Raw genomic sequence first — 43,599 nt, 5'->3', positions numbered from 1 at the left:
CACTGCCATGTTCTTTTTAACTCCATCATCTTTCCCTTTATTGATCGTAATTTGTTCTAGCCACCTTTCAGGCGATCTAGAAATTACTGTTGCTTGTATAGGGTTATATTTTCGTATTGCATCCGATTCTGTCAGTTCAAGGTTGTTTCTTAAATCCTCATTTTCTTCTTTCAATTCTTGAACTTCATAAATAAGCCCTTTATATTCAGCAAGTTTTTGTTTTAGTAATTTATTTTCTTCATACGTATCCTTGAAATCTCCAATATTACGAGTAACGTTTGTTACCCAATTTACTGGAGCATGAACCACGCTTTGTGCCCAACCGACCGTATCATTGACTATTTCTTCTATTATTGTTAGGTCTTCTCGATCCCTTAAAGAGAAACCTATCAAAGCTACAAGCAGTATAAAACCAATTAATAGAATGAACAATCGCTTTTTGCGTAAAAAAGACATCTAAACACCCACTTAATCTACAGTATGACGTGATGACACATGTGGTTGGGATCGAAAGTGGTGTATATATTCCAGTGATTTACCCGTACCAATCGCTACACTTTCCAGTGGATTTTCCGTAATAAACACAGGCATTTTGGTTTCATCACTTATAACCTGATCAATATTTTTTAGTAAAGCTCCTCCACCAGATAAAACGACTCCCCTATCCATAATATCTGCTGCAAGCTCTGGTGGGGTTTTTTCTAGTGTATTTTTCACAGCTTCCACAATGGAGTCTACGGTATCCTTTAACGCTACAGAAATTTCCTCTGCAGTAACGGTAATTGTTTTTGGTAAACCTGTTAAAAGGTCTCTTCCTCGTATATCAATTTCTTCATTCACATCCACTTTCCCTGCTGTACCAATTTCCAACTTAATGGATTCTGCTGTTCGTTCGCCGATCATTAAACTATAATGCTTACGAATATATTGAGTAATGGCTTCATCCATGTTATCACCAGCTGTTCGAACAGAACGGCTGGTTACGACACCACCTAATGAAATAACTGCAACTTCCGTTGTGCCACCACCAATGTCTATAATCATACTCCCCGTTGGTTCCCAAACAGGGAGGTCTGCTCCAATAGCTGCTGCAAAAGGCTCGGAAATAGGATAAGCTTCCTTTGCGCCCGCTTGTTTCGTTGCATCAATAACTGCTCTTTCTTCAACCATCGTAATGCCCGAAGGAACACATACCATTACATTTGGTTTTTTTGCAAAATAAGATCTATTCTTCATTGCTTTATTAATATAATATTTCATCATGGTAGCTGTTGTATCATAATCAGCAATTACTCCGTCTTTCATTGGTCGAATGACAACAATATTTCCTGGAGTTCGTCCAATCATATTACGCGCTGCGCTTCCTACAGCTTCAATATCTCCAGTGTTTTTATTTTTGGCTACCACTGTAGGCTCACTAACAACAACATCTTTGCCCTTAACAAATACAAGCGTGTTGGCTGTACCTAAATCTATTCCTAAATCCTGAGAAAAATTAAATAATCCCAAAAAAATCTCCCTTTCCAGTTTGCATACATATATTTTTATGTAGCTCGTATTATGTTATTTTCAATTATCTCGTTTTCCCGTTAAAAAGTAAAACAATTATCTAGTATAACATGCGCTTATTATACATAAATATAAGCGTAACAAGCGCCACTTTCCTCAGGTTTACTGAAAAATGGCGCTTCCTTCATTTCTTTTCTATATAATTATACGAAAAAAAATAAAAAATAGATAGTGTTAATACAAGTTTTTTGTCAAGCATGATCCACATCTATGTTTAACTGGGTTTCATTTTCACAAAACAACTTTTTGTTTCAGCTTAGCAGGCGAATGTTTAACAGGACGTAGTAGGTAATGCTAAGCGTAGCGTATTTTAAAAATATGAGCATAAGTAGAGCGTCCATACGTAAAAAAAACACTAGCATACAACAAATAAATTTCACATGAAGCAAATAAGGATTGGGAACTTATAGTTATTGCTGGTGAGGATTTTGATAAAAGCATGTTTGATCACTTCATGTAGATCATTCAAATTATCATAAGAAACGATAACTTCTGAAGTGAAAACGTAGACTGTAGTAAGATTTTGGCAACAAGGATAAAAAGGCGATGTCATTCTTACAGTACGCTTTGAATTCAATTTCTTAACGCATATTTTTAGCCAGACTATTAGATTACACTATCTTACAAGTAACCTTTTTCTTTTAAAGAAACAAATTTACGATTGCCTATAATTAAATGATCCATCAGTTCAATCCCGATCATTTTTCCGGACTCAACTAATCTCCTGGTTACATGAATATCTTCCCGGGAAGGTGTTGGGTCGCCTGAAGGATGGTTATGAGCAACAATTATGGAAGCGGCAGAACGTTTAACAGCTTCACGAAATACTTCTCTAGGGTGAACAATAGAAGCGTTTAAACTGCCAATAAAAATCGTTTGCCGGTGAATAACTTGATTTTTGGTGTTTAAAAATAGTGCTACAAAATGTTCCTGGTTTAATACTCGCATATCTTCCATAATGTAATCTGCGCCATCTTCAGGAGACCGAATGACATAACGATCACCTGATTGAAAACCGTTCATTCGCTTTCCCAACTCAATGGCTGCTAAAACGAGGACACCTTTAGCTCTGCCGATTCCTTTTATAGCTATTAACTCTTCTATGGTTGCATCATTTAAAAGTTTTAAACCTTCAAAATGCATCAATAGGCGATTAGATAAAGAAAGTACAGATTCTGATTTTGTCCCACTCCCAAGAATAATAGCCAATAATTCTGCATTTGACACCTGTCCAGGGCCAACCTTTAGTAACCTTTCTCTGGGGCGGTCATCTTTAGGTACATCTTTGATCATAATAGGCATTGAAGTCATTTTCATCCCCCTTTAACTAAGATACTTGTATCTTACAGAGGATTCTTTGTTTAAACAAACCAGCAATTTTAAAAAAACAACTAAATATCTGAGACAAAAAAAGCTTTATATATGAGAAAAACCGCCATATGAGTAACTGTTTTTTCTTAAAAATTCTATTCTCAGTAGATAAGCAAGTAAAAAACTTGAAGTATAATAAATTGTAAAACAGCATGGGAAGTTTTATTCCAACCATTTTGTAGAAGGGTTCAACCCTATTTAAAGCTATTAACTTTATACGATATTGTTTTCTTACATCATCCTACTTTTACAAGATAGTAGTGTAGTATTCTTTTATTCGTTCACTATTTTTTTTCACGGTTAAGCTCATGTATTAATTCATACCATAAAGTTAGTAAATTTGCTCCTAAGTCTACAGCCCTATCATTTTTTTCTTCAATTACATGTTGATTCATTGCATTACCTAAGCTTTGGAGACGTTTAGGGATAGTTTTTTTGGTAGATTCCCATTGTTCTTTAGATACTTTTTGTTGTTGCATATCTTTCCGCCATACATCCGCAAATGTCTGCATCCAGCTTCTTTCTTCTTTCTTCAGTCCCTCTTCTCCCACATGAATCTGCCATTTTTTTACATAAATATCCAATTCTGAATTGATATCATTTTTTAACCGTTCCGCTTTTTCCTTTGAGGCAGCCGCAGATATTAATAAAAAATATTGCTTATCTTTTTCCCAAATCATTGCAGGTAGCCCTTCCTCTTGAAACTTCTTTTGCCACGTCTGTGCATTTCCTGCTTCAGAAAAAACGCCTCCCTGCAATACAAAAATATCAAAACCTTTTATATTTGCGTGACCATCTAGTTCTTTCCTTTCTTTTTCACGGCTAGTTTCGGTCACGCTAGCGTTATTCTCCTCACTATTGGCTTGGCGATCTTCATCAATGGTAACAAACATTCGAATCAATGTAATCCCCAGCAATGTCCCTATAATAAAAGCTGAAGCAATGGCAATAATTAAAGGTTTCATATGCTTTATTTTTTTAAAAAATATGGGATAAACTGAAAACTTCTTATCAGATAGTCGGGCGTATGATGGAACTTCTTCCTCTGTATCCGTTAGTGTTGCAGCTTCCTCATTCTCTGTCTCCCCAGTTGTATCATTATTTTTTGATGAATACATAGACAGCTTCACCTGCTGACCGTTTTTCCAGACTGTTATTTTACGCTTGTCCTTTTTCACAGTTTTGCCTCCTGTTAGAAGAGTTCTATTTTACTCTAGCAAAAAACATGTGAAAAGTAAGACGAAGTTTGTCAGCTTTTTAAGAAATTGTTCAACATAATGTGATACCTTTTTCCATTACATGGTGCCACTAAAACTATTATTTATTCTTACTGAGTAAATACGACCTTACAATAGAAATGAAATGAAGCGAACCTGTAATACAATATACAGTGTTTGGGTCACTCATTTTACTGATCGCATTTTCCCACGAATTAATGGTTTTCATTGAAGGTAACGAGATTTTTTTCATTTCAGATATACTTGCAGCTCTCGGGTGATCAAAAGTGGTTAAGTAAATTTCACTAAATTTACCCGTTAGAGGAATCATCATCTCATCAATTGCTTTATCTTTAAAAGCTGCAAATAATAGCTGCCTTTCTTGATATGGAAAGACTTTCTCCAGTGTGTCTATAAATGCACGAATTCCTGCTGGATTATGAGCTCCATCAAGAATTATAATAGGATGTTGGGACACTAGTTCAAATCTACCTTCTAATTGTACGTCAAAAAAAGCAGTTGGTAATTTCGACAACTGGATGATACATCCTTTCTGCTGTATTAAATGTAAAGCCATTAACGCTAATGATGCGTTCGCTAATTGATGTTCTCCATACAATTTAAGTTTAAAAGCAGCTCCCTTCGTATAAGGTAGGTTCCATTCCATATGATTCCATTCTTTAGAAGGTAGACTTTGATAATGAAAATGCAACCCTAATTGATAGACTGGAGCTTCCTTAGCCTCCGCTTCTTGTATAATCACCTCTTTAGCAGCTAATTGTAATTGTCCAATAACAACTGGAACTCCTTGTTTAATAATCCCTGCTTTATGTAAAGCAATCTCAGGTATTGTCTGACCAAGAAAAGCCATATGATCTTTACTAACACTAGTAATAATAGATACTAAAGGGATTATACAGTTTGTCGTATCTTCTCTCCCTCCCATTCCAGCTTCTATAACAGCAATGTCAACATTGGTAACAAAATAAAAGAACGCAATAGCTGTCAATATTTCAAACTCTGTTGGGGATTGATTTTTTTGATCTAATTCCTGAACCGCTGGGTAAACTTTTTCCCACACTTTTAAAAATGCTTGTTCAGAAATTGGTTCTTCCTCTACATAAATATACCCGCGAATTCCATGTAAGCTTGGTGAAGTAAACACTCCTACTTGATAGCCACTTGCTTGCAAACCTTGTTTCACAAAAGCGGCAGTAGATCCTTTTCCATTAGTGCCGGCAATATGAACAGCATTTAATCGTTTTTCAGGGTGACCAAGTAAAGCAAGTAATTGTTGCATACGTTCCAAACCAGGTTTAACACCTAACTGATGCCGATGATTAAAAAATGCTTCTATTTGCTTCATTGTATGCAATTATGTACAATCCTTTCATGAGTAGTATTTAATTTATAACATAAAGTGAATCTTCAATCTGTAGATTCTTTCATCCCCGACTGATTGTTAGCAGCCCAGTATGCCCTAAAGGCCTATGACGAATCCGGGATTTAAGTGCTGTTACCTCTTACTTTATTTCGCTCACATCTTCATTTTGAAGTGGGAGTCATACAGCACCTATATCTAGGATAAATCTTTTCGTAAAAATTTTAATTAAAAGTGCTTACTTGTAAAGTTGAAAAATTTTATGAACGATTATAAGTATAGCAGAAAGGAAAGAACTGATGCACGTAACTGGATGGATTATATATAACGATAGTTTACCCGGCAAGAAATTTATTGATTTTGCACAATGGCTAGAAAAAGCAGCGATACAAAGAGCTAGCAACGTAAAAATCATGTCAAATAGCGAACTCTTATCTTTTTTATCTCAAAGCGAATTATCTGTATTAACGGAAGAGCAACCTAGCGCTTTGCCTGACTTTGTAGTGTTTACAGATAAAGATATTTACCTAGCTAAGCAGCTCGAATTATTAGGTATAAGCGTGTTTAATTCTTCGGAAGCAATTCGTATTAGTGATGACAAAATATTAACGTATCAACAGCTTGCAACAGCTAAGCTTCCAATACCTAAAACGATTATTTATCCGAAAACATTTACTTCCCAACAGCTAAAGCCTGGCGCACTGCAAGCTGCAATTCACCGTTTGGGTTTTCCTATGATTGTAAAAGAAGCATTCGGCTCTTTTGGCGAACAAGTGTATCTTATCCATAATAAAGCGGACTTAATTCAGCAAATTAAAAATTTGGCAACAAAGCCCTTCGTTTTACAAAGATTCATTTCTACTAGCTATGGAAAAGATTTACGGCTGCATGTTGTAGGCAATAAAGTTGTTGCGGCCATGAAACGACAGTCAGCACATGATTTCAGAGCAAATATTACTGCTGGTGGTACAATGGAGGCGTATGAACCGTCGGAGGAAGAACAAAAACTGGCGATCCTAGCTACACAATCCATTGGAGCTGATTTCGCAGGTGTTGATCTATTAGTTGGAGAAAATGATTCTCCTATAATTTGCGAGATCAACTCCAATGCTCACATCCGCAATTTGTTTGATGCCACGGGAATAAATGTTGCTACCTTTATAATTGACTATATTTTTAAGAAGATAGAAGGGAACACAAATGCATAACGGCTGGCTTATCTATAGTGATGAAGATATTGAAGTAAATAAAGCCTATATTCATTGGTTTATGGAAGAAGCAGCACTTCAATCCATCCATCTGCAGCTTGTACGTAGGGAAGACCTGACGATTGGAATTCATAAACAGCGCCAAGTCCTATTAAATAACCATCAGATAGAACCTTTACCTGAATTTGCAGTTGTTCGTACCATTGATCCTATGCTTAGTATTCATCTGGAAAGTTGTGGAATTAATGTTTTTAACAACTCTCACATAGCAACTATTTGCAATAACAAAGCGTTAACGCATCATTATGTACATCAACTCAATGTTCCAATGGTAGACACATATTTCCATAAAGCTTCTTTTTTAAAAGATTCCCCTCCGCTTTCTTTTCCATTTGTAGTAAAAACCGTTGCAGGCAGAGGTGGAAAAGAGGTTTATATGATCACTAATGAGTTGGAGTATTTAGCATGTATGAAGAAAATAAAAGGCAGTGACATCATCATGCAAAGTTGCCATGTGCAACAAGGCAAAGACTTGCGCGTTTTTGTCGTAGGGAAAAAAATTATCGCAGCTGTACTTAGAGAAAGTAATACCGATTTTAGAGCCAACTACAAGCTTGGTGGTAGTGCAACACTATATACATTGTCCAAAAAAGAAGCAACAAGAATCCAAACGATTATTGATTATTTCGATTTTGGAATGGTAGGAATTGATTTCTTACTAAGTATGGATGGAGAACTATTATTTAATGAAATTGAAGATGTTGTCGGTTCTCGCATACTAAGTGCCGTTAGCAATACAAATATACTACGGTTATATGTGGAGCATATCAAAAAACACATCCAGTCGTAATCCTTTTTATCATGCAATCATGCAATAAGGGTTACCTACTTCTTACATTCAGTTCGAAGTAGGTAACCCTTAAATTTGTTAGTTTTTTAATTCATGTAATCTTGCTTGAACCTTCGCTTGTTTATCCAAGTACTCTTTTTCTTTTTGTTTTTCTGCTTCAATTACTGCCTGAGGTGCTTTATTAATAAACCCTTCGTTTGCGAGTTTTTTCTGCACACGCTCTACTTCTTTTGTCCATTTAGCTAGATCTTTTTCTAAGCGAGCAATTTCTTTGTCAAAATCAATTAGCCCTTCTAATGGTAAAAATAGTTCTGCTCCTGTCACTACTGCTGACAATGCTTTTTCAGGGACATCGATCTTTTCCATAATGGCTAATTCACTTGTGTTACAAAAACGTTCTAAATAGTGACGCTCTTCTTCTAATTCCTTCACAATAGATTCATTCTCCGCTTGGATGAGTAGTTTAACTTGTTTTGACATTGGTGTATCTACTTCTGCACGAATATTACGGACAGCTTTGATAATCGCCACTAGTCGCTTCATTTCATTTGCTGCCTGTTCATCATGGAATTCATCTCTTGGCTCTGGCCAAGTGGCAACTGTGATAGATTCTCCTTGATGTGGTAACTGTTGCCAAATTTCTTCTGTAATAAACGGCATGAATGGATGCAACATACGCATCGTTTGATCTAAAACATAAACGAGCACAGAACGTGTTGTTTGTTTTTGAGTTTTGTCATCTCCATATAATGGTATTTTTGCCATTTCAATATACCAATCACATAGTTCATCCCAAATAAAGTTATATAATTGACGGCCAGCTTCGCCAAATTCATATTTATTGTTATTTCTAGTTACATGCTCAATTGTTTCATTTAAACGGGTTAATATCCACTTATCTGCCAAAGACTTTTCGCCTGTTAAATCAATATCTTCATACGAAAAATCCGCTAAATTCATTAAAGAAAAACGAGAAGCATTCCACACCTTATTCGCAAAGTTCCATGTTGCTTCTACCTTTTCCCAATGAAAGCGTAAATCTTGACCAGGGGTAGAACCAGTCAATAGAAAATAACGTAATGAATCAGCACCATATTTATCAATGACATCCATTGGATCGACACCGTTGCCTAACGATTTACTCATTTTTCTTCCTTCTGCATCTCGAATCAATCCGTGGATCAAAACATCATCAAACGGCTTTTGATTCGTAAAATGCTTCGATTGAAAAATCATTCTTGAAACCCAGAAGAAAATAATATCATAACCTGTTACGAGAACTCCAGTTGGAAAATACCGCTTGTAATCTTCTGCTCCTACATCCGGCCATCCCATGGTAGAAAATGGCCATAAAGCAGATGAAAACCAAGTGTCTAATACATCTTCATCTTGCTCCCAATTTTCTATATCGTCGGGAGCTTCCTTGCCGACATAAATTTCTTTTGTTTCTTTATGATGCCAAGCTGGTATGCGGTGCCCCCACCATAGTTGGCGAGAAATACACCAATCACGAATATTTTCCATCCAATTTAAATAGGTTCTTTCAAAACGCTGTGGAACAAAATTAACTTTGTCACTTCCTGCTTGTAGCTCGATTGCAGCATCTGCTAGTGGTTTCATTTTTACAAACCATTGCGTAGATAAGTATGGCTCCACGACAGCGCCACTTCGTTCAGAGTGACCAACTTGGTGCAGATGGTCTTCAATCTTAAATAGTACACCTTGTTCTTTCAAATCGTGAACAATTTGTTTTCTGCACACAAATCGGTCCATTCCTTCATAAATACCAGCATTTTCATTCATCGTTCCATCTTCATGCATAACTAATACTCGTTCTAAATCATGTCTATTCCCAACTTCGAAATCGTTTGGATCATGAGCGGGCGTAATTTTCACTGCACCAGAACCAAATTCCATATCTACATACTCATCTGCAACAATTGGTATTTCACGACCGACGATTGGCAAAATAGCTTTTTTGCCAATTAAATGGCTATATCGTTCATCATCAGGGTGAACAGCAATCGCAGTATCACCTAACATCGTCTCTGGGCGTGTGGTAGCAATTTCGATTTTCTCATCGCTATCTTTTAACGGGTAGAGCATATGATAAAATTTGCCCTGCACTTCTTCATAAATCACTTCGATATCGGATAAAGCCGTTTTTGTATCTGGATCCCAATTTATAATATATTCTCCGCGATAAATTAAACCTTGCTCGTATAATTTTACAAATACTTCTCTAACTGCATCTGACAAACCTTCATCAAGCGTGAACCGTTCACGTGAATAGTCTAAACTAAGCCCTAACTTTTCCCATTGTGAACGAATAAACGCAGCGTACTCTTCCTTCCATTCCCAGGCTTTTTCGAGAAATTTTTCTCTACCTAGCTCATAACGATTCGTACCTTGTTCTTTTAGCTTTCCTTCCACTTTTGCTTGTGTAGCAATCCCAGCATGATCCATACCAGGGAGCCATAATACATCATATCCTTGCATACGTTTCATTCTAGAAATGGTATCTTGCATTGTCGTATCCCAAGCGTGCCCTAAATGCAACCGTCCTGTAACATTTGGTGGGGGAATAACAATAGAATAGGGTTCTTTCTCCGTATCGTTCTTTGCTTTAAAATAGTTTCCTTCTAGCCAAAATTGATAGCGACCTTTTTCTACTTCCTGCGGGTTGTATTTAGCAGAAAGTGAAGGTTTTGATTCTTGTTCGTGCATGACATGCTCCTCCTGACAATATCTTTTTTAGAAAGCTGTAGTTTCTCTTATACGTTTTTGACACTTACCAAAGTGTAAAAAAAACCCTTTTGTCCTATAAAAGGACGAAAAGGGCTTGCTTTCCGTGGTACCACCTTTATTTGTATACTTCTAGTGTAATAAAGAAACAAAGTATACACACTTCATTTGTTGATAACGGTACATAGACCGGCTTCCTTCTACTTAAAAGAAGACATCATCGTAGCCTTATTTTTCAAAGGAGCTGTTCCTGGGCGACATTCCAGCATAATCTTTCAAGGAAACTTTCAGCCAATGATTTCCATCTCTACATGATAATTATCCTGTACTCTTCCCATTCTTTACATTTTCATTGTTTACATGCATATTATTAGAATAGCTTTATTTTATATATAATTCCTCTTTACGTCAACTGTTTATTCACTAAAATGAAATAGGGCGTTCTTTTCCCAGCTCTGGAATGTTTACGACAAAAAGCAGCTTAAAGAATGTAACTCTTCACTGTTATTGTAAGTGTTTGTGGACGTTTATCTAATTGCTAGTGCTATCATCTATTCTTAAATAAATAACCCGTTACATAGTAAGGTTTGCACCAAAAAGATCAATTTATACATATAGTATAGTAACAATACAAATTTCTGATGTAAAGGAGAGAGTCTCATTGGCAAGATATTACCGTTACCGGCTACCACCATGGGCTAGAAATTGTATTATCGTAATCGAAAGATGTACACTGCCTATATTAATTTTTCAATTGATTCGTACTTTATTTTTCCCAACCACCTTTGATGTATTTCTTCTGGGTATTATCGTTGGCATTTTTATAGCTTTTTATTTGGAATGGATTTAATCTGTTTCATCCAAATCATCTAGGTCGTCCAGATCATCCAGATCGATCGTATCATACGTTTTTTCCACATGTGCAGAAAGTTGCAACCCAAACAGTATACGGCGAAATGTATGCTGTAAATGAATTATTTGTTTCAGCATGGATGTGTTTGCTTGTTTATGATTTTTGACACAACTTAGATAAGCTTGTGAATCTAATAATTGAATGACTAACAAATATAGTTCTTTCTTGGTCAGTTCGTTCTCATTCATATACTTGTCAAATCCGCGCAGCAGCATATTAGTCGGAGTATCATAATGCTTTGTTTCTTCTTGAAAAAAAGCAACTAAATCAAAAACGGGATAGTCAAACCCTGCATTCTCCCAATTTATAAAATAGAGCTGACCTTGATCAACTAAAGTATGTGAAGTTTTGATGTTCTTATGACACAAACTATAATACCAAGTCTCTTCCTGTTCATCCAACAGTTGATCAATTCTTCGTATCGTTTCATTCAGACTATAATTAACATCTTTAAATTGCGTGCACACAAGTAATTCAAATGGGGACATAAAGCGATGTTGTTCGTACTCCTCTACAAATGTAAGTAATTGTTGCTGTAAGGTCAAACAATGCTGTTTATACTGTTGAAAAGCTTGCTTAAACTGCTGGATTTCAACCAAATGTCGCCGTTTTGTTTTCATATGAATCAATCCAAAGCTTTGAAAGATTTTATCAATCGTGGATTGATCTAATTCTGTTTCTCGGCTTTCTTTCCAAGGTGTCACATAATAAATAAGCTCTCCTTTTTTTTCATATAACTTTCCTTGCTTCGTTAAATAAACTGGTAAAATAGGAAAAAGATATTCTTCATAAGCCAATTTATAAACTTGTTCCCACATAACGATCGTTTCTTCCGTTAGCCGGCTATGTTTTAACGCATATTGCTGGTTGTAGTCTTGCACCATGTAGAGCCGTTCCGTTTGTTTTTCTATGTAAAAAGGTCGAATAGAATAAGCATGCAAAACTTCTTGTAAGGTATCCATTTTCTTCACCACCCTAGTTTCAAAGCGAACAAAAATTAGGCTCATGCCTTTACACTCTTATCAATTAGTGGGGTTTTCTTTCGTACCCCGCTGGTTGTTCAGCAGCACAAGGAATACGATTTAAAGGGCTTTTACGAAAAAGGAGAGTAAGGCGGTGTATCTCCCACTTAGACTTGTTCCGCTCACATCTTCCAATCTTGAAGTAGGAGTCTTACAGCACCTTTATCCGCGATAAGTCATAGAGTTCGATTATATTTAGCCTTAGAAAAACTTGGCTTATCGCCAAATCTTATGGCAAAAGCCTTTGTTTTTCTTATATTATAAACCAAAAAATCTCATACTTTTCTATAGCGTAAAAAAACTTCTATACCTTTGGTTAATGAAAAATGAGGTGCCAATACTAGCTTTTAAGGAAGCTACAGGCACCCTTACCTCTATAACGAAAAGAGCATCATTTGTTTTTCTTTTGTGGAATGTACAGTAATTGACCTTGCGTAACTTCATAATCATCATCCAATTGATTTTGTTTAATTAATTGTAGTGCAGAAACTTGATACCTTTCCGCAATGGAATCGATCGAATCTTCTTCCTGTACGAAACATAACCTCATGCTAGTATAACTATTTTCAGCTTTATTACTAAAAATATCTGCTAAGTAGGTGACATCCTGGATCTCATCATTGATGTGTCGATCACCACTCGTCTGATTAATTTCCGGCGAGACGGATAACGCTTCTTGATCATTCTCATCATTATTTTGCTTCATCTTCATCTCATTAAAATTGTTAGGTTCTTCCGTAACTTCAGCTTCTGCAGCTTTTCTCCCTTGGTCATCGCCGTTTAAATTATTTTGCTCTTCATTCGTTTCGACTTCTCTTTCTTGTTCATAATCTGTTACATTGCTTTTTTCTTCAGTGACTCGTTCTTCACTTTCTTGAATTGTTTCATGAGTAGAGTCATAAACTACTTGTTCATATTGTTCTGTCCCCTCATCTTCACCCGATTCTTCTTCATGAACATCACTAGTATCCTCTTGTTTAGAATCAAAAAATTCCTTTAGCGTTTTCGTCTCTTTATACTTCCATCTCCCTACTTCATCAGTTTGCTCACCTTCCTTATCTAGATGTTCTGTTATTTTCTCTGGATTTTCATCAGATAGTATTGTTTCTTCTTGCTCTATTTCCTTAAATTTGCTTTTTTCATCTGACCTATCTTGCTCTGGTACCGTTAGAAATGGTAAAGATGGGTTCATCTCCTCATTTTCTGTTTTATAATCTTGCTCTGATTGTTTCATTTCAAACTGAAAATGATCAGCTTCTTGATCTCCTCGATTAGACTTATCTTCTTCGGGAGGTAGATAGTTAAACTGTTCTTGCGACTCTTTTTCTCGTGCATCAGTTATTTCTTCTTGTTGAATGCCATGAATTTCAATTGTTGAATAAAGTCGGAATAGGGTTGGATTGGGGATTTCATAATCAAATGTCTGAATATACACGCTTATATCGTTTAAGTTTGCAATGCGGTTTGCAGGTACAGAAATTTCTACTGGGAAGTGATGAGAAAATATAGATACCCCTTCTTCATCTTGCTCCACGACTTCAACATAGCGTTTAGAGCCCATCACATCTTCTTCTAAATTATCTTGAAAAACGGTGTGTCTGCTTTTTTCATACTCTCCTTTTAATTCAATAACTCCTCTGATTGAAATATAGTCGTGAAATGAATGAATAGAGATGTCTGGCTCCAATGAAACCCCTCTCATTTCATTTACTTCCTGTCCTTTTTCAAAATAGAGTGTTTCATTCAATTCAAACTGAAATACGGACGCTTCATTTGTCACGGCTCTCCTCCTCTCCACCATATAGTTCATATATGATGATATGCCTTATATTCAACTATATGAATATTTTCATTAGGATATTACAAACGGTAAAGTTGATTTCCATGAAGTTAAAAACAGCTTCTTTATTACGACTTTACTAAAAATGAACCTTTTTGCTTAAGCTAGCGAAGGAAATCCGGAGACTAAGATGGGAAAGCGTAGCGGAAGACCCTGCAAGAATAAGAGAACCGCTTTTTTTCGAGGAGGCTGGCTTTTGGGCCAATGGAAAGTTTTGCAGCGGTCACTATCTACATGACGCTTGTGCGTTTCCAAAATAAACGTTGTATGAAAAATCGTTTAAAGTGTACATAAATAAAGTGCTGGAAATTTGAGGTTATAACTATGTAGAAAAACTTGACTTCCGTAGTAGTTGCATGAGACTTTAAGAATAGCTAGGATCGTTTCAATTTGTGAGTTTTTTCATTTATTGCAAAAAAAGACCTCACTAGTGGCATGTATATCAAAAATTACATGCTATTAGTACTAATACTACTAGTAGAGGTCTTTAAATTATGTTCTATTCTCTGGCATAGGTTAATCGAAATAAATACACACCATAAAAAAGGCGTAACTTAGTAATAAGCTTCGTTACTCTATAGAAGCAAAAGCTGTGTCAATTGCTTTTATCGTATGTTCAATATCTTCGTCTGTATGCGCAGTTGATAAAAACAGGCCTTCAAATTGTGAAGGTGGAAGGAACACACCATTTTCAATCATAGAGCGATAATATTGAGAAAAATAGTCAAGATTAGCAGATTGAGCAGTTTCAAAATTAATTACTTTTTCATTAGTAAAAAAGACGCCAACCATTGAACCTGCTCGATTAATATGCAATGGTATATGATGCTTATTGGAAGCCTCTGTAAACCCTTCTACCAATCGGTCCACTTTTTTATTTATCGCTTCATAAGATGATTCATCTAACGCTTTTAATGTCTCAAGCCCCGCGGTCATCGCTAGCGGGTTACCAGATAATGTACCAGCTTGATAGATGGATCCAGTTGGAGCAACTTTCTCAATAATCTCCCGTTTACCTCCATATGCACCAACTGGTAATCCGCCACCGATTACTTTCCCGAGACATGTCATATCGGGTGTCACTCCAAAATGACCTTGCGCACATTGGTAACCTACCCGAAAGCCAGTCATTACTTCATCAAAAATAAGCACGGTGCCGTTTTGTTCCGTAATTTCTCTTAATCCTTGTAAAAAACCTTCTATTGGTGGAACCACTCCCATATTGCCGCTAACAGGTTCAACAATAACTGCAGCAATATCATCACCATATGTCTCAAAAGCATAACGTACACTTTCTAAGTCATTATATGGAACCGTGATGGTATTTTGAGCAATCGTTTTAGGAACACCTGGACTATCAGGAAGTCCAAGTGTAGCCACACCTGACCCTGCTTTAATTAACAGTGAATCACCATGACCATGGTAGTTCCCTTCAAATTTTAGTATTTTATCTCTTCCTGTGTAGCCTCTTGCTACACGCAAAGCGCTCATTGTTGCTTCCGTACCTGAATTAACCATCCTAACCATTTCTATGGATGGAACGCGGTCAATAACTAGCTGTGCAAGCTCATTTTCTAATAATGTCGGCGCTCCAAAGCTGGTACCTTTTTCCGCTGTTTCCTTTAATTTTGTTACGACCCGTTCATCAGCATGTCCTAAAATGAGTGGACCCCAGCTTAAAACGTAATCAATGTATTCATGACCATCAATATCTCTTATTTTGGCTCCCTTACCAGATTCCATAAAAATTGGTGACATACCTACTGATTTAAATGCACGAACAGGTGAATTAACACCACCAGGCATTAAATCAACTGCTTCTTCATAAGCAGCTTTGGATTTATCAAAATTCATAACCAGACATCCTCCTATCTATTTTTTTCTACTAACCATTTTGCAACATCTTTTGCAAAATAAGTTATAATTAGATCTGCTCCAGCTCGTTTCATAGATAATAGTTTTTCCATAACCAGCGCCTGTTCATCAATCCAGCCATTTTGCGCTGCAGCTTTCACCATCGCATATTCGCCGCTTACATTATAGGCAACAATCGGCAAATCAAAGTTATTCTTCATTTCTCTCACAATATCTAAGTAGCTTAAAGCTGGTTTTACAATTAAAAAATCAGCACCTTCATGAACATCTGATTTCGCCTCACGAAGTGCTTCTAATCGATTCGCGGGGTCCATTTGGTATGTTTTTCGATCTCCAAATTGTGGTGTACTATCTGCTGCATCTCGGAATGGACCATAAAAAGAAGAAGCATATTTAACCGCGTAAGACATAATAGGAATTTGTGTAAAACCAGCTTGATCTAAAGCTTGACGAATAACTGCTACAAACCCATCCATCATGTTTGACGGTGCAATAATGTCAGCCCCTGCCTTTGCTTGGGAGACTGCTGTTTTAGCAAGTAACTCTAATGACGCATCATTATCTACATCATGGTCATGAATGACTCCACAATGTCCATGAGACGTATATTCACACAAACAAGTATCTGCAATTACGAGCATTGATGGTACTTTTGTTTTAATTTTTCGTGTAGCTTGTTGGACAATCCCTTCATCAATAAAAGCGCCCGTCCCTTGTTCATCTTTTTCATTTGGCACCCCAAACAAAATAACAGCTTGAATACCAAGTTCTTCTAGTTCATCTATTTCTTCCGTAAGTAAATCCAACGATAACTGGTATACTCCTGGCATAGAAGGAACCTGTTTTCTCACCTTTTCTCCTTCAACAATAAACATGGGATAGACAAGATCGGTTTTATGCAAATGTGTTTCTCTTACTAAGTCTCTCATACCAGCCGTACGTCTTAATCTACGGTGTCTGTCAAAAGTCGGTATGTTCGTCATTTTTTTTCATCCTTTCTTTTCATCACGTCTTGCTTTATACAATCAATCATACCATTAATTGTAAAATCTTTTGCTGTTAGAACTTTAGAAAATCCTAATTCCTTCGCCCGTTGTTCTGTTGTCGTACCAATGCATACACATGGTGCGACGTTTCTGACCCCTATTAGATCGACAAATGACTCCACTGTAGACGGGCTTGTAAATGTAATATAATGAACCTTAGTATCCGTTATGGCGTATTGCAACAACGGTTTTGCTTTGACATTCTTATGGGTTTCATACACTTCAAGCATTGTAAAAGTTTTATTGCTTTGTTTAAAGCGCTCTGGCAACACATGTCTAGAGAGATTTCCTCTTACTAACAAAAAATGATCGTCGGTAGGATATTGACTTAAAAACTCCTCTGCCATCGTCTCAGCATCAAAAGAACTTGGGACAAAATCAGCAGAGCGACCTGTTATTTCTTTTAGCTTAAGATCCGTTTTATTTCCCACAACAGCAATTTTAGTTTGCACCACATTCTCTAAAGCGACAGCGTCGTGCTTTACGAACTGAAAAAAGCAGCTTACCCCATTCCCACTTGTGAAAAATATCCAATTACAATTTGACAATTGTTGTGCAAAATCCCCATTTATTGGACGTTTACAAGTAATATTAATAAGTGGGACTTGTATTGGTTCTCCGCCTAAATTAGTAATTTTATTCGCAAAATCTGTTGCTTTTTCTTGCTCGCGAGTGACTAAGATTCGCTTCCCATCTAACGGTAAGCTCATTACTCATTTAACTCCTCTTTTACCTTTTCAATAATTTCCTTAGCTCCTCGATTTTGTAATAACGTAGCTGCTTTCCTGCCAACTGCTTCTGGATCACTACCTTGTACCACTTCCTTTAAGACTGTTTTCCCATCAGGTGTGCCTACAAAAGCTGTCAGTACAATCGTTTCTCCTTGTAAATATGCATAGCCTCCGATTGGTACTTGACAGCCGCCTTCCAACAAATGCAAAAAGGTTCGTTCTGCTGTAACCGTTCGAGCGGTATCTTCATCATGAAGGGTTGCTAAGAGTTTTTTCAGTTCATCATCATCCGCCCGGCATTCAATAGCTAAAGCGCCTTGCCCAACTGCAGGAACACAAACGTCTGGCTCTAAGTACTCCGTAATTAATGTTTCACTTAAACCTACTCGCTTTAAACCAGAAACAGCCAACACAATCGCATCATAATCTTCTTCCTTTAATTTTCTTATCCTTGTTTCAATATTACCACGTATCCACTTTATAGTGACATCTGGTCTTACAGCTTGTATTTGCGCAGCTCTTCGTAAACTGCTCGTTCCTACAATTGCCCCGTTTGGCAAATCTTTTAAACGAATATTTCCTTTAGAAATAAACGCATCTCGATGGTCTTCACGCTCTGGAATAGTTGTTATAATCAACCCTTCTGGCATCGTAGACGGCATATCCTTCATACTATGTACAGCTAAATCAATTTCTTTGTTATACATAGCTTCCTCAATTTCCTTGATAAACAGACCTTTCCCACCTACTTTAGATAAAGTAACATCTAAAATACGATCCCCCTTTGTAACGATTTTCTTCACTTCAAAATCATTTTCAACCCCAGCTTGTTTTAATTGATTAATTACCCAATTGGTTTGTGTTAATGCAAGATTACTTTTTCGTGAACCAACAACTAATTTACGCAAGTTTATTCTCTCCCTATCTTTAAAAATGAAATTTCGATAACGTACTGAATAACAAGAAATTGACTAGCAACAATAGAAAAGCAACTGTATTATACATTGCAATCGTTCTCCCTTTATACTTTTTCCATAAACGGATGACTAAGTAAACGACGTAAATAGCCAATACAAAGAAAGAACCAATTGTCTTTAAATCTACCCAGTAAAATAGAGCATCAGATACATAAGCCCACACAATTCCTAGTATAATAGCGATTAATAGTAAAGGAACACCAATGGTTACTGTTTTAAATGCATAGCTATCCAATTGGTTCAAGTCAGCAAACCGCCACATCCACTTAAAACCTTTTTTTCGCTTCAATAATTTGTACTGAATTAAATACATAATGGATAATAAAAATGATAGTGTAAAAAATCCATAGGAAGTAATGGCAATCGTTATATGTGCAATAACTATTTCATGAACAAATTGGACGGCATGCTCCTGCCAATTTTTTTGCGCGTCCGTCAACAAAAAAAGCAATAGAATGAAGAAACTAAATACATTTGTGAAAAAAACAATAAAATGAACAGGAAATAGTTTATTCGCTAGTAATGATATCGTCACAAGAATCCACGAATAAAAAAATAGACTATCATTTAAGGTTACAACCGGAAAACTTTTTTCAATGATTATTACGTAGAATAAAAAAAAGGTTTGAATGATCCAAACCAAACTAAGCAACCAGAAGGCTATTCGATTTACCCTCCGGTTGTCTTGAACAAAATCAATAAAGTATCCGAACAGGCTTAACCCATAAATGATTAATATAAATTCATAAAGCCATTTTAATTCTACCATATGAGTATTCCTTTCATTATATGGTCGGCATCTTATTTAAAAGTGGGAAGGATACTTGTTTATTTTTCATTGCTTTATTTGTTTCATTTTTTTTTGCCTGCTTATCAAGCTCTGCTTGTACTTCTGCTTCGATACCGAATATGTCAATAAACAATTGAAGTGATTCCTTGGATCGGTCACCTACCGCCATTTCTTTTGCTTGTGTAATTGGCTCTTTTAGCAACTGATTGACGATACTTTTCGTATGTTTGTTAATGATCTTTTTCTCTCTTTCTGTGAGATCAGGCATTTTTCTTTCAATACTTTTCACTGTTTCCATTTGTATGGAAAGTGCTTTCTGCCGTAAAGCCGAAATAATCGGTACAACACCTAATGTCTTTAACCATTCTTTAAATGCAACAATTTCACTTTCAAACATCAGCTCAATTTGCTCTGCTGCTTCTTTTCTTGCTTCTAAATTTTCATCAACAATATGTTGCAGATCATCGATATCATACAAGAAAGTATTTTCTAATTCACTTACAGAAGGGTCAATGTCGCGCGGAACTGCAATGTCTACTAAAAATAAAGGGTTCCCCTTGCGCTCTTTTTGCACTGCTTCCATCAATTCTTTTGATAGGATGACAGATGTGGAACCGGTAGAAGTAATCAGAATATCAGCTTCTTGTAATACGATAGGTAACCTGTCGATTGTTTCAGCGCGTGCTGCAAACTTTTTAGCCAACGCATCTGCTTTTTCTTTTGTACGATTTACCACTGTAATGTCGTTCGCTCCGGAACCTTGTAAATTTTTAACAGCAAGTTCCCCCATTTTTCCCGCTCCTAGTATAACAACACGTTTTTTCTTTAAGTCGCCAAAAATTTTCTTTGCTAGCTCAACAGCTGCATAACTAACAGATACTGCTTGTTTACCAATTGCCGTATCTTTCTGTACACGCTTACCAAACGTAATAGCCTGTTTAAATAATTCATTCAACACAGTACCAGTTGTCCCCATTTTTTGCGCAGTTAAAAACGCCTGCTTCACTTGACCCAAGATTTGCGTTTCCCCTAATACCATAGAATCCAATCCTGTAATTACACGAAATAAATGCTCCATCGCTCCGTCATTTTCAGCAATTTGCAAAAATGAAGAAAAACTAGCTTTCTCCTCGTCGAACCAATCAGCTAAAAACTGCTTGATATAGTATCGCCCTGTATGCAACTGATCTACTACTGCAAAAATTTCTGTACGATTACAAGTGGAAACAATAACATTTTCTAAAATACTTTTTTGCCCATTCAAAGCGACCATGGCCTCGTGAACATGATCTTCCGAAAAGGCAAGCTTTTCCCTAATTTCTACAGGGGCTGTTTTATAATTAAAACCCACCTTTAAAATATGCACAACCATCTACCCCCAAATAAAATGAAACTTCCATAGCTGTTACAAAAATAGGTATTATCCGTATAGTTTGGACTAATTTTTTAATCAAGCATAACAGGATAAATGACCAATTAATAATAAATATAAAATAACATCATTTCTAAATACTATTATAACATGTATATTCCGTTACAATTTAATAAAATGTGAACATAATCTGAAACATTATGGTAGCATATAACGTATAAGCCATAGTGCATAACACGTCTGTACTTTATCACAACAAAAGTAAAGAAGCAAGCATTCGAACTACATATCAGAGGTGATTACTTGAAAAAACAAAACACGCTTACCGCGTATCTTCTTATCGGTATAGGTTTGTTTTTTTTACTTAAACAATTAAATATCCCTATCTTGAACAACTTTTATTCATGGCAAACAATAATCATTATAATTGGACTTGTTTTGTTAATCCATAGTTATATTACAAAAAATTACCAGAATTTGTTTAGCGGTACTATTTTGTTAGGATTAGGCATTCATTTTTACGGTCTAGCTTACTATTCTTTTTGGATTGATCATTGGGCTATGTATGTACTTATTGTAGGCGTCGCATTTATAGTTCGTTTTTTACAAACGAAAGAAGGTTTGATACCAGGAATATTGTTGACAGCTTTTTCTTTGGTCATGATGTTTTCAGTACAACTTCCTAGCTGGTTTAATTGGATCTATACAATTGTAGATGTAATGGAACGTTTTTGGCCTGTTTTGTTAATTATTTTTGGCTTGTTTTTATTAACGAAACGGAAATAAACATAGATAAATGATGAAATGGAAGGGCGCTCGTATAAAAAGAGCCCCCTTTACATCATTTATGAAAAATCACACCTCCATATATTGGCGGATCATGGACCATGCTTCTTCTTTTCCTTCACCCGTTTCAGCAGAAAAAGGTAATACCAGATCTCCTGCCTCCACTTGAAAAGCTTTTTCCGTTCGTTTTACATGCTGTGATCGTTTGTTTTTAGACACTTTATCCAATTTAGTCGCTATGATTAAAACCGGAAGTTCATAATACTTTAAAAAATCATACATCTGTAAATCATCAACAGTGGGCTCATGTCGGATATCTGTAATTAAAAGCACCGCTTTTAGCGAATGGCGCTTTTCAAAGTACTCTTCCATCATTTTGCCCCATTTTTGCCTTTCTTTTTTTGACACTTTTGCATAACCATAACCAGGGACATCAACAAAATAAAAGGCGTTGTTGATAAGATAAAAATTTAGCGTTTGTGTTTTTCCTGGTTTTGATGACGTTCGTGCTAAATTCTTGCGGTTAATTAACGTATTAATAAACGAAGACTTTCCCACATTCGATCGTCCTGCTAAAGCTATTTCTGGTAACTGATCATTTGGATATTGTTTTTCACTGACAGCACTTATTACAATTTCAGCTTTTGTTACTTTCATTTTGCTCCCCCACTAACGCATGTTGTAATACTTGATCCAGATGACGAACCGTGACGAATGTGATATCTTTTCTTACACTTCCAGGAATAGATTCAATATCTTTTTTATTGTCTTCTGGAATAATAACGGTAGAAATACCAGCACGATGTGCGCTTAGCGTTTTTTCCTTTAGACCACCAATCGGAAGTACACGACCTCTTAAGGTTATTTCTCCAGTCATTGCTACCTCTTTCTTTACGGGACGACCTGTCAATGAAGAAACTAAAGCAGTAGCCATCGTTATTCCTGCGGAGGGCCCGTCCTTTGGAGTGGCTCCCTCAGGCACATGAATATGAATATCACAATTCTCATGAAAAGATGGATCTATATTCAGTTCAGTTGCTCGAGAACGAATATAGCTGAAAGCAGCTTGCGCTGACTCTTGCATGACATCACCGAGTTTCCCTGTAAGGGTCAATTTCCCCTTTCCAGGGTAGTGGGAAACCTCGATAGATAATGTATCGCCTCCAACCGCTGTGTATGCTAGCCCAGTGGCAGTACCTACCTGGTTCTCTTTTTCTACTAAACCATAACGGTATAATGGTTTTCCAAGCATTTCCTCTAAACTTTTTTCAGTTACTATGACACGTTTCTTCTTTTTAGAAACAACAAGCTTAGCTGCTTTTCGGCATAAGGAAGCTAATTGCCTGTCAAGATTACGAACGCCTGCTTCTCTTGTATACATTCGAATTAATTTTCGAAGAGCCTCATCTCGTAATTGCAATTGTCCTTTTGTTAAACCATTTTCTTTCAATTGTTTAGGCAGTAAATGGCGCCTTGCAATATGCTGCTTTTCAATTTCTGTATATCCAGCAATAGAAATAATTTCCATTCGATCGAGCAAAGGTGCTGGGATGTTGTTTATGTAATTTGCAGTAGCGATGAACAGCACATTGGATAAATCGTACGTTTCTTCAATAAAATGATCACTAAATTGCGCGTTTTGTTCTGGATCAAGAACTTCTAATAAAGCGGAAGATGGGTCTCCGCGAAAGTCATGAGCCATTTTATCAATTTCATCTAATAAAAATACCGGGTTGTTCGTCTTTGCTTTTTTCATTCCTTGAATAATTCTTCCTGGCATAGCCCCAATATAAGTACGCCTGTGGCCTCGAATTTCGGCTTCATCACGGATCCCCCCTAAGGAAATACGGATGAAATTTCGATTTACAGCATGAGCGATCGACTTCGCTAAAGATGTTTTCCCCACTCCAGGTGGACCCGCCAAGCATAAAATAGGTCCTTTAATAGATGAAGTGAGTTTTTGTACAGCTAAATATTCTAAAATTCGCTCTTTTACCTTCTCCAGACCGTAATGTTCCCTATTTAAAATATTTTCTGCCAAGTCCACATCAATCCGATCTTCCGTCTTCTCATTCCAAGGTAACGCTAACAACCATTCTATGTAATTTCTAATTACTGAACTTTCCGCAGAGCTTTGAGGGATTTTTTCATAACGGTCTAATTCTTTAAGCGCTGCTGTTTGAATTCGCTCAGGCATGGTGGAAGCATGAATTTTTTCCCGCAATTCATCTACCTCACCTATTTTCCCGTCTTTTTCTCCCAACTCTTTTTGAATTGCCTTTAATTGTTCACGTAAATAATATTCTTTTTGTGTTTTCTCCATGGATGTTTTGACACGTTGACCGATCTTCTTTTCCAGGTCAAGCACCTTTTGTTCGTTGGATATGTATTGAATTAACATCTTTAGCCGTGCTTTAATTTCTTGCGTTTCCAATAGTGCTTGCTTTTCCTTTATTTTTAAAGACAAATGAGAGGTAATTATATCTGCTAATCGCCCAGGTTCATCTATATCAGCAACCGTCTCAAATGTTTCATGTGTGATTTTTTGCGAAAGTGTCGTATACTTCTCAAATTGGGTCAATAGTGAACGCATAAGCGCTTCTTGTTCATGCTGATCCGTTTCTATATCGGATAACTTTTGTACTTCTACAATAAATTCGTGCTCTTGTTCAACGTATCTTAATACTTCTGCTCGGTATACACCTTCAACTAAAACTCGCATCGTTCCATTCGGCAGTTTAATCATTTGCTTAACCATAGAAACCGTCCCAATAGAGTAGATGTCCTTTGGTTCCGGTTCTTTTAAACGGATTTTCTTTTGTGCTGCTAAAAATATGTATTCATTATCCATCATCGCTTTTTCAATAGCTGATATAGATTTTTCTCTTCCTACATCCAGATGTAAAACCATAGACGGGAAAACAAGCAATCCTCTTAATGGTAGGAGGGGAATTTGTTTTTTATCATTTGTCATCATATGTACCTCCATATATAGGTAGTGATGTATTTATACATTCTTAAATTCTATAGAAAAGTGGGTGGTTTGTAAATATTTTATAAAAATCATTTCCAATACATAGATGTTCTTTCCCGTACCGATTCTTAAAGTGTAAGGATATGATTTGGTTTGAAAACCTTGGAATAGCCGGGGGACGAACTTAAGTGCTGTTTTTTTTCACAATTGGAAAAGGAAGGTCTGATGGCGGTTATATGTTTAAAAAATCTTTACCTACGCAAGCTGTAGTTTTTTCTAAGGCTATAGATCCACAATATGATACATTTCCTATAGTATAAAAAAAGAGACTGACTAGTTGTATAATAAACGTCCAAAAAAGTCAGCCTCTTTTACATATTGCTAATTTCATCTCTAGCAAGGAAGTTTGTCAAGATGCATAAGTTTATTCGTATCACTACTTTTACTTACCAACAACCAAAATCATAAAATCCTAGGTTTTGGTGCGCTTTAAGCACTTTCTTTAGGATGTTTTTTAGCTCCTTCTGTTACTGTCCCATCTCGGTATACGAGTTTTGGAACACCCTCTTCTTCTACAGTTTTTTTCGTAATAATACATTTTTCAATATCATCTCTAGACGGAAGTTCAAACATGACATCAAGTGTTATACCCTCAATAATGGAGCGTAACCCCCTAGCTCCCGTCTTACGTTCAATTGCCTTAGTAGCAATTTCTCTTAAGGCTTCCTCTTCAAATTCTAATTCAATATTATCCAACTCAAATAATTTTTCATATTGTTTCACTAAAGCGTTTTTTGGCTTCGTTAAAATTTCAACGAGCGCCTCTTCATCTAATGGCGTTAAACTACCTATAACTGGAATTCTACCAATAAACTCTGGAATAAGTCCATAACGTAATAAGTCTTCTGGTAAAACCTTTTCTAACAGCTCACCCATGTCTAAATCTTGCTGCTTTTCATTGGCTCCAAACCCAATTACTTTTTTACCAAGACGGCGTTTAATAACCTGATCAATTCCATCGAATGCCCCACCAACGATAAACAAAATATTCGTTGTATCAATTTGAATAAATTCCTGATGAGGGTGCTTTCTCCCACCTTGAGGAGGAACGCTAGCTACTGTTCCTTCTAATATTTTAAGTAAAGCCTGCTGCACTCCTTCTCCAGAGACATCTCGTGTAATAGAAGGATTTTCTGACTTACGAGCTACTTTGTCTATTTCATCAATGTAAATAATGCCTTTTTCTGCTTTTTCTACATCATAATCGGCTGCTTGAATGAGTTTCAGTAATATATTCTCTACATCCTCGCCAACATAGCCTGCTTCAGTAAGTGAAGTTGCATCAGCCATTGCGAAAGGTACATTAATTATTCGCGCCAAAGTTTGCGCTAACAATGTTTTCCCGCTACCAGTTGGACCAATCATAGCTATGTTACTTTTCGCTAGCTCTACATCGTCAGAAGAAGCTTTCGGTGTATTGATCCGCTTATAATGGTTATATACAGCAACAGATAAATTCTTTTTTGCCTTATCTTGACCAATAACATAATCGTCCAATATATCACATATTTCACGTGGCTTGGGTATTTCTTTTAATTCTGTTTCTTCTTCCGTGCCAAGTTCTTCTTCCACTATTTCCGTACACAATTCAATACATTCATCACATATATAAACGCCCGGTCCAGCCACTAATTTCCGAACTTGATCTTGGCCTTTACCACAGAACGAACATTTTAATTGTCCTTTTTCTTCATTGAATTTAAACACTTATTCTTCACCCCTAAAAGTTAAATCTCTTTCCTTGCAAATGGCTCTTTAGGTTTCAACTTATAGCCATCATATCAGATCAAAATTAAAATACAAAATGATATACTTTTTTTTAATGCTATTTTCATCATAATTACTAACACCGTCACATTTGGTTCGATACACTACTTGTTAGCATTCCCATCATTCACGCTTTTCATAATATTGTTTTCAGGTTAACTTCCTTTTAAGAAAGCTTTATATTTAAGTATATTATGTAACATTCTTTGTATTACTTTATAAGAGAATAATTAGAAAGTCGAATGAAAAGGACGGTGTAACTACAAAGTTTTTTCATGCTACTTCTATTGGATTTATGATCTTATATCTAGAAACACATTTCTTTCGCTCATCCCTGATCTAAGGTGCTGCAAGGCTTTCACTTCAAGCATTGGAAGTTATGAGCTTACCAAGTCCTAAATCCCCTCTTTCGTTTTCATATCCTTGAGCTACTAACCCCTCACGGATTGAAGTTTCACTTTATATGGAAAAAACAAGGTGTGATAGAATCACACCTTGTTTTGCATCATTCCCTGTTTTCTAAATAACTATACGTAAATAAGTTATACAGCTTTACTTTGTTCTACAAGGAAGTCAATTGCTTTACGCTTTTTCAAATCACTCTTTAATGCTTCTGCATTACCACCAAGCATTTGTCTAATCTGTTCTTTTTCAGCACCGTACATTTCTGCCATTTTATCAAGTTCTGCTTCAACATCTTCATCCGTTGCTTCCAATTCCTCTGTTTCAGCAATAGCGTCTAACGTAAGATTTGTTTTCACACGCTTCTTAGCATCTTCACGCATTTGCTCTTTTAAAGCATCCTTATCTTGTCCAGAGAATTGGGAGTACATCTCTAGCGTCATTCCTTGCATTTGCAGGCGCTGTTCAAATTCTTGTACCATTTGGTCTAGTTCTGATTCTACCATTGCATCAGGAATAGCAATTTCACTATTTTCGCTAGCTTTTTCAATCAATGTCTCCCGCTTTTTGTTATCAGCTTCTTCTGTTCTTTTCTCTATAAGTTGTTCTTTTTTCTTAGCTTTTAACTCTTCAAGCGTATCAACTTCATCGTCCAAATCTTTGGCAAACTCATCGTCAAGTTCTGGCAACTCTTTATATTTGACTTCATGAATCATCACTTTAAAGGTAGCTTCTTTTCCTGCAAGCTCCTCTGCATGGTAATCTTCAGGGAAAGTTACCGCAACTTCCACTTCTTCTCCAGGTTTTTTACCAATAAGCTGCTCTTCAAATCCAGGAATAAATTGACCAGAGCCGATTTCTAAAGAATGGTTTTCAGCTTTTCCACCATCAAATGCTTCTCCATCAACGAAACCTTCAAAATCGATAACAACTGTATCACCATTTTCTACTTCACCATCTTCTTTAACAACTAATTCAGCATGGTGCTCACGTTGGTGCTCCAAGTCATGCATAACATCTTCATCAGTTACCTCTACTTCTTCATCTTCTACTTCGAGGCCTTTATATTCACCAAGTTTAACCTCTGGCTTTACAGTTACCTTAGCAGTGAATACTAAAGGTTCGCCTTTATCAATGGATTCTATATCAATATCTGGTTGATCTACTGGTTCAATTTCAGCTTCAGCTACGGCTTGCATATATGCACTAGGCAGTACAATGTCAACAGCGTCTTGATAAAGTGCTTCTACACCAAAACGCTTTTCAAATAAACCACGTGGAATTTTACCTTTACGAAAACCTGGAATTTGTACATCCTTTTTGACCTTATTAAATGCTTGGTCTAATGCTTTGTCAAACTCTTCGGCACTTACTTCAAATGTAAGTACACCTTCATTTCCTTCTTGCTTTTCCCATTTTACTGACATATAATTCCCTCCAAAATCTATTGTGTCCTTCATTTTTCAAACATTCATTTATTGTTTAAAAGACCGAGATTTACAACCATTACATTATAACATAATTGCTTTCCCTTTCAAGCATTTCGATATATTTCTAGTTATCCTCAATGATACTAGAATACAAGGCTTCGCAACGCTCAATATCTTCTATGTAATCATTCACATCTAATTGCTTTCCTGACTCACTCAAATTTATGTTTAAATAATTTGCACCAATTGCTTTTAAGGCTAGCGCGATATGTTCCGCTTCCTCTTTAACAGGGAGCATCGGGTATTTGACATACATGTAATGATATAACAATTTCACTAACAAATCATATAAAGTTGGGTTTTTTTGTTCAAGCTCATTTATGATCGAATTGATTCGTTTCACTGAAGCATGCTTCCCAATTGCTTCTATCTCTAAAGGGTGTACTTGTATGCTTCTTCCCCATTTTTTTATATCGACTAGCTGATTATAATCTATTTCTTGTAACCACATTAATATAGCTGTTTTTACAACAGGGTGTATGTCTTCTTTTACTAATAAGTGTAACATTTTACGATTTGGTTCGCTTTTAATTACACGTAATTTCTCTATAATTAACCATTGTTTTTGATAATCACGTGTAGTAATAGCGTCGTCCCATTCTTCCATAAACACAGATTGATGTTCTACTAACATGTCTGCTTTTAATTTACGACTCATTTCGTATAACTGATGAAATTGTTCTTTTAACACTTGTGGTACTTGATGGAATTTAAACTCTTCTTCCACCTGCTCCATTAACATCTCATATTGATTTGTTTGAAACAAAATGGTTAAATAAATATGTAAGTAATGGTAATAGTGTTTATCCTGTCGGTGTAACACATCTTCACAAATATCCTGAGCTTCCTTATGCCGATCTAATTCAATTAAACAGATTAGTTTTCCGCTTACAATCTCAAAACTATTGACTTGATAGCTTAATAATTCATTGAGCTTTTCTAATGCCTCTGCAAATCTTTTTTCTTTTAAGGCAAGTAAGCTCTCCTCCTCTAAAACGGTTCTCCATTTCGGGAACAATATAATATTTTCTCGTTGCCCCATTCTCTCCCCCCTTCCTGCTGCTAATTTTGTTCAAAAAGGAGGTTCAAATCCTTACCATAGTAGTGTACTAATTTGGTTTATTAACCAGCTTCTTGAACTTTTACTTTAACTATAACATACTAAACATTCTTTCCCTGAGCAATGAATTTTGAAACCTTTTTCCTACCATTTCTTTATAATTTATTATAAAAATAACTTTATTTATTACTATATACGTAGAGGTGAAAATCATGCAAGAACCATTACATCGGATTTACCAAATTATCAAACTTGGAGAAAATTTAAAAACAGAGTTACGTCACAGTTGGCTATCCAACGGAAGAAGAGAAAGCGTAGCAGAGCATACATGGAGAATGTCACTGATGGCCATATTATTACAACCTTATTTAAACAAGAAAGTAGACATGGAAAAATTATTAAAAATGATTATCATTCACGATCTAGTAGAAGCTGAAGCAAAAGATATTCCTGTTTTTGAAATCATGGACAATGAAGAAGCGAAGAAGCAAAAACAAATGAATGAATTAAAAGCAATAACAAATATAAAAAATACTTTACCAGAGGAAGTCGGCGGAAGTCTATACAATTTATGGATGGAATTTGAAGCCAAACAAACATATGAAGCAAAAGTCGCAAACGCCTTGGATAAACTCGAGGTGCAAATTCAACATAATGAAGCCGATATTAGTACTTGGAAGCCGATAGAATATGAATTATGTTTACAACTTGGCGAGCATACCGATTTTAGTGCTATTTTAAATCAATTAAAAAATATAGTTGAACAGGAAGCGAAAGAAAAAATCGATCAATCTGAACAGCAAACAGTGACTGATTGAGCCCGTACTATAAATACCAAGGTAATATGCTACCCTATGTATCCCTTTTTTCGAACAAGTTTACATGGTGGTTACATACTTAATAAAACCTACGAACAACCTAACTTACTAGGTTTGAATGCAGAAATAGAAGATAGAAGAGCTAGAAGGCATGGAAGGACCTTTGTAGGGACTAAAAAATTCGTAAAATGGCTACTAACTATTCGAATGCAACATATAAAATAAGTAGCGTGCTAGAGATATAATGCAAAACATGGAACTTACGACAGAACGATTAACTGATAATTGCTCAAGCAGTTCAAAGTCAAGAAAGTGCAACAGAAGGATATCCTCAAATGACGGAGGGGTGGAATGAAATGACGAATAAATGAAAAAGCCACATTGAGATTTTAACAAATGAAGTAAATGGTTAACACTTTTAAAAAACAATCACCTGTGCAAACTAAAAACGGGCAAGTCGAAACCGAGTACTACATGGCTAATTCCCTTTTTTCTAAATGCATCCGCCAACGGAAAAGCGTTTGGAAGTCAACCTATGAAGTATAATTTTCCAAACGCAGGCGAATTAAAAATTACGAAGCGATAAAGACACACGATTAAGAAAATGCTTTTTTCCGAATATAATAACTTTAAAAGAATATATAAAAACCATTGACTTTTTCACAATAAATTTATATAATGAATCTTGTCGTTAAAAACATCAATAATAATTAATAACTCTATTTGCGGGTGTAGTTTAATGGTAAAACCTCAGCCTTCCAAGCTGATGACGAGGGTTCGATTCCCTTCACCCGCTCCATACATATCTTGTCCCAGTAGCTCAGCTGGATAGAGCAACAGCCTTCTAAGCTGTGGGTCGCAGGTTCGAATCCTGCCTGGGACGTACCTAAAAACCCTCACAAACATAATGTTTATAAGGGTTTTTTGTTTTTTTTATAGGTAATTCAAGTTTTTCTAATGTACTTGACCTATCACATGTAGTGTAAAAAGACTCGCCACAACACGTGGTGAGTCTTTTTACACTTTACAACTATAATGTTGCTACATAACACAATGCTTCTAATTCAGGTCCGCCAACCGAATAAAAACGCACGGTTATCTCTTCTTTAACTTGCCATTCCATGATTGCATAGGTCTTTTCTTTGCGGACACGTGGCAAGCGTATACTACCAGGATTAATTAGCAGTTGGTTTCCTTTTTGTTCCACGCCAGCAATATGTGTATGACCAAAACAAATCACTTGTGCTCCAAGTTCTTCTGCACGATAAGCCACATGTAATAAATTACTCTTTACTTGATGCAGATGACCATGAACAATGAGAAATTTCACTCCACTAACTTGGATTGTTTGTTCCTCAGGATAGCGCGTATCAACATCACAATTTCCCATTACAGAATAAAATCCAGCCATTTCCTTGTCGTCCATACCTAATTCCGAATCTCCACAGTGAATCATAGCATCTACACGGTGTCGTTGTTTAATCATTTCCAGCTCTTTCGTTAACCCGTGACTATCACTCACAATCAGCACTTTTGTCATAAGAACCATCCTATCTATCTAAAAGTATATCTTGTTTGTTTAAACTGACTTCTAGTTCTTTCAAAGCATTTCGTCTGTGGCTAATGGCATTTTTTTCTTCTTGGGATAACTGAGCCATTGTTTGTTGAAAGCCTTTTGGAATAAAAATAGGATCATACCCAAAACCGTTCTTTCCAATTGGTGAATGAGCAATTCTACCGTGACAATATCCAGTATAATATGTAGTAGCTGAACCAGGTATAGCAACTGCAAGTACACAGATAAAATGTGCTGTTCTTTTCACTTCTGGTACGTTATGTAATTCTGTGAGCACCTTATCGATATTGGCCTGATCACTTTTATCCTCTCCAGCATATCGCGCGGAGTACACCCCAGGTTTCCCATCTAATGCATCAATCATTAAGCCAGAATCATCAGCGATGACAGGGAGCGATAACACAGAAGCAATTTGTTCTACTTTTAATGCTGCGTTTTCTTTAAATGTTGACCCTGTTTCTTCAACATCTGGTATACCGTCTAATTCATTCAAGGATATAGCTTCAAGTTCATACGCAGCAAATAGTTCTTTAAACTCTTTCGCTTTCCCTTTATTTTTTGTAGCAATAATTATTTTTTTCATTTTGTTATTCTTCTCCTTGCGCACTTGCAGGCTTAACAATCTTTTCAGCAATGGAACCTAATGCTTCCCGCTGTTTTTCAAATAGTGTTAACAACCCTTCCTCAGCAAGCTGGAGCATCGTTTGCAATTGTTTACTTGAAAAAGTAGCTTCTTCCCCTGTACCTTGTATTTCAACAAACTCACCTGAGCCTGTCATTACGATATTCATATCAACATGCGCACTGGAATCTTCTTGATAATTTAAATCTAGAATTTCGTTTCCATCTGGTAATACGCCAACCGAAGTTGCTGCCAAGAAATCTGTAACTGGCATTTTAGAAATAACTTTATTTTCCACTAACTTATTAAATGCTAATGCTACAGCAACAAACGCACCAGTAATCGAAGCTGTCCTCGTTCCTCCGTCAGCTTGAATGACATCGCAATCTACCCAAACCGTTCGTTCACCTATGTTATCTAAATCGACGACCGATCGAAGGGATCGTCCAATTAACCGTTGAATTTCCATCGTTCTTCCACTTACTTTACCTTTAGAAGATTCACGTATATTTCTTTGCTCAGTCGCCCGAGGAAGCATTGCATATTCCGCTGTAATCCACCCCTTTCCTTGCCCACGCATAAATGGAGGAACTCTGTCTTCAATACTTGCATTACATATTACTTTTGTATTTCCTATCTGAATCAGCACAGAGCCTTCCGGGTGCTGAAGAAAATCCGTAATAATTGTGATAGGTCGTAAACTACTTTCATTACGCTGATCGTTTCTCATGTAAAACTCCTCCTTATTTCAACACTAGCTTAACATATTTTCAATCAAAAGGACTATTTAAATACATGGCAATTTCAATTACTAATCCTATCTCCCTTGTTATAAGAAATGCAATAACCATTTGTTACCAAGTCTTATACGAAAGACTTTACGGCACATGAGACTTTTTTAGCACATAAAAATGAGAAAAACTTAACTTATCGCCTAGTTTTTATGGCGGGAGCTGTCGTTTTCCTAATCCTTGTATAAACAATCCAGTTTATTACGTGGCAAACAGTCGATGTCTGCTTTATTCACTATAAGATTATCTGAGGATGTGTTGATATTAACTGCTAAGAAATTAATAATTAAAGAAACTTTGGGTTGCTGTTACTTTTAATTTTTAGCCTTTTGCATAGGCTTAGCTTCCTATCCACTTTTTTATTTATCATCAATTTTTACGTTCTTTCAAACTATAAACCAAAAAACCTTCCTATAGCACAAATAAAAAGAGGCTAGCAGGCAGCCTCTTCCTCTACAGTTCTTCTGCTTGTGTAAATTGCTGTATAGTAACAGGTTCCGTATATGCTTTCCCTTCTTCATTTACTAACTGTTCTATATTATCTATACTAACTTGCACGGATTCAATCCCTTTTACTTCGGTCATTGTACGAACAATACTTTCCATGACTTGATCAGATATGACTGCCTTATCTTCATCTTTTAAAATTTCCTGATTAAATTGCAAATGCAATGTTCCACCCTTTATCGAAGGAGGTGTTGTTAGAGTCGTTTTCGGATTAAACACTTGCATCACATTTTGCTCCACTCCTGGCCCATCTATTAATGCATTTACAATGGTCATCAACTCGTCATCCTCTTTATCTTGATCTACATATTGGGTGACAGGAATATAATAAGCATTATCATTATGTTCGGCAGGGTAAAACATCGTTACGGTTTTACTATCCACTAGATCACTCGCACCGGTATCACTAATATTTATACCATCGGCGCGTGAAAAGCCATTTCCTATCGGCGTGCCATCAACAGGCATTTCCGTTATTGCGTTACCTTCCATCTGCAACTGCACCTGTTTCACATTCTCAAATTGCGTTAAAGAATACGTAATAGCTTCTAGTATTTTTCGTTCATTTTCGGCTTCATAATTAGCAAACTCTTTTGATAGATTAACAATTATTTTACCGTCTTCTTGAAGATTAACCCCTAAAACTTCTGTGCCTGCAGGTATGACTCCCTGAAATCCATTTGGCAATACTTGAGATACCGGACCATCTTTTACTAAATATTCCATTACTTGCTTGGCAACAGTATGCGATTCTGTCGTTGGCATTTCTATCGTTTGTGAAGCTACCATGCCATTAGCATCTAATAAATATAAGTCACGCGCAACGGTACTCGCTTGCGTCTCATCATCCGTTTCTCCTTCACCATCTTGCGTTTCCCCTTGATTATCAACGGGTTCTGCATTTTGCGGTGGATCCATTTCTTCATTTAAAGACTGTTCTCCTTGAAAACATCCACTTAAAATGATGGAAAGTATCATTACCCCCGCGATAAGCATGACGCGCTTTTGCATTTTTTCCCCTCCTACCATAGTTTGTACTAAGATATATACGAGCATAGGAAGCGAAATAGACCAAGCTATATAAAAAAATGCAAGATTCTTATTTAGAATCTTGCATTTGATGTAAAGCAGCTTTTTCTATGGTTATCATTTGTAAATTTTGTTCTTTAAAAATTCGCTTAGAGATTTGCATGAACATATTTAAATCACCAGTCGTATAAAATTGATGGATGGGAGTTATTCCATTATGATTTAACAAATGTTGCATTTCTAATATAGTACTCGTTTCTCTGGCTGTTTCTTCACTAGAAGATATTAATGTTACATCTTCCCCCACTACTGATTGGATAGTGGATTTAAGGAGAGGATAATGGGTACATCCTAAAATAAGTGTATCCATTTGTGTTTGCTCCACCATCGGTCGCAATGCTTCTTCAACAACTTGTATTGCTTTTGAGCCTTCCATAATTCCTTGCTCTACCATGGGGACAAACATAGGACAAGCCTTTGCACAGATGTCCAATTCACCTTTAATATTTTTAAGTGCATTCGTATAAGCATTACTTCTGATGGTTCCGTCGGTTCCGATGACGCCAATACTATTATTTTTTGTAAATTTAATCGCCGCTCTAGCACCTGGTTGAATAACTCCTATAACAGGTATGGCTAAATGTTTCTTTAAAGAATCTAATGTAAAAGCTGTCGCAGTATTGCACGCAACAACTAACATTTTAATATCTCTAGCTAACAAAAAGTTAACCATTTCCCATGTGAATTGCTGCACTTCTTCTTTTGATCTTGGTCCGTAAGGACAGCGCGCTGTATCGCCAACATAAATTAATTTTTCTTTAGGGAGCTGTCGCATTAATTCATAAGCTACTGTCAACCCGCCAACTCCTGAGTCAATAACGCCTATCGCTTGTTTCACTATATCGCCTCATCTTAAACTTTATTTCTGTTCTTTTTCTTTCATTTGCTCATGCAAATATGCAAGCAATTCATGCAATTGATCGATTTGATCATCTGAAAATTCCTCCAAAACTTGACCTAAATATTCTTGCCGTTTTTCTACAACCTCATGAATAATCGTTTTTCCTTTCTCCAATACATGGATACGTACTACTCTTCGATCTTTAGCATCACGAACTCTTTCAACAAGCCCATTCTTTTCCATCCTATCCACTAAATCAGTAGTAGTACTAAAGGCTAGACTAATACGATTTGATAGTTCCCCAATTGTTAAGTCTCCTTCTTCCAAAAGCCATTGTAAAGCAATAAACTGTGGAGAGGTGATTGGATAATTGTGCAGGATTTTTCGACCATTTTTCTTAATGATTCCAGATATATAACGCATTCGCTTCTCAATCCGGTTAATGGTTTCTTCCGTTTCATACGATTTCAACGACCGTTACCTCCTACTCCCCTATGTATCATATTTATTTTACATAATGAAACGCCTTTACGTAAAGCAATCGTCTTTAACAAGTATAATTTTGTTATCCTATATGTACATCCATTATTTTGCTTCAAATAAAGAAATATGTTTTGTTTCTCGTTGTAACTGCATAAAACTATCATTAAAAATTGTTAAAAGAAACATGAGCTAAAATTTTATTTTTGTTAAGACAACCTTAAAGACACACCCCAGTTACGAAAAATCAACACCGACATCCATTGACGATTTACTTTATATATAGAACTTTTTTCATTATACAATTAAAATAGAAAGCTTGCATCCAGTATTTCTTTTACAATCTAGAAGACATTGCAGAGTTAGTGAAGCTTTGCTATCTAATATCTTTGCGTTTCCCCTCTAGTTATATAAGTTGTATAAAATAAAATCCCGGCCTCCCCATAAAAAAGGAAGGCGGGATTGGTTAGAAAATCTAATTTTGTTTTTCCCACAGGTTCCCTACCATTATTCACGAATTTCTAATTGCAAGTCTGACTTCATACTTGCTAGTACCGGAGACTTCTGTAAAGCTATATTAGCAATTTCTTTTATTTGTTTTTTAGATGCAGACGTTTTTGCATGAAGATGGATGGTTGGATTGATAATGCCACCTTCTCCTTCTTCCAAACCTAAAAATACTGCTGCATTTAAATCCGCATCTACGATAACCTCAACGGAATCAAGATGGATTCCTTGTTGGCTTGCTAACACTTCAAATGTAATTGCAAAACAACTACCTGCAGTCCCAATAAGCATCTCCACTGGGTTTGCCCCTTCATCAGACCCACCTAATGGTTGTGGCTCATCCATTATAATAGGTGCAAAATCACGAATTTGCACCACATTTTTTACTCCTGTTTTCCAAGTTACCTTTGCCTGCCAAGATTTTATCTTTTGGGAATGATCTTCTTTCATTGCCTGTATCGTTTTTTCTACTGTTGCAAAATTCATACCATTCATGTATATTACCTCCATTAGATGTTTGATTCTAGCCTTATCATACACCTAGATGTATTACTTGAATGTAAGCTTCCTTACAATGTAGCACCTTTTTTAATCCAAAGTTGTTGGCGCTCATTTTTTAAAATACCATTATTCATCCATTTATTGAGTATAAAAGTTACCGTTTCCCTCGACGACGCTATCATTCCAGCCATATCCTTATGAGTTAAATACTTCGGTAGTGGGTGCCAACCGTTATGATTCCATTTCTCATCTTTCCATTTATGAAGAGAACGCCATAACCTCTCTTCTACTTTGTCATAAGCAACCTGCTCTAAAATGCCTACAACCTCACGTAATTGATTAGAGAAGTGTTTTAACAAAGCGAAGGATACAGATGGGGTATGGATCACAGCATCGATGATTTCTTGCTTTTTCACTTTAACCACTGTAACTTTGGTTAAAGCAATAGCAAAAGGATCGCGATCCATATTTGCAAACACACTGGCAATATCAATAAAGTCTCCCATTGTTAGTATCCCTAGCACGCATTCCTTACCGTCCTCATGTAATTGGAAAATGCGTACATCACCTTCAATAATTAAATAGATTTCATTTTTCTGTTTATACGGCGATGATATTTGTTCCCCTTTTTCAAAGATAAATTGTTTTCTTGATTTCCATCTATCTCTTAATTCACGGTCGAATAAGTGAATTACTTTAGTTGATAATAAAGGATGTTTTTCGATCATTTTTCACTTCTCCTTCTCTGTCAAAAATTAAATATGGGTTTTTAAACCAATTTTAGAGTTTAAAAAATGAAAGCAACTGTAAAATGAACTTCCATTCAGTGGCGATTTTGTGTCATCCTCACCCTTATACTTTCTAAGTAATCATCAATGGGCATCTTACAACAGTTACCGCCAATTCATTATGACAAAAGCCCTATGGTGCAAGTAAAAAAACCTGTCATATGGCTCATTTACATACGACAGGTTTATTCATCATACTTGTTTTCTTCACCGCATGAATTGCATAATTAAAATAGCAATTGCTGTAATTAAAAGCCCGAGATTTCCTGGACAAATAGAAAAGAGTGATTTTTTATTCTGCTTTTCATAAGGAACGGAACAACTATTGCATGTCCATTTTTGTTTGCATAATTTTTTTAACATATTTAGCTTTTTAAGGCTTCTTGAACTTTATCTGGATCAAAGCCAATGATCCACTTTCCGTTAATTTTCGTTTGCGGTACACCCATTTGTCCAGTTGTTTCCACTAAACGTTGCCCTGCCTCACGATCTGTTTGTACATTTATCGTCTTATAAGGAACATTGTTTTCCTTTAAATAATTTGTCATCATTGTACAAAATGGACATGTTGACGTAACATATACTTCTGCTGTAGCCTTCATTATAAAATTCTCCTTTCATTCATTTTATTTACCTTCATTTTATACCCCCATACGTATACAGTCAATAAAGTTGCTTCGGGGGGTGTTTTTCTAAATTATATTTGTTCCAAAAAATTTACTTTCGCGTCATTTTCATTTAACAAATAATCTGTAAACTAATCTATGGAAGGTGGGGAAATCATTATAACGTTACATCCATAAAACTATACTAATGGTTCAAGTTCAACGTGGGTAAGTTATGACTTTTAATAATTGGTCTACCTTGAGTAGTCTGCACACTAACTTAAAGGGGAAATGATGATGACAGATAAGCAATTTAAAGACGATAATAACATGAATAAAAGAATGGATCGCCGAACTTTTTTAACACAATCTTCCAAAGTTACCGGGACAGTTGTGGGATTAACGTTATTAGGATCATTTAGTACCATTCCTGTTAACGCTGTATCAAAATCACCTGTGAAACACGCAAAAAAAAGAAAAGCTGATTTGGTTTTCCCAGTCATTAGCGATGTCCATATCAAATATAATGATGAAGCTAATGTGAAAAAATTTACAACTACTTTAAATCAACTGAACCAAGTAGTTCCTCAACAGGATGCGTTAGTCGCGGTTGGCGACCTTACAGAGTATGGTTCCGAAACGGAATATGATATATTCATGGAGATTTATGAAAAAAATAAGAATCCAGATGCAACCCCGATTTTTGCAATTGGAAATCACGATTATTGGAATGGTTTATCCCCCATAGATTCCCAAAAACGTTTTTGTCAAAAAACCGGGATGAAATCTCATTACTATCATCAAATAATTAAAGGCTATCATTTCATTGTCCTTGGAACTGAAGACGGAAAGACAGAAGGAACATTTTCCACTAACCAAATAAAATGGCTAGAAAACAAATTACAGATTGCAAGTAATGATGACTGGAAAAAACCTATATTTGTTTTCCACCATCAACCTATTAAAGAAACTGTCTATGGAAGTGAATGGGGGTGTTCTGAAAATAGGGACCTTTTTTACAATACATTAAAGAAATTCCCTCAAGTCATTACATTTTCTGGTCATACTCATTACCCGCTAGACGATCCGAAAATTATCCATCAAAAAGATTTTACAACTATCGGAACTTCTACAGGTGCTTATGCATGGCTGGAAGGTGGAAGAATACAAGGAGCAGTTCCTGATGGTGCGAACATGCTAAACCAAGCTCTTATTGTTGAAGTGTACAATAATAAATTGATCATTAAACGCCGTGACATCCATAATAATGATTGGACTGGCGAAGATTTTGAAATTAATTACCCGATAAACAAACGAAATTTCAAGTACCGGAAAACCGTGACAAAAAGCCACCTTACTTTACTAAGGATGCAATGGTTTCTATCTTACATGAAGCAACCACAGCTTCTAGTTTAACCATATTGCTAACACAAGCTGAAGATGACCTTTTAGTACATGATTACGAACTAAAATTAAAAAATATACAAACTGGAAAAATTGAAAAAGAATACCTAGCTTTTTCAGAATTTTATAAAGACCCAATGCCAAATCCTCTTCGTTTAAGTATTGATCGCTTACAAGCAAATACTACTTATGACATAGAAATTCACGCTTTAGATGCATTTGGTAATAAAAGCAAAAATGCTTTAAAACTAATTGGAAGAACACAAAATAATTAACTGTCTTTTTCTCACTAAAAATTTGCAGGTCAATAATGTTAGAATAACTATGTCTTCCACCGCAATATTTCTAAATTTCAAATAGATGAAAGAAGGAGTACTCATATGTTACAAAGTATTGGTATCTCTGGATACTTATACCAAGTATTGATTAATTGTATTCAGACCATCCAAATTACCTGAATTAGGTAACGCTGTTGGTGTAACATTAAAAGAATTTAAAAAGTCAACAATGGAATTCGTTTCTGAAGATGAAGCAAAAGTAGAGAAAAATAATTAACTTGCCATTTGGCACGTTGTCTTAACCCCTTTCACTCTTCATGACAGGGGGTTTTTTAATCCCTTATTTTTTTCATTTCTCAAAGATTTTTATCACGAACCGATTGATTAAATTAACTAAATATTACCATTTAAGTTACATTTCCAATTCTCATTGACTAGTTTGGGAAAGCTTACTATAATCAATACCATTGTATTGTTAAATATCTTCAGTCAACCTTGTCAATTCAGACACAATTTGCAATTCGGGAGGTTATTATATGAAAGCTATTATAAAAGATATTCTCCTTATTACTATTGGTTCATTTCTCATCGCAGCATCTGTTGAATTTTTTGTTATTCCTAATAAACTTGGCGATGGTAGTACTATTGGAATGTCTTTAATTTTATATTATTTATTTGAAGTTCCTGCTAGTATTAGTTCTTTAATCATAAATCTAATTTTCATCGCAATTGCCTATAAGTTTTTAATGAAAAAGACCATCGTTTATACCGTCGTAGGTGCGTTTATGACATCTGTAGGATTAAGTGTTATGAATCTCATACCTTTTGCAGTTGACGACATGATTTTAGGAGTAATTTTCGGAGCACTATTAATGGGAGCAGGCTTGGCACTAATTTTCATTGCTGATGCATCAAACGGAGGCACAACACTACTTGCATATTTATTGAATTATACGAAGGGGTATAATTTTTCCAAAAGCCTCTTTTATATGGATAGTTTGATCATTGTAGGCTCCATTGTAGCGATTGGAGTGTATCATACATTATATAGTTTTATTTTTGTCTATTTATGTACAAAAATAGCTAACCAGTTTATTGAAGGTTTTCATAACAAAAAAGCAATGACAATCATGTCGGAACAATATGAGGAAATCTCAAAGCGTATTACGCACAAATTCGGCAACGCCGCTACCATCTTTTATGGATATGGTTACTATGTTAATGAAGATAAGCGAATCATCTATATTGTAATCAAAAAAAATGAATTGTTAAAAATAAAAAAAGAAGTGCAATTATTAGATCCTCAATCTTTTATTGTCATTCATGAAGTAAAAGAGGTTGTTGGCGGGAAATTTGGTTTTGTTTAAAAGCCTTGGCTTATACTGTAGTTAGTGTAAAATAACAGAACTACAATTATTTACTTGAGTAGAGAATTTTTTTACAAAATAGATGGCAACTAGCACCATCACCCATGACGATATGCTATAGATATAAAAACAAACACTTGCTTTTCTTTCGTGAAACGAAAATAGCAAGTGTTTGCCCTTACGTGGATAAAATGTTGTAGCGTAAAAACAAGCTCTTTTACTCTTTATCTAACCAATCCATACATCGATCTGCTAACGCTTGAATTTCATTTATTAATAAGCTAGAATGGTAGCCATCACAAACTGCATGATGAACTTGTACAGATAAAGGAATAAAAACAGATTCTGCTTCTTTAAAATACTTTCCCCATGTAATTATAGGCAATAAAAAATTGCCTTCGTTATTAATATTTAAATTAAATCCTGTAAAACTCGTCCATGGAATAATAGATATTGGATGAATATTCGTAGGTGGATTTCCCTTTGCTTGCAAACGAGGATGATCACCATAGTCTACACTATCTTGCATAAAACGGTTGTAAAACTCCACGAATATATTAGAAAAGTTCGTCCAAACATTAGAGAATAGTTCTTCTTCCTTATGAAAAATACTATAACTTGGATGAAGTACCTCCCAATAACCAAGTTCTCCTTTATCATTATAAGACATTCTAAATTCAGAATGTTGATTTACAACTTTTGAGCCCATATAAATTAAGGCTGGGTAAAGCTTCATTTTTCTTTCTCTCGTCTGCTTTAGCAATTCTGTAATATTTATATTCGCAGTCATACTAAAAGTACAACGCAATTGAGAAAAATGGTTAAAATATGCTTCTCTTTTCCATTCCTTTCGATTAACTATATGAAACATTAACTTACCTCCAGTATAGATGCACCTATTTAAAATGATATTACTTCATTATATATTTAAGATCACTTTCATCCACAATTGCTATTTTCGCAAAGACTAGGCATTTCATGCATTCTTTTTCATTTACTTGTAAATAAAATGTATGTAGCATTGTATAAAACACCGTTACGATAAGCCTAAAATTTATGCTTTCTTATAGTACAAGATATATAACAAGAAAAACCCTTGTATACTTTGCAGTACCAAGGGGAAAAGTCTTTTCGTACAGTGGAATATTCCAAGCATTGAACTTCATTCCCTTAACAACTTGTAGTTGCCTGAGGAAAAATTAGTTTATCGCTACATTTTTATTTCAAAACCGCAGTTTTGCTATAGGAACTCCTCCTATTTTAATGTACTATAAAACAAAGCCAGTTCCACTTTCGATTCTTAGAACCTTATATTATGAGAAATGAAACTGATTTATTCATTCTCATTTAACACCTTGATACCTCTAATTATATTTAAAATGAAGTAGTAAATATTGATGATGACAGCTAACATACCAACAGCTATTAATACACCACCATTCACAGTATCACTCAAATTGCTAAAGCCTAACGTTATAGTAACAATAATTAATCCTACAACAGTTATAAACGGTACTAAGTGCATCCCTAAAGCACTTTTCGCATGTTTTTTAACGTTCGTTTCAGCTACAAAATAGACAATAATTGGAAATAGGAACGGCGCGAAAAATACACTGAAGTAACAGAGGGACGATAAAATATTATTTGGATGCAAGTTTTTCACCTACTTTATCTTGTTGGTTGTAATTATTTTACCACATAAATTGTTAATGTATTCTTACGGTTTCGAAAGCATAAGCTTACTTTTTTGTAAGGAAACAGAAAACAAAAAGGGGCTGTTGCACAATCAGGTAATTGATTGTGTGACAGCTTTTTTGTGTATACACAAAAAAACAGACCACAAAGGGCCTGTTCTCATGTATTATTGATTTATGACAAATAAAAGAATAATACAAGCCCAGTATACGCAAACTGCAGCAAATTATCAATTATATTTACCGATGGATGTAGAAGAAATGATTCCTATGGATGATTCGGTC

At 35.8% G+C, this 43,599-nt stretch carries 39 protein-coding genes, 2 tRNA genes and 1 other annotated feature; of the genes, 11 read left to right on the top strand and 30 right to left on the bottom strand.

The annotated features are described in order from the left end of the window. The 5 genes from mreC to HLX49_RS08705 all read right to left on the bottom strand — a co-directional run. A partial coding sequence (mreC, locus tag HLX49_RS08725; protein ID WP_296361301.1) for a rod shape-determining protein MreC occupies nucleotides 1-456 on the bottom strand: 456 nt, incomplete at its 3' end. A gap of 12 nt (nucleotides 457-468) precedes the next feature. Further along, nucleotides 469-1,509, bottom strand: a complete 1,041-nt coding sequence (locus HLX49_RS08720) for a rod shape-determining protein (RefSeq protein ID WP_077703427.1) — start codon at nucleotides 1,507-1,509, stop codon at nucleotides 469-471. A 681-nt stretch (nucleotides 1,510-2,190) separates the two neighbouring features. After that, a complete protein-coding gene (gene radC, locus HLX49_RS08715) occupies nucleotides 2,191-2,871 on the bottom strand; it encodes a RadC family protein (RefSeq protein WP_077706880.1) in 681 nt (226 codons plus the stop codon). A 353-nt stretch (nucleotides 2,872-3,224) separates the two neighbouring features. Further along, complete coding sequence (locus HLX49_RS08710; protein ID WP_296361299.1) at nucleotides 3,225-4,118, bottom strand: hypothetical protein; 894 nt, start codon at nucleotides 4,116-4,118, stop codon at nucleotides 3,225-3,227. Nucleotides 4,119-4,257: 139 nt separating this feature from the next. Beyond that, entirely contained in the window at nucleotides 4,258-5,523 is a 1,266-nt protein-coding gene (locus HLX49_RS08705) for a bifunctional folylpolyglutamate synthase/dihydrofolate synthase (protein WP_077706879.1), read from the bottom strand. 314 nt (nucleotides 5,524-5,837) lie between these two features. On the opposite strand from HLX49_RS08705, the gene HLX49_RS08700 reads away from it, so the two are divergent. Together HLX49_RS08700 and HLX49_RS08695 are read left to right on the top strand one after the other, a co-directional pair. After that, complete coding sequence (locus HLX49_RS08700; RefSeq protein ID WP_077703425.1) at nucleotides 5,838-6,746, top strand: ATP-grasp domain-containing protein; 909 nt, start codon at nucleotides 5,838-5,840, stop codon at nucleotides 6,744-6,746. Next, nucleotides 6,739-7,596 (top strand): ATP-grasp domain-containing protein, encoded by an 858-nt coding sequence (locus HLX49_RS08695; RefSeq protein WP_077703424.1) that lies wholly within the window; start codon nucleotides 6,739-6,741, stop codon nucleotides 7,594-7,596. The genes HLX49_RS08700 and HLX49_RS08695 overlap by 8 nt, the downstream gene beginning before the upstream one ends. Before the next feature lie 78 nt (nucleotides 7,597-7,674). Here HLX49_RS08695 and HLX49_RS08690 read toward each other — a convergent pair whose 3' ends face one another. After that, nucleotides 7,675-10,323 (bottom strand): valine--tRNA ligase, encoded by a 2,649-nt coding sequence (locus HLX49_RS08690; RefSeq protein ID WP_077703423.1) that lies wholly within the window; start codon nucleotides 10,321-10,323, stop codon nucleotides 7,675-7,677. 97 nt (nucleotides 10,324-10,420) lie between these two features. Next, nucleotides 10,421-10,692 (bottom strand) — a binding site (T-box leader). Nucleotides 10,693-11,002: 310 nt separating this feature from the next. Here HLX49_RS08690 and HLX49_RS08685 point away from each other — a divergent pair. Next, nucleotides 11,003-11,191: a hypothetical protein gene (locus HLX49_RS08685; protein WP_073004679.1), complete on the top strand. Its 189-nt coding sequence runs from the start codon at nucleotides 11,003-11,005 to the stop codon at nucleotides 11,189-11,191. Here HLX49_RS08685 and HLX49_RS08680 read toward each other — a convergent pair. From HLX49_RS08680 to hemA, 8 genes are all read right to left on the bottom strand, one after another. Next, entirely contained in the window at nucleotides 11,188-12,216 is a 1,029-nt protein-coding gene (locus HLX49_RS08680) for a phosphotransferase (protein WP_296361283.1), read from the bottom strand. The genes HLX49_RS08685 and HLX49_RS08680 overlap by 4 nt on opposite strands. A gap of 451 nt (nucleotides 12,217-12,667) precedes the next feature. Further along, complete coding sequence (locus HLX49_RS08675; RefSeq protein ID WP_296361281.1) at nucleotides 12,668-14,056, bottom strand: LysM peptidoglycan-binding domain-containing protein; 1,389 nt, start codon at nucleotides 14,054-14,056, stop codon at nucleotides 12,668-12,670. A 630-nt stretch (nucleotides 14,057-14,686) separates the two neighbouring features. Further along, complete coding sequence (hemL, locus tag HLX49_RS08670) at nucleotides 14,687-15,970, bottom strand: glutamate-1-semialdehyde 2,1-aminomutase (protein WP_296361279.1); 1,284 nt, start codon at nucleotides 15,968-15,970, stop codon at nucleotides 14,687-14,689. A gap of 14 nt (nucleotides 15,971-15,984) precedes the next feature. Beyond that, on the bottom strand, nucleotides 15,985-16,974 hold the full coding sequence (hemB, locus tag HLX49_RS08665) for a porphobilinogen synthase (protein ID WP_101933825.1): 990 nt from the start codon (nucleotides 16,972-16,974) through the stop codon (nucleotides 15,985-15,987). Next, entirely contained in the window at nucleotides 16,971-17,747 is a 777-nt protein-coding gene (locus HLX49_RS08660; RefSeq protein WP_296361276.1) for a uroporphyrinogen-III synthase, read from the bottom strand. Before HLX49_RS08660 ends, hemB begins: the two co-directional genes overlap by 4 nt. After that, complete coding sequence (gene hemC, locus HLX49_RS08655) at nucleotides 17,747-18,676, bottom strand: hydroxymethylbilane synthase (RefSeq protein WP_077703418.1); 930 nt, start codon at nucleotides 18,674-18,676, stop codon at nucleotides 17,747-17,749. The genes HLX49_RS08660 and hemC overlap by 1 nt, the downstream gene beginning before the upstream one ends. A gap of 19 nt (nucleotides 18,677-18,695) precedes the next feature. Continuing rightward, entirely contained in the window at nucleotides 18,696-19,514 is an 819-nt protein-coding gene (gene ccsA, locus HLX49_RS08650; RefSeq protein ID WP_296361274.1) for a cytochrome c biogenesis protein CcsA, read from the bottom strand. 16 nt (nucleotides 19,515-19,530) lie between these two features. Then, on the bottom strand, nucleotides 19,531-20,901 hold the full coding sequence (gene hemA, locus HLX49_RS08645; protein ID WP_077706878.1) for a glutamyl-tRNA reductase: 1,371 nt from the start codon (nucleotides 20,899-20,901) through the stop codon (nucleotides 19,531-19,533). 309 nt (nucleotides 20,902-21,210) lie between these two features. Between hemA and HLX49_RS08640 the strand changes: the two genes are divergently transcribed. Then, nucleotides 21,211-21,693 carry a LiaI-LiaF-like domain-containing protein gene (locus HLX49_RS08640; RefSeq protein ID WP_073004695.1) on the top strand — a complete coding sequence of 161 codons (483 nt, stop codon included), beginning with the start codon at nucleotides 21,211-21,213 and terminating at the stop codon, nucleotides 21,691-21,693. A gap of 69 nt (nucleotides 21,694-21,762) precedes the next feature. Here the strand turns inward: HLX49_RS08640 and yihA are convergent, their stop codons facing one another. The 5 genes from yihA to HLX49_RS08615 form a co-directional block, all read right to left on the bottom strand. Then, entirely contained in the window at nucleotides 21,763-22,350 is a 588-nt protein-coding gene (yihA, locus tag HLX49_RS08635) for a ribosome biogenesis GTP-binding protein YihA/YsxC (protein WP_077703416.1), read from the bottom strand. Beyond that, entirely contained in the window at nucleotides 22,331-24,667 is a 2,337-nt protein-coding gene (lon, locus tag HLX49_RS08630; protein ID WP_296361304.1) for an endopeptidase La, read from the bottom strand. The genes yihA and lon overlap by 20 nt, the downstream gene beginning before the upstream one ends. A 489-nt stretch (nucleotides 24,668-25,156) precedes the next feature. Then, on the bottom strand, nucleotides 25,157-26,434 hold the full coding sequence (gene clpX, locus HLX49_RS08625; protein WP_296361269.1) for an ATP-dependent protease ATP-binding subunit ClpX: 1,278 nt from the start codon (nucleotides 26,432-26,434) through the stop codon (nucleotides 25,157-25,159). Nucleotides 26,435-27,036: 602 nt separating this feature from the next. Next, on the bottom strand, nucleotides 27,037-28,323 hold the full coding sequence (gene tig / locus HLX49_RS08620; protein ID WP_077703413.1) for a trigger factor: 1,287 nt from the start codon (nucleotides 28,321-28,323) through the stop codon (nucleotides 27,037-27,039). Between the two features lie 127 nt (nucleotides 28,324-28,450). Continuing rightward, on the bottom strand, nucleotides 28,451-29,428 hold the full coding sequence (locus tag HLX49_RS08615; RefSeq protein WP_296361265.1) for a tetratricopeptide repeat protein: 978 nt from the start codon (nucleotides 29,426-29,428) through the stop codon (nucleotides 28,451-28,453). Nucleotides 29,429-29,658: 230 nt separating this feature from the next. Between HLX49_RS08615 and HLX49_RS08610 the strand changes: the two genes are divergently transcribed. The 3 genes from HLX49_RS08610 (at nucleotide 29,659) to HLX49_RS08600 (ending at nucleotide 31,147) form a co-directional block, all read left to right on the top strand. Beyond that, the gene (locus HLX49_RS08610) at nucleotides 29,659-30,264 is read left to right on the top strand and encodes an HD domain-containing protein (RefSeq protein ID WP_296361263.1); all 606 of its coding nucleotides are present in this window, start codon (nucleotides 29,659-29,661) and stop codon (nucleotides 30,262-30,264) included. 725 nt (nucleotides 30,265-30,989) lie between these two features. Then, a tRNA-Gly gene (locus tag HLX49_RS08605) sits at nucleotides 30,990-31,063 on the top strand. 10 nt (nucleotides 31,064-31,073) lie between these two features. Continuing rightward, nucleotides 31,074-31,147, top strand: a tRNA-Arg gene (locus HLX49_RS08600). A 147-nt stretch (nucleotides 31,148-31,294) separates the two neighbouring features. Here HLX49_RS08600 and HLX49_RS08595 read toward each other — a convergent pair. The 9 genes from HLX49_RS08595 to HLX49_RS08555 form a co-directional block, all read right to left on the bottom strand. After that, a complete protein-coding gene (locus HLX49_RS08595; protein WP_077703411.1) occupies nucleotides 31,295-31,804 on the bottom strand; it encodes a metallophosphoesterase in 510 nt (169 codons plus the stop codon). A 10-nt stretch (nucleotides 31,805-31,814) separates the two neighbouring features. Continuing rightward, nucleotides 31,815-32,423, bottom strand: coding sequence for an XTP/dITP diphosphatase (locus HLX49_RS08590; protein WP_296361260.1), 609 nt, complete (start codon nucleotides 32,421-32,423; stop codon nucleotides 31,815-31,817). 4 nt (nucleotides 32,424-32,427) lie between these two features. Further along, complete coding sequence (gene rph / locus HLX49_RS08585) at nucleotides 32,428-33,192, bottom strand: ribonuclease PH (RefSeq protein ID WP_077703409.1); 765 nt, start codon at nucleotides 33,190-33,192, stop codon at nucleotides 32,428-32,430. Nucleotides 33,193-33,706: 514 nt separating this feature from the next. Beyond that, nucleotides 33,707-34,771, bottom strand: a complete 1,065-nt coding sequence (locus HLX49_RS08580) for a GerMN domain-containing protein (protein ID WP_296361258.1) — start codon at nucleotides 34,769-34,771, stop codon at nucleotides 33,707-33,709. Between the two features lie 88 nt (nucleotides 34,772-34,859). Further along, on the bottom strand, nucleotides 34,860-35,687 hold the full coding sequence (racE, locus tag HLX49_RS08575; protein WP_077703407.1) for a glutamate racemase: 828 nt from the start codon (nucleotides 35,685-35,687) through the stop codon (nucleotides 34,860-34,862). A gap of 21 nt (nucleotides 35,688-35,708) precedes the next feature. Beyond that, entirely contained in the window at nucleotides 35,709-36,113 is a 405-nt protein-coding gene (locus HLX49_RS08570; protein WP_101934289.1) for a MarR family winged helix-turn-helix transcriptional regulator, read from the bottom strand. A 564-nt stretch (nucleotides 36,114-36,677) separates the two neighbouring features. Then, nucleotides 36,678-37,172, bottom strand: coding sequence for an OsmC family protein (locus HLX49_RS08565; RefSeq protein ID WP_101933817.1), 495 nt, complete (start codon nucleotides 37,170-37,172; stop codon nucleotides 36,678-36,680). Nucleotides 37,173-37,246: 74 nt separating this feature from the next. After that, nucleotides 37,247-37,906 (bottom strand): Crp/Fnr family transcriptional regulator, encoded by a 660-nt coding sequence (locus HLX49_RS08560; protein WP_077703404.1) that lies wholly within the window; start codon nucleotides 37,904-37,906, stop codon nucleotides 37,247-37,249. Nucleotides 37,907-38,331: 425 nt separating this feature from the next. After that, nucleotides 38,332-38,568, bottom strand: coding sequence for a glutaredoxin family protein (locus HLX49_RS08555; protein ID WP_077703403.1), 237 nt, complete (start codon nucleotides 38,566-38,568; stop codon nucleotides 38,332-38,334). 294 nt (nucleotides 38,569-38,862) lie between these two features. On the opposite strand from HLX49_RS08555, the gene HLX49_RS08550 reads away from it, so the two are divergent. The 4 genes from HLX49_RS08550 to HLX49_RS08535 all read left to right on the top strand — a co-directional run bounded on the left by HLX49_RS08550 (nucleotide 38,863) and on the right by HLX49_RS08535 (nucleotide 41,620). Then, nucleotides 38,863-39,987 (top strand): metallophosphoesterase family protein, encoded by a 1,125-nt coding sequence (locus HLX49_RS08550; protein ID WP_296361254.1) that lies wholly within the window; start codon nucleotides 38,863-38,865, stop codon nucleotides 39,985-39,987. Next, nucleotides 39,945-40,250: a hypothetical protein gene (locus HLX49_RS08545; RefSeq protein WP_296361251.1), complete on the top strand. Its 306-nt coding sequence runs from the start codon at nucleotides 39,945-39,947 to the stop codon at nucleotides 40,248-40,250. Before HLX49_RS08550 ends, HLX49_RS08545 begins: the two co-directional genes overlap by 43 nt. A 154-nt stretch (nucleotides 40,251-40,404) precedes the next feature. After that, nucleotides 40,405-40,530, top strand: coding sequence for a twin-arginine translocase TatA/TatE family subunit (locus tag HLX49_RS08540; RefSeq protein ID WP_101934288.1), 126 nt, complete (start codon nucleotides 40,405-40,407; stop codon nucleotides 40,528-40,530). A gap of 259 nt (nucleotides 40,531-40,789) precedes the next feature. Next, nucleotides 40,790-41,620: a YitT family protein gene (locus tag HLX49_RS08535; protein ID WP_077703401.1), complete on the top strand. Its 831-nt coding sequence runs from the start codon at nucleotides 40,790-40,792 to the stop codon at nucleotides 41,618-41,620. Between the two features lie 217 nt (nucleotides 41,621-41,837). Here the strand turns inward: HLX49_RS08535 and catA are convergent, their stop codons facing one another. Both catA and HLX49_RS08525 read right to left on the bottom strand, forming a co-directional pair. Then, nucleotides 41,838-42,491 carry a type A chloramphenicol O-acetyltransferase gene (gene catA, locus HLX49_RS08530; RefSeq protein WP_077703400.1) on the bottom strand — a complete coding sequence of 218 codons (654 nt, stop codon included), beginning with the start codon at nucleotides 42,489-42,491 and terminating at the stop codon, nucleotides 41,838-41,840. 462 nt (nucleotides 42,492-42,953) lie between these two features. After that, nucleotides 42,954-43,274, bottom strand: a complete 321-nt coding sequence (locus tag HLX49_RS08525; protein WP_077703399.1) for a magnetosome magnetite crystal formation protein family — start codon at nucleotides 43,272-43,274, stop codon at nucleotides 42,954-42,956. Nucleotides 43,275-43,599 lie beyond the last annotated feature (325 nt).

It is taken from the genome of Virgibacillus sp. (assembly GCF_013393565.1).
GTDB classification, from domain to species: Bacteria; Bacillota; Bacilli; order Bacillales; family Amphibacillaceae; genus Virgibacillus; species Virgibacillus dokdonensis.
Note: the sequence above shows the minus strand (reverse complement) of the source record. Positions and strands in the feature narration are given on the sequence as shown.

Coding starts and splice junctions, on each gene's coding strand:
- radC (WP_077706880.1), bottom strand. CDS start 2,871: ATGCCTATTATGATCAAAGATGTACCTAAAGATGACCGCCCCAGAGAA.
- HLX49_RS08705 (WP_077706879.1), bottom strand. CDS start 5,523: ATGAAGCAAATAGAAGCATTTTTTAATCATCGGCATCAGTTAGGTGTT.
- HLX49_RS08700 (WP_077703425.1), top strand. CDS start 5,838: ATGCACGTAACTGGATGGATTATATATAACGATAGTTTACCCGGCAAG.
- HLX49_RS08695 (WP_077703424.1), top strand. CDS start 6,739: ATGCATAACGGCTGGCTTATCTATAGTGATGAAGATATTGAAGTAAAT.
- HLX49_RS08690 (WP_077703423.1), bottom strand. CDS start 10,323: ATGCACGAACAAGAATCAAAACCTTCACTTTCTGCTAAATACAACCCG.
- HLX49_RS08680 (WP_296361283.1), bottom strand. CDS start 12,216: ATGGATACCTTACAAGAAGTTTTGCATGCTTATTCTATTCGACCTTTT.
- hemL (WP_296361279.1), bottom strand. CDS start 15,970: ATGAATTTTGATAAATCCAAAGCTGCTTATGAAGAAGCAGTTGATTTA.
- hemB (WP_101933825.1), bottom strand. CDS start 16,974: ATGACGAACATACCGACTTTTGACAGACACCGTAGATTAAGACGTACG.
- HLX49_RS08660 (WP_296361276.1), bottom strand. CDS start 17,747: ATGAGCTTACCGTTAGATGGGAAGCGAATCTTAGTCACTCGCGAGCAA.
- ccsA (WP_296361274.1), bottom strand. CDS start 19,514: ATGGTAGAATTAAAATGGCTTTATGAATTTATATTAATCATTTATGGG.
- yihA (WP_077703416.1), bottom strand. CDS start 22,350: ATGAAAGTAACAAAAGCTGAAATTGTAATAAGTGCTGTCAGTGAAAAA.
- lon (WP_296361304.1), bottom strand. CDS start 24,667: ATGACAAATGATAAAAAACAAATTCCCCTCCTACCATTAAGAGGATTG.
- tig (WP_077703413.1), bottom strand. CDS start 28,323: ATGTCAGTAAAATGGGAAAAGCAAGAAGGAAATGAAGGTGTACTTACA.
- HLX49_RS08615 (WP_296361265.1), bottom strand. CDS start 29,428: ATGGGGCAACGAGAAAATATTATATTGTTCCCGAAATGGAGAACCGTT.
- HLX49_RS08610 (WP_296361263.1), top strand. CDS start 29,659: ATGCAAGAACCATTACATCGGATTTACCAAATTATCAAACTTGGAGAA.
- HLX49_RS08595 (WP_077703411.1), bottom strand. CDS start 31,804: ATGACAAAAGTGCTGATTGTGAGTGATAGTCACGGGTTAACGAAAGAG.
- HLX49_RS08590 (WP_296361260.1), bottom strand. CDS start 32,423: ATGAAAAAAATAATTATTGCTACAAAAAATAAAGGGAAAGCGAAAGAG.
- rph (WP_077703409.1), bottom strand. CDS start 33,192: ATGAGAAACGATCAGCGTAATGAAAGTAGTTTACGACCTATCACAATT.
- HLX49_RS08580 (WP_296361258.1), bottom strand. CDS start 34,771: ATGCAAAAGCGCGTCATGCTTATCGCGGGGGTAATGATACTTTCCATC.
- HLX49_RS08570 (WP_101934289.1), bottom strand. CDS start 36,113: ATGCGTTATATATCTGGAATCATTAAGAAAAATGGTCGAAAAATCCTG.
- HLX49_RS08565 (WP_101933817.1), bottom strand. CDS start 37,172: ATGAATGGTATGAATTTTGCAACAGTAGAAAAAACGATACAGGCAATG.
- HLX49_RS08560 (WP_077703404.1), bottom strand. CDS start 37,906: ATGATCGAAAAACATCCTTTATTATCAACTAAAGTAATTCACTTATTC.
- HLX49_RS08555 (WP_077703403.1), bottom strand. CDS start 38,568: ATGAAGGCTACAGCAGAAGTATATGTTACGTCAACATGTCCATTTTGT.
- HLX49_RS08550 (WP_296361254.1), top strand. CDS start 38,863: ATGATGATGACAGATAAGCAATTTAAAGACGATAATAACATGAATAAA.
- HLX49_RS08545 (WP_296361251.1), top strand. CDS start 39,945: ATGGTTTCTATCTTACATGAAGCAACCACAGCTTCTAGTTTAACCATA.
- HLX49_RS08535 (WP_077703401.1), top strand. CDS start 40,790: ATGAAAGCTATTATAAAAGATATTCTCCTTATTACTATTGGTTCATTT.
- catA (WP_077703400.1), bottom strand. CDS start 42,491: ATGTTTCATATAGTTAATCGAAAGGAATGGAAAAGAGAAGCATATTTT.